Source organism: Vibrio sp. 811, from assembly GCF_033339195.1.
In genome coordinates, this window is the sequence record NZ_JAWOUB010000007.1 from 1 (window position 1) to 57,671 (window position 57,671).

The 57,671-nt window shown below is 40.7% G+C and carries 49 protein-coding genes and 2 pseudogenes (1 of these 51 running past the window's edge); 18 read left to right on the forward strand and 33 right to left on the reverse strand.

Features of this window, described 5'->3' with window-relative positions:
* The 10 genes from R7Q46_RS12735 to R7Q46_RS12780 all read right to left on the reverse strand — a co-directional run.
* Window positions 1-251: transposase (locus R7Q46_RS12735; RefSeq protein WP_206937370.1), on the reverse strand; the 251-nt coding region annotated here is incomplete at its 3' end.
* A gap of 34 nt (window positions 252-285) precedes the next feature.
* On the reverse strand, window positions 286-801 hold the full coding sequence (locus tag R7Q46_RS12740) for an SMI1/KNR4 family protein (RefSeq protein WP_203347280.1): 516 nt from the start codon (window positions 799-801) through the stop codon (window positions 286-288).
* A 351-nt stretch (window positions 802-1,152) separates the two neighbouring features.
* The gene (locus R7Q46_RS12745; protein ID WP_025767067.1) at window positions 1,153-1,560 is read right to left on the reverse strand and encodes a hypothetical protein; all 408 of its coding nucleotides are present in this window, start codon (window positions 1,558-1,560) and stop codon (window positions 1,153-1,155) included.
* Window positions 1,561-1,635: 75 nt separating this feature from the next.
* Window positions 1,636-2,022, reverse strand: coding sequence for a hypothetical protein (locus tag R7Q46_RS12750; RefSeq protein ID WP_025634012.1), 387 nt, complete (start codon window positions 2,020-2,022; stop codon window positions 1,636-1,638).
* A gap of 2 nt (window positions 2,023-2,024) precedes the next feature.
* Complete coding sequence (locus R7Q46_RS12755; RefSeq protein WP_025634011.1) at window positions 2,025-2,432, reverse strand: hypothetical protein; 408 nt, start codon at window positions 2,430-2,432, stop codon at window positions 2,025-2,027.
* Window positions 2,429-3,784 carry a hypothetical protein gene (locus tag R7Q46_RS12760; RefSeq protein WP_025767068.1) on the reverse strand — a complete coding sequence of 452 codons (1,356 nt, stop codon included), beginning with the start codon at window positions 3,782-3,784 and terminating at the stop codon, window positions 2,429-2,431. The genes R7Q46_RS12755 and R7Q46_RS12760 overlap by 4 nt, the downstream gene beginning before the upstream one ends.
* A gap of 52 nt (window positions 3,785-3,836) precedes the next feature.
* Window positions 3,837-5,477 (reverse strand): DotG/IcmE/VirB10 family protein, encoded by a 1,641-nt coding sequence (locus tag R7Q46_RS12765; RefSeq protein ID WP_203347292.1) that lies wholly within the window; start codon window positions 5,475-5,477, stop codon window positions 3,837-3,839.
* 12 nt (window positions 5,478-5,489) lie between these two features.
* A complete protein-coding gene (locus R7Q46_RS12770; RefSeq protein WP_025634007.1) occupies window positions 5,490-6,566 on the reverse strand; it encodes a DotH/IcmK family type IV secretion protein in 1,077 nt (358 codons plus the stop codon).
* A 59-nt stretch (window positions 6,567-6,625) separates the two neighbouring features.
* Window positions 6,626-9,340 (reverse strand): type IV secretion system DNA-binding domain-containing protein, encoded by a 2,715-nt coding sequence (locus R7Q46_RS12775; protein WP_206937375.1) that lies wholly within the window; start codon window positions 9,338-9,340, stop codon window positions 6,626-6,628.
* A 1-nt stretch (window position 9,341) separates the two neighbouring features.
* On the reverse strand, window positions 9,342-10,964 hold the full coding sequence (locus tag R7Q46_RS12780; RefSeq protein ID WP_025634005.1) for a hypothetical protein: 1,623 nt from the start codon (window positions 10,962-10,964) through the stop codon (window positions 9,342-9,344).
* A gap of 708 nt (window positions 10,965-11,672) precedes the next feature.
* On the opposite strand from R7Q46_RS12780, the gene R7Q46_RS12785 reads away from it, so the two are divergent.
* The 6 genes from R7Q46_RS12785 to R7Q46_RS12810 are packed head-to-tail and all read left to right on the forward strand — an operon-like array spanning window position 11,673 to window position 15,392.
* On the forward strand, window positions 11,673-12,035 hold the full coding sequence (locus R7Q46_RS12785) for a hypothetical protein (protein WP_025634000.1): 363 nt from the start codon (window positions 11,673-11,675) through the stop codon (window positions 12,033-12,035).
* Between the two features lie 5 nt (window positions 12,036-12,040).
* Window positions 12,041-12,418 (forward strand): hypothetical protein, encoded by a 378-nt coding sequence (locus tag R7Q46_RS12790; protein WP_025633999.1) that lies wholly within the window; start codon window positions 12,041-12,043, stop codon window positions 12,416-12,418.
* A gap of 9 nt (window positions 12,419-12,427) precedes the next feature.
* On the forward strand, window positions 12,428-13,117 hold the full coding sequence (locus R7Q46_RS12795; RefSeq protein ID WP_054574978.1) for a DotI/IcmL family type IV secretion protein: 690 nt from the start codon (window positions 12,428-12,430) through the stop codon (window positions 13,115-13,117).
* The gene (locus R7Q46_RS12800; protein WP_025767073.1) at window positions 13,114-13,734 is read left to right on the forward strand and encodes a DotI/IcmL/TraM family protein; all 621 of its coding nucleotides are present in this window, start codon (window positions 13,114-13,116) and stop codon (window positions 13,732-13,734) included. Before R7Q46_RS12795 ends, R7Q46_RS12800 begins: the two co-directional genes overlap by 4 nt.
* Entirely contained in the window at window positions 13,731-14,609 is an 879-nt protein-coding gene (locus tag R7Q46_RS12805) for a hypothetical protein (protein ID WP_025633994.1), read from the forward strand. Before R7Q46_RS12800 ends, R7Q46_RS12805 begins: the two co-directional genes overlap by 4 nt.
* Window positions 14,610-14,615: 6 nt before the next feature.
* A complete protein-coding gene (locus R7Q46_RS12810; RefSeq protein ID WP_025633992.1) occupies window positions 14,616-15,392 on the forward strand; it encodes a TfoX/Sxy family DNA transformation protein in 777 nt (258 codons plus the stop codon).
* Between the two features lie 199 nt (window positions 15,393-15,591).
* Here the strand turns inward: R7Q46_RS12810 and R7Q46_RS12815 are convergent, their stop codons facing one another.
* Window positions 15,592-17,835 (reverse strand): ATP-dependent helicase, encoded by a 2,244-nt coding sequence (locus R7Q46_RS12815; RefSeq protein WP_025633991.1) that lies wholly within the window; start codon window positions 17,833-17,835, stop codon window positions 15,592-15,594.
* Window positions 17,836-17,953: 118 nt separating this feature from the next.
* On the opposite strand from R7Q46_RS12815, the gene R7Q46_RS12820 reads away from it, so the two are divergent.
* The 4 genes from R7Q46_RS12820 to R7Q46_RS12835 all read left to right on the forward strand — a co-directional run bounded on the left by R7Q46_RS12820 (window position 17,954) and on the right by R7Q46_RS12835 (window position 22,100).
* Window positions 17,954-18,559, forward strand: coding sequence for a transglycosylase SLT domain-containing protein (locus tag R7Q46_RS12820; protein WP_025633990.1), 606 nt, complete (start codon window positions 17,954-17,956; stop codon window positions 18,557-18,559).
* A 2-nt stretch (window positions 18,560-18,561) separates the two neighbouring features.
* Window positions 18,562-21,177 (forward strand): DNA topoisomerase, encoded by a 2,616-nt coding sequence (locus tag R7Q46_RS12825; RefSeq protein ID WP_077284299.1) that lies wholly within the window; start codon window positions 18,562-18,564, stop codon window positions 21,175-21,177.
* A 15-nt stretch (window positions 21,178-21,192) separates the two neighbouring features.
* Window positions 21,193-21,714, forward strand: a complete 522-nt coding sequence (locus R7Q46_RS12830) for a hypothetical protein (RefSeq protein ID WP_077284301.1) — start codon at window positions 21,193-21,195, stop codon at window positions 21,712-21,714.
* Between the two features lie 74 nt (window positions 21,715-21,788).
* A complete protein-coding gene (locus tag R7Q46_RS12835) occupies window positions 21,789-22,100 on the forward strand; it encodes a hypothetical protein (RefSeq protein WP_025767076.1) in 312 nt (103 codons plus the stop codon).
* A gap of 635 nt (window positions 22,101-22,735) precedes the next feature.
* Here R7Q46_RS12835 and R7Q46_RS12840 read toward each other — a convergent pair.
* Both R7Q46_RS12840 and R7Q46_RS12845 read right to left on the reverse strand, forming a co-directional pair.
* Window positions 22,736-23,245: a hypothetical protein gene (locus tag R7Q46_RS12840; RefSeq protein WP_213899629.1), complete on the reverse strand. Its 510-nt coding sequence runs from the start codon at window positions 23,243-23,245 to the stop codon at window positions 22,736-22,738.
* Window positions 23,246-23,666: 421 nt separating this feature from the next.
* A complete protein-coding gene (locus R7Q46_RS12845) occupies window positions 23,667-28,148 on the reverse strand; it encodes a hypothetical protein (RefSeq protein ID WP_213899630.1) in 4,482 nt (1,493 codons plus the stop codon).
* Between the two features lie 334 nt (window positions 28,149-28,482).
* Between R7Q46_RS12845 and R7Q46_RS12850 the strand changes: the two genes are divergently transcribed.
* On the forward strand, window positions 28,483-29,787 hold the full coding sequence (locus R7Q46_RS12850; RefSeq protein ID WP_213899631.1) for an FRG domain-containing protein: 1,305 nt from the start codon (window positions 28,483-28,485) through the stop codon (window positions 29,785-29,787).
* Between the two features lie 212 nt (window positions 29,788-29,999).
* Here R7Q46_RS12850 and R7Q46_RS12855 read toward each other — a convergent pair whose 3' ends face one another.
* From R7Q46_RS12855 to R7Q46_RS12865, 3 genes and pseudogenes are all read right to left on the reverse strand, one after another.
* The gene (locus R7Q46_RS12855; RefSeq protein ID WP_213899632.1) at window positions 30,000-30,416 is read right to left on the reverse strand and encodes a hypothetical protein; all 417 of its coding nucleotides are present in this window, start codon (window positions 30,414-30,416) and stop codon (window positions 30,000-30,002) included.
* 235 nt (window positions 30,417-30,651) lie between these two features.
* Window positions 30,652-31,083: a hypothetical protein gene (locus R7Q46_RS12860; RefSeq protein ID WP_077284305.1), complete on the reverse strand. Its 432-nt coding sequence runs from the start codon at window positions 31,081-31,083 to the stop codon at window positions 30,652-30,654.
* Window positions 31,073-31,990: pseudogene (locus tag R7Q46_RS12865) on the reverse strand (hypothetical protein). Before R7Q46_RS12865 ends, R7Q46_RS12860 begins: the two are co-directional and overlap by 11 nt.
* Before the next feature lie 342 nt (window positions 31,991-32,332).
* Here R7Q46_RS12865 and R7Q46_RS12870 point away from each other — a divergent pair.
* Window positions 32,333-32,788: a hypothetical protein gene (locus R7Q46_RS12870; protein ID WP_025767120.1), complete on the forward strand. Its 456-nt coding sequence runs from the start codon at window positions 32,333-32,335 to the stop codon at window positions 32,786-32,788.
* 146 nt (window positions 32,789-32,934) lie between these two features.
* On the opposite strand, the gene R7Q46_RS12875 is transcribed toward R7Q46_RS12870, so the two are convergent.
* Window positions 32,935-33,963, reverse strand: a complete 1,029-nt coding sequence (locus R7Q46_RS12875; RefSeq protein ID WP_176043453.1) for a DUF4238 domain-containing protein — start codon at window positions 33,961-33,963, stop codon at window positions 32,935-32,937.
* A gap of 269 nt (window positions 33,964-34,232) precedes the next feature.
* Here R7Q46_RS12875 and R7Q46_RS12880 point away from each other — a divergent pair, with 269 nt between their 5' ends.
* Complete coding sequence (locus R7Q46_RS12880; RefSeq protein WP_025767122.1) at window positions 34,233-34,937, forward strand: S24 family peptidase; 705 nt, start codon at window positions 34,233-34,235, stop codon at window positions 34,935-34,937.
* On the forward strand, window positions 34,927-36,216 hold the full coding sequence (locus tag R7Q46_RS12885; RefSeq protein ID WP_213899633.1) for a nucleotidyltransferase: 1,290 nt from the start codon (window positions 34,927-34,929) through the stop codon (window positions 36,214-36,216). The genes R7Q46_RS12880 and R7Q46_RS12885 overlap by 11 nt, the downstream gene beginning before the upstream one ends.
* A 368-nt stretch (window positions 36,217-36,584) precedes the next feature.
* Here R7Q46_RS12885 and R7Q46_RS12890 read toward each other — a convergent pair.
* The 4 genes and pseudogenes from R7Q46_RS12890 to R7Q46_RS12905 all read right to left on the reverse strand — a co-directional run.
* Window positions 36,585-37,064: pseudogene (locus tag R7Q46_RS12890) on the reverse strand (DUF4118 domain-containing protein); the annotation flags it as partial.
* A gap of 163 nt (window positions 37,065-37,227) precedes the next feature.
* Complete coding sequence (locus R7Q46_RS12895; protein WP_104965929.1) at window positions 37,228-38,067, reverse strand: mechanosensitive ion channel family protein; 840 nt, start codon at window positions 38,065-38,067, stop codon at window positions 37,228-37,230.
* 81 nt (window positions 38,068-38,148) lie between these two features.
* Window positions 38,149-39,117, reverse strand: a complete 969-nt coding sequence (locus tag R7Q46_RS12900; protein ID WP_039428122.1) for a calcium/sodium antiporter — start codon at window positions 39,115-39,117, stop codon at window positions 38,149-38,151.
* 12 nt (window positions 39,118-39,129) lie between these two features.
* Window positions 39,130-39,933 (reverse strand): undecaprenyl-diphosphate phosphatase, encoded by an 804-nt coding sequence (locus R7Q46_RS12905; protein WP_039428124.1) that lies wholly within the window; start codon window positions 39,931-39,933, stop codon window positions 39,130-39,132.
* A gap of 672 nt (window positions 39,934-40,605) precedes the next feature.
* Here R7Q46_RS12905 and R7Q46_RS12910 point away from each other — a divergent pair.
* The 3 genes from R7Q46_RS12910 to R7Q46_RS12920 all read left to right on the forward strand — a co-directional run bounded on the left by R7Q46_RS12910 (window position 40,606) and on the right by R7Q46_RS12920 (window position 43,827).
* Window positions 40,606-43,212 carry an S-type pyocin domain-containing protein gene (locus R7Q46_RS12910; protein ID WP_086484042.1) on the forward strand — a complete coding sequence of 869 codons (2,607 nt, stop codon included), beginning with the start codon at window positions 40,606-40,608 and terminating at the stop codon, window positions 43,210-43,212.
* A gap of 2 nt (window positions 43,213-43,214) precedes the next feature.
* Complete coding sequence (locus tag R7Q46_RS12915) at window positions 43,215-43,469, forward strand: bacteriocin immunity protein (protein ID WP_025767126.1); 255 nt, start codon at window positions 43,215-43,217, stop codon at window positions 43,467-43,469.
* A 91-nt stretch (window positions 43,470-43,560) separates the two neighbouring features.
* Entirely contained in the window at window positions 43,561-43,827 is a 267-nt protein-coding gene (locus tag R7Q46_RS12920; protein ID WP_025767127.1) for a hypothetical protein, read from the forward strand.
* A gap of 372 nt (window positions 43,828-44,199) precedes the next feature.
* On the opposite strand, the gene R7Q46_RS12925 is transcribed toward R7Q46_RS12920, so the two are convergent.
* A complete protein-coding gene (locus R7Q46_RS12925; protein ID WP_025767128.1) occupies window positions 44,200-45,135 on the reverse strand; it encodes a nucleotidyl transferase AbiEii/AbiGii toxin family protein in 936 nt (311 codons plus the stop codon).
* 2 nt (window positions 45,136-45,137) lie between these two features.
* Entirely contained in the window at window positions 45,138-45,542 is a 405-nt protein-coding gene (locus R7Q46_RS12930) for a DUF6088 family protein (RefSeq protein ID WP_025767129.1), read from the reverse strand.
* 984 nt (window positions 45,543-46,526) lie between these two features.
* Here R7Q46_RS12930 and R7Q46_RS12935 point away from each other — a divergent pair.
* The gene (locus R7Q46_RS12935; RefSeq protein ID WP_077284317.1) at window positions 46,527-46,805 is read left to right on the forward strand and encodes a hypothetical protein; all 279 of its coding nucleotides are present in this window, start codon (window positions 46,527-46,529) and stop codon (window positions 46,803-46,805) included.
* Window positions 46,806-47,136: 331 nt separating this feature from the next.
* Here R7Q46_RS12935 and R7Q46_RS12940 read toward each other — a convergent pair whose 3' ends face one another.
* From R7Q46_RS12940 to R7Q46_RS12985, 10 genes are all read right to left on the reverse strand, one after another.
* Window positions 47,137-47,934, reverse strand: a complete 798-nt coding sequence (locus R7Q46_RS12940; protein ID WP_025767132.1) for a hypothetical protein — start codon at window positions 47,932-47,934, stop codon at window positions 47,137-47,139.
* 42 nt (window positions 47,935-47,976) lie between these two features.
* Complete coding sequence (locus R7Q46_RS12945) at window positions 47,977-49,476, reverse strand: UvrD-helicase domain-containing protein (protein WP_025767133.1); 1,500 nt, start codon at window positions 49,474-49,476, stop codon at window positions 47,977-47,979.
* A gap of 121 nt (window positions 49,477-49,597) precedes the next feature.
* Window positions 49,598-51,070 (reverse strand): S8 family peptidase, encoded by a 1,473-nt coding sequence (locus tag R7Q46_RS12950; protein WP_077284319.1) that lies wholly within the window; start codon window positions 51,068-51,070, stop codon window positions 49,598-49,600.
* An 11-nt stretch (window positions 51,071-51,081) separates the two neighbouring features.
* Window positions 51,082-51,984: a hypothetical protein gene (locus R7Q46_RS12955; RefSeq protein ID WP_025767135.1), complete on the reverse strand. Its 903-nt coding sequence runs from the start codon at window positions 51,982-51,984 to the stop codon at window positions 51,082-51,084.
* A 136-nt stretch (window positions 51,985-52,120) separates the two neighbouring features.
* The gene (locus R7Q46_RS12960; RefSeq protein WP_148299822.1) at window positions 52,121-52,741 is read right to left on the reverse strand and encodes a hypothetical protein; all 621 of its coding nucleotides are present in this window, start codon (window positions 52,739-52,741) and stop codon (window positions 52,121-52,123) included.
* Window positions 52,713-53,711, reverse strand: coding sequence for a recombinase RecA (recA, locus tag R7Q46_RS12965; protein WP_077284321.1), 999 nt, complete (start codon window positions 53,709-53,711; stop codon window positions 52,713-52,715). The genes R7Q46_RS12960 and recA overlap by 29 nt, the downstream gene beginning before the upstream one ends.
* A gap of 366 nt (window positions 53,712-54,077) precedes the next feature.
* Window positions 54,078-54,953, reverse strand: a complete 876-nt coding sequence (locus tag R7Q46_RS12970; RefSeq protein WP_139351515.1) for a hypothetical protein — start codon at window positions 54,951-54,953, stop codon at window positions 54,078-54,080.
* On the reverse strand, window positions 54,902-55,354 hold the full coding sequence (locus R7Q46_RS12975) for a hypothetical protein (RefSeq protein ID WP_138058892.1): 453 nt from the start codon (window positions 55,352-55,354) through the stop codon (window positions 54,902-54,904). Before R7Q46_RS12975 ends, R7Q46_RS12970 begins: the two co-directional genes overlap by 52 nt.
* Window positions 55,344-55,664: a hypothetical protein gene (locus tag R7Q46_RS12980; RefSeq protein WP_025633960.1), complete on the reverse strand. Its 321-nt coding sequence runs from the start codon at window positions 55,662-55,664 to the stop codon at window positions 55,344-55,346. The genes R7Q46_RS12975 and R7Q46_RS12980 overlap by 11 nt, the downstream gene beginning before the upstream one ends.
* Before the next feature lie 44 nt (window positions 55,665-55,708).
* Window positions 55,709-57,671 carry the 3' portion of a hypothetical protein gene (locus R7Q46_RS12985; RefSeq protein WP_139351516.1) on the reverse strand. Its footprint extends 899 nt past the window's final position, so the window shows 1,963 of its 2,862 coding nt (coding positions 900-2,862); its start codon lies off the right edge, out of view; its stop codon occupies window positions 55,709-55,711.

A 57,671-nucleotide genomic window follows, 5' to 3' on the forward strand; every position in this document is an offset into this window, starting at 1 on the left:
CGTTCAAATACGCCAGCATCCCGCCACTCCTGAAATCGGCGATGAGCAGAGCTTGACGAGCATATACCGGTGGCATTCAGCGCATTCCACTGGCAACCCGTCCTGAGTACGAAGAAGATGGCGTTCATTGCAGCGCGATTATCAACCCGCTTGCGGTGCGTACCCAGAGGATGGTGAGTTTTATGCTCCGGGATGAGAGGAGCCATTTTCTCCCAGAGTTCATCACTGATTTGCCACTTGTTGCCTGCCATACGTTGCCCTCAGAAATTATCGTTATTCATTATATTATACGATAATTCCTTTTGGGATAGGCTCTAAATCCTTCTTGAAGTTAGAAATTAATTCAGCTAGAGAATCGGCAAGCTTTAAAGCGACCTTGTAGTCATAATCTATGAGAATTACCTGTCCGAAACTACCTTCCTCTGTTGGACTTAAATCAACGCAAATTAAACAAGATGAACAGTCATCCGCAATTGGGATTCTACTTTTGCCGAAGGTATACTCTTTATCTATACCTTTATCGGTATAACTGAGTACGTTTCCATCACCATCATGGCTATAGTTTTCTACAAGGCTTGAGGTCTGTCCGATAGAGAGTAAAGCGACGCCATAAGCAAAATTTGCTTGCTTCTCGGGGTCCTGCCCTTTAGATGTTTTGTACAGTTCAACTAAATCTTGTGGTAGCTCTCTACCCACATTACAGCGAAGCAAATTTATTTCTTCTTCCGACGCTGGCTCTAAGAACGCATCAGCAACTAGTGGTGCTTTATTAAGTATTTCTTTTCTTACTTGCTCGAACATTAATTTTCCCTCGTTTTCATTGTAATCTTCGGGTTTGAAAGAATAAGCTTCAAAATCGAAGCGATGGTATTAATCTATTTCTTCTGCACTGCTCCAACTCAAATACCAGAAGTCTTAGTTAGAATGAGTACTAGTTATGCGGAACATAGGAAACTCGTATTACCCCTATTAATTAGAGGTAATGCGAAATGCGGTTAACTTGAGCGAGTATGAGCAAAGAAAGAGCCGTTTCCTAACTTCTAAATTTCTCTGTTTCATGGGCATATTTGGGTCGGAGAGTTTTGACTGCTCATCACCGTGTTGCGCGCATTAGTGTAAAACTGGTAGATTAGAATTTTAATAAAATAAATGTTACATCTCTAGATTTTGAACGAATAACCCTTCACGATTCTTATACTTGTTAACGGCTCTTATATCAGTAGAAACGTAATCACCACCTTTATTATCAACTTGTCTAATCTCGTATCCTCCGCAATGAACAGAAATATTCGCTTCTATTGAATGCTCATTTTTTGTTTCACCATTTACTTTCTTTGCTGACGAAACCCATTGGAAGCAAAACCTATCTTGATTATCTAAATATTCCGTAAGAGCAACTGATGTCCCTTTATCCACTTCGAAATAATCAATTGATAATATCTTGGATATGCCAGGATATTGGTAAGATGGGTTCTCTACTGTTGGTTCACTTAGTTCGGTTTGATTAGCACAGCCAGCAATAACTGATAATGTCGATGCCATAAGTAGTATTTTCTTCATTTTTGTTCCTTGTAGATGATAAAATTAGCCCCACGATCTATTAACGCTTTCGATAGTGGGGTTGTGTATGTTTATCTAATTGTTTACGTTTTGAAGGTCACGATAATCAACAGACTCATCAGCACTTGAGATGCTTGCTGCCTCACCGAACATTGCTATGTAAGCACTTGGGAAAGTCAAAGCGGCCCCTGCTATACCACAGATTAGAACGAATTTTCCTACGCCCTTACTTTGTGGTGAGCTTTCTCGGCTATTCCATGCCCAGGTTGCAAGGCTAATGACAATCATTGCAATACCAATCCATAAGCCTATGGTATATGTAGCACTACCACCTGCAGCTGAAATTGCATCCACGTTTTTTGCAGCTTGCTCTAGCTTTGTTTCATTGGCTGCCATCGTAGTTACAGAGGTTAGTGCTAGAGCGATACCCAGGGCACCGGACCATTTCGTTAGTTTATTCATAGTTACTCCGTGCTATCTCCTTCATCGAAGATATAAGTTGTGTTAGAAGAGAGGTTTGCCCGACCAGATGAGTCGAGTGTTATTGGGTCCACTGTGTCACTAAAGGTAAATACCTCACCCACTAGATCTAAACCACCGTGGAAAGTTAATAATGCGCCAGCTATTGAGAAGGATATTGGCCATAGAACAGAAACATCATTATCCGCTTTGTTTGCTTTGTACCAACCGATGAAACCAAACACGACAAGACCGAGGCCAAGTACTGCTCTCAAATTCCAGAGAACTGCAATCCAAAGTCGAACATGTTTAATTACATTTATTCCGCCATCTGCAATGGTGGAGTTATGCGTTTCTGAAGCGAATGAACTACTGGATAATGTGTAAACAAACATCCAATACCACTTTTTCATCGAAGCGCTCCAATACAGTAAGTATCTGAACAGATTGTTCCGTCAGCCGAGATTTCTCTAACAGTTCCAATGAAGTCGTAGTATTTTCCTTTTTCTACGGAAATAGTTCTTTCGCCAGAGGTCTTGGTAAGATTTACGACTAGCGCACTGTTTAGGTCCTGCGACTTAGTGATCATTGCGTAGTCAGGAAGAAGAATTCGCCCATCCTTGTATGTTACTCCCGTACTTGGAACTACCATTTTTGGCGCTTCTATTGGCTGTACTACAGTCGAGCTAGATGCTATTGCCATCGTTGGCTGTACTACTTTGCTATTTACTTCTGTATTTTTACCAATATGTTGGGTGGTAGTCTTAGCAACCTGTACTGCCGTTGGCTTTGTAATCGATTCTTTAGCAGGTTTTACAACTTTCTTTTTAGACTGCTGAGAGCGTCGAAGGTTGGCTAGTTCAGTCGGCGTGTACTCCTGGCGTTCTTTATCAATAAAGTATTTGCTGCCAATAAGTAAAACTCCGTCTTCTCCCTCACCTTTAATGTTGGTGACTTTATGGTTGCCAATTTTTGATTTGAACGGCTCACTTTTGTAAAGAGTGATGTAATGTGGAGAGTTATCGGATCTATCTGGTGCACGTACAGCAAAAACCCCCTCAGCAATCTCATCCACAACGTTGAATTCTTTTAAGCGTTTACGCTCACTACTTCGCGCTGCTTTCGTATGTCCGTTTGAAAGGCTATTGTTTAATTTAGCAAACTCGCCTTCAAATGAATTTACATCGCTTTCCAATTTATCCAATCTATTGGTTAAACTAACGTTAAAAGTTTCTTGAGCAGAATTAAATTGATGATATGGCTTCAATCTCATTGTAATTGAGTCATCAATTTGTTGCTGTAAGGTCGAACTGATCGTCTGTGTAATATTCTGTGACGCAGCTTTCGAGGTTGACTTCACAATCTCACTTTTTTGCTTACCAAATTCATCCTTTACTTTGCTAGGAATGTCTATTTTAGTAATGATTGATTGAGCGATTTCTTGTCTTTGTAATTCAGTGATAGCACCAAACTCTTCAGACTTAGTAATCACATCTATTTCAGTCTTAATGAGTTCAGGCAATGATTGCCTGAGAGCGGTGATCTCACGCTCAAGATTTCTCTCTAGCTTTTGTATTTCTTCTACTTTGGAAGGGCCTCCAAAATCTGGTATCAAACCCATTTTATGTGCAGCTAAACTAGCACCACCAACAAGCAAAGTAGCTCCTACGACATAAACGAGTAACTTTACTTTTGGCTTTGCTGAGCTGCTTTGGCTTTTATTCGCTTTGCCAGCATTTGCGTCTTGAGCTTCGTTATCGCTCATGATGATCGCTCCTTGTTTTTAATTGAATAATGTATTATATAAAAGATCTAAATTAATTCCATAAACGAGTTTTGTTGTCACTCGGGATTGATACATTTTGCCCAATATTCGATTTGCGAATTTCAGAGCTTAGGTCAGTTTCTTCGGAATTAACTTCTGTTAGTCTATTTTGCTCCGCCATCATCTTGAGAAGATCGCTCTGATTCGGAGTTTGAATTTCATCCGTTTCTTGTACTTGATTCTCAAACAATAAGTACATAGTTTGACCTTTCGGTATCTCTACCTGAACAGGTCTTCTCGCATTATCGTATAGGATAGGTAAAAAGCCTTGTGCAGCTTTGGCGATACTATAAACAATTCTGTCTCTCGTATTATCAATCGCACCTGTCGAAGTTGTTGTTTCCCCATTTGATGTTGTCACTGTCGTATCAATGAGTGAATCCAAAAAACCTGTCATAAACAAACCAGCAAACATGCCACCAAACCTCTGGATGTAATGGTGGTCTACTTCACCTTCTATAAGCGCCTTTTCAGTTTCAGCAGATAATACCCAAGCTTTTACAGGGATTTGTTTCCCATCTCTAATAACAGACGTTACAGTTAAGGCAACACCTGGAGCTTGTTCTATAAGCTCCATTTCACCGAACGCAATACTACCTTCTGCTTTTCCGGTTAATAAACGAATTCTGATTGGGCCAGGAATGTCTGAGTCGATAGGCAAGGTGGTACGGGCATAAACCAACTCACCTGCATCAAATACTATAGACTCTTGGTCTACTTCAACTGGTGGCTGTCTATATTTTTCATTAGAGGTTTCTTTTTCATTGTCCGTATACCCAACTGTGTTTTCTTTCTTATAATAATTAGGATGAATCCCCATTTGAGTCTGACCTCCATCAGAACGATACAATGCTGAGGCCACTTCTTGTTCTGCATCACTCGGGTCAAAAACGAACTGTGATGTTTTACTATAAATGTCAGCCTTCTTACTATAAGTGATTTTGTACTTTTCGCCTGTATCTGGTGCGTAAGGGAGACCTGAAAATAATGCTTGTGCACCTTCTGATATCTTTTTTTGTCGCTCAGCTTCTAATTGTATCAACCGCTGACGCTCAGCATCGGCTTTGTCGTTTCGATTCTTTATTTCTTGAGCCTTTAAACTCATTTTAGTCGTTGCTAGTTCGTTTCGGAGATCTTCTAGCTGGCTTGAAGTTTCTATATCTTGTTTAGGCAACGGTAATTTTACGTCTCTACCTGCACTATTCTCTTCTGTATCTGAATTTGTCTTTTTAGACTCAGCATCTTTGCCAGACTTAACTTCTTGCCCCAGGGGATCAACCTCCTGCGACTTAGGCTTGTCAACTTCGGTTTTTGTATCTGGTCCCGTTGCTGATTCTTGTACGCGAGTTTTACTGATATGGCTCTCGCCATTAGTAGCAGCCTGTTTACGCGCGTTCTTCTCCCTTTCTTCGGTTTCTTTAGCGATAGGTGAATTTTCAGGAACACTGATTGTCCCATCAGTTGAGTTCTTAATCACATCGTCAGTTTTAACGACAGGTCTACCTGCTGTTTTATCACCTTTGCCCGAAAGGTCTTCTGTAACTTGATTGGAAGCCATATAGATTGCGTATCCAATCCCTCCGGCGGCTACTACAAACAAACCTACAACGATTGCTATTTTTTTTAATTTCATCGGTGAGAAGCCTTATAGTTCACTTGTATCCACAAACGCTTTTACTTTCTGTCGACCATCGCTAAACCAATAGAATGAACGGGGGTAAAGTTTGTAAAGGTTGTAATCACCGACACTTCCCTCTCTTACCAAAGAGCTACCTTTGCTTCTTAAAATGGCTGTTGTTCTGATATAAACAAATTCATTATATAAATAGGCTTGGCCATTGATTCCTTGCAATTTAGTTTCTTTGGCACCAGGCACACCTGTTGTCGTACCTGAAAGAAAAGAAAAGAATTCTGGACCAGCTTTATCAAGATCTACACTTGAAGTAGAACGGTATTGTATTGGCTTGGCGTTCGGGCCAATTAGTGGAATGATCACTTGTCTTCGAGAATTGTAGTAATCTGTTTTTTCAGAACTAATCATGAAAGGAATAGTTGTATCTAAACCCTTCAGCTGAAACCAGCCCGAATGAGTTACTCCAGGTAAACGAGCTTCCAAGCTATATGCGTTACCGGGTGTTTTTCCAGCCTCGAAGGCTCCCTGAGCTCCTAGCTTAACATATACAATAGGCCAAGGAGCTCCTGTCTGGTCGAAAAATGAAATAGACCCAGGGAAGCCAGGGTACACCTGCAAAATTAACTCCTGAGGTAGTGAAGGATCGAATTTAATCGTATCAATTAGACTTTCCGGGGGCCTTACTAAAAGTTTATTTTCTGCAATTAGCCTCTGCCTTTCTATTTTACGCATCCTTTCAATAAAAGCAGGGTCGGAGTTCATTTTCTCACTTTTAATGATGTCATTCTTTTTATTCTCAGCCCTCAGTATCTCAAGTCTGTCTCTATTTTGGTAATTACTCTGGAGTTTCGAGTATTCTAGATCTGTTATGTACGTCTGAATTGCATTTTGTTCATACACCTCAAGTTCACGCATGTTAATCAATATATTTTCTATACTTCCATATTTCTTTAACAATGCATCCGCAATTGCAGCATGACTAACTTGGTTAGTTTGATTAGCTTGAGAAAACGCCGACAATGACAACACCACCGCACTTACTGTTAAGCGGAAATAGGCTTTCAGAGAGGAGATGTTTCTTGAGTGCATTGGTAATCCTTGAAGTTTAACAAGCGTAAATATATTTCATTTATGTATTAAAAACAACCCTACTCAGACAAACCTAACGATTGTAGTGTTTTCTCTACAATATCACTGACTTCTTCGTCGCCGAGAGGTTCTGATTGGAGTTCTTCTTTAGGATATTCCAATATGTCCTTGACTTGATTGATCGCCGCCTCTGTGGCTCTTTCAGCATTAGGCTCATCTAAACCAGCTAACAAATTTATATCTATAGTAGTGCCAGATATAGTGCCTTTATTGTTCTGCTGAGCGCTTTCAAGAAATGGATCTGATAGGTTAGATGAAACATATCTACTGTTATAAGCGATATCCAACTCGCCGTATGCATCATTGTCAAAATTAGCAAGGTCTACTTCGGAGGTCTCTTCGTTCGTACCTAAATCTTGAGTGGATAAATATGCTGGTGGCGAAACAAATTCTTCGCTAGTACTGTGCTCAAAGGGGCCTTCGGCATAGAAGTTGTTGTACTGCATAATTGAATCAAAGTCGTGTTCTTCTTCAGGCCAATCCTCATCACTATAGGTGTTTTCAAAGTCATTAAAATCGAGTTCATCATTAAAGGCTGAAACTTCTTCATTATAAGCCTCCATAGAGCCCATAATCTGTACTTCAGCATCTGTTTGTGCAAGACCAACAAGCTCTTCATCGAATACATCTACTGGTGATTCTTCAGGTCGTATTTCTTCGACTTCTTCAATGGCGCTCTCCGTTATCAACGTTGCGTCTTCTTTAATTATCCCTAAACCAATAGCCATCATCATTTGTTTAGAGATGTTTTCAGTTAGGTTCAATGCTCTTACTTCAGTTAGATTATTTTTTAGCTCTAAGAACTCCAACATTTCGACATTGCTATCGATATAATCGTTGGCCTGTTGAACATATTCATTGGATTTTACTAACTGTTGCCTCTTAGCCGTTTCTACCTCATCATCAGAAGGCTCAAGCACCTGAGCAAAATAGTTCAAACGAGAAGTTTCTACATCAGGGAAGTCGAGTTTTAATGCTCGGAATGGGTATACATCACCACCAAAAATGTATAAGCCTTCTCCAGGTTCAGCACTAGCAAGCATCTTAGCGTTTACAGTATCTTTTTCTTCTACTCGGACATCATCGTTATCATGGACCGCCCCAGCCAAATTATTCTCTATTCTATCCTGACGGGAACCAAACACTTTGCCAGTTCGACCAAGCGCCAACTGTAACGATTCACCATGGTCTTCATTTTTAAGAATGAATTTATTGTTTAAGTTGCCCATTAGTGCTTCATATTCATCCCGGCCGCAAACCTTCTGGAACATTCCGGCTGTCTGTGCTCCAAAAAGAACGTGAAAACCATATGAACGAACCAAGGCAACAATCATGTAAAAACCTTTAACCGCATACATTCCGTACTCATCAAAGAAAAGTCGTACAGGATATCTAGCACTGGAAGGCCTATTGTCTACTGTAGTAATTCGAGAACCTTGTAGCTTGTAGCCAGCAGCTCTCATCAAAATAGGCCGTAATCCCTGCAATAGAAGCCTACCCAATGCTGCAACGGAATCGGGGTTTTTGGCAATGGAAGGAAGAAGAACTAATAATACTCGCCCCCCTAAGCATACATCCGTCATATTTACTTCCGAAAGTTTTGTCACGAATATATGCCCCATGGTTTCACTCAGGTCAGCCATGGTTTCACTAATCATCATCACACAATATGTGTGCTGTTCATCTGCTTTACTATTAAGATCAAGGTTGTCTATCTGTTCCTCAGTCATATCAAATATGGCATCACTAATAGAAGGCAAGGTTTTTAAATATTGCTGGAGTGGTTGTCGGTACTTTAAAGGCACATCTTTTCGCGCTGCCTTTTTGAGCATAGTTTTAATGACAAGAAAGTTTCGAACCACTTCGATGTTTAAATCTAAGCCTTCCACATCCCTTTCGTAAGCAAGATACTGATATGCTCCCCCAATCATAGTAGAACTACGACCTTCCCAAAAAGAGCTATCCCCTCCATCCGTTTCACGCCCTAACCCCATGGTTATAGTCTTCATCTGGTCAGGGGTTCCCGCATTTAGAATATTCATGTTATTCGAAATGCGATCGTCGTCGTGCATGTTAGTAGTATCTAAGGAGTCCATGGGAGTCAGAAAATTGAGAACCAACAAATCGTGGAGTCTATCTAATCGTTTCAAGATAGCGAAAATTGTCCAAAACAATTTTATATCTGCCTTACCATCAACTATGACTGCTGATGTTCCTCCTGGCTGGAGAAGTGCTTGAAATAGCAATGTCAGTATAAGTACAGTTTTACCCGAGCCCGTACTGCCCATGACGAGTGTATGTCTTGTTTCCATATCCGGGTTGGATACGAGTAACCTACGTAGAAAAAATTCAAACCCGAATATTAATGTACCGTTTCCTCTTTTACGCTGGGGAATAAGATGGCCAGCTTTAACTGCGTCTTTTAACGACTCCTTTTTTGAAATAAACTGCTCCCACTCCGGCGCGTCAAAAGGATATTCATGCTTCTCTCTTGAGTTTGTAAGCTTCAGACAAATTGCAAATGCAAAAATAAAGTCCCCATTTTGAGGGAACATAAACAAAGCAATCCCGCATGCAGCAATTAATAAAGGAAATGACACATTTACTGCTGACTGTATTCGCATCCACATAGTGCGAGAATCACGATGAAAGAGCTCTGGGTTATTCAGTTCAGGGTTTGTGTTTAGAACCGACTGCTTCTTAAAACTGGCCATACTAATCAACTTCCTTGTACTGCTTCATTAACTCAGGAATATCCTCATAAGGGTCATTGAAGACTTTCTCATCCTTTTCTATATCGACACCTAGTGACTTTAGAATCTGTTTTGCTTCATTCTCTCGGCCATCAGCCTTTTTCTCTATCTCGCTGAGATCAAATAATCTACTAAATTCATCCTCATCCATGTTCAGGAGGTCTTCTCCTTTCTTACCTGCTGTTAATATTCTCTCTGCATTAATGTGAAGGTCTTGCACTGCTCCTAGGACACTTGGAATTGTCATTCGAAATCCGGCTTTTCTTTCCATAAGAAAATGCGAGCGAGTACCACTTGCTTCTAAGAAAGGCGTTTCTCTGCCGATAGACTGCAATACCATTCCTAAATTTCGGTCATGCTTAGTTACCCAAGTAAACTCGTTTCCTGCAATACGGTTTACATCTTTAAAGAGAAGCATCAACGCCCAGATTACAGTAGTAGAATAAGCATGCTTCTTTGTTACCATTGCATAGAGGATTTCTTCGAATGTACGGGTTGTCTTTCCATCCATTTTTTCCTTAAGCTGTGTAAGAACCTTTCTTTCAATACCGTTAAATAAAAGTATTGTGTCTTCGATGCTGCCAGCGTAAGGGACGCCATCATTCAATAAAGTTGTTGGACGAAAGCCACCTATTATCGCTCCTCCTCTCTTAAACTTATCCGCTTCATTACCCTGTTTATCTACATATTCAATTGGAATGGTTTTCCCATTATCATCAAACAACCGTGCTAGTTTATCTTCCGAATGTAGTTGTTGCGGTAAAGGACAGAGGAGAAGCCTCTCTAAGCTGATAGTCGCTGTTCGAGAGCAAAACTCTATTGTTGAGTCTTTCGGGTTCTCGCAGTAATAGAAGTAACAAATAGGCCTAAAATTGCTAACAAACCCCGTTTCTTTTTGCATTTCTTTGTCACGTTCTATTTCATCTAATGTGACACCCAAAGGAGGATTTGCTGTGAGCATTTCGTAAGGAGATACACCCATAGCGTATCGGTTTTCATAGTCAGAGCGATTTTCGAAATTGTAATCATGTGAATAGTCACAAGGGTTTTCACCCTCTAAACGTTCTTTATATTTAGGAAACATCCAGCCAATGGAATATCCCATCAATTTATCGTAGAAGTTGGGCGGTACTATACGTTTTAAATGAGGATGAACCTTGGAAGCAGCCCGTATCATTGATTCAACGTTGTGTTCTTTTCTGGTTTTAGAGCGTATTGAATATTCTTTACAACCTAAGTAGATCAGAGCTAAAGCGAAGGGCCATTTAAGTATATTTCCGAAAATAGAGTCGTAAGCTCCAATATACTCGGGTGTAATCATCGTATAATGCAATTCTAATATTTGATATAGCCCCTCCTTAAACCCCCATCCTTGAAATCCTGTTAGCCAAGAGGTAGTTACAACCACGAGGTTCTCAAAAGCAAAAAATGTAAACATCTGAGCTATCTTTAGCATTCTCCACACAAAAGCAAGTATGTGGAAAAAGTGCGCGTAAACCCCGTAACCCATACCTATTGCTAATGCTAGAGCTAGGGCGACTGAAGCATTCAACTCTGATTCTTTTTCTGGCGTACGCTGACTCATAACTTAGGAATCCTTAAAAATTATGTTTGTGTCATCAATACGTCGCTCTTTAAGAATCATTTTTAGAGAATCATACTTTCCTTTGGTCAATGGAATGGGTAACACAAGCCGTGCCCTTAGACCTTTTCGATGAAGTATAAAGTTTACGGTTATGACGAAGTAGTAATAGAGGAAGACAACACATCCGAAAGTCGTTAAAACTTTTGCCGAAAAGTTCTTGTCGGAAGCTGTTAACGATTGCATAGCTTGAGTTATTTCGAAGGTTAAGACGATACTGATCACACAAAATATGACCGAAGCTCCGACAATCGCTTGCCCTACTAAATGTGACTTAAGTACTGGATGTATCGTTCTGAACTGTTTCCACATTCCGATATATGTGACGAATAAACTAAGTACCGGAGCAAGAAGAGAAACTCCACCTGAAACAGGCATTAAGAGTAATGAAAGATACTGTAGAAATATTAAAGTTAACATTTTTGCACCGTTGCTTTTAATCCATTTAAGGCATATATTTTTCACATCATAGCAAATTTATCAACGGATGGAATGGTTTTAGCTAAACGAAAACAACCAAATCTAACATCTCGTTCAACCCTCAAAATCAAATCAACCAAACAACCAAACACCAAAAAATATGGCATTGCTTTTCATCCGTAAAAGACATATATTTTTGTGATTATAAAATATGTCATAGGTAGTAGTAGTTTGGAGTCACTGTTAGGAAGCAACGTCATTTTGTTTTCTCAAAAAGAAAAAGAAACTTTATGCATTATCTCGAATGTCGAATATGGACGCCGTGTTGCTGAGTTACAACTATCTTCGGCTGATAGCTACAAACCTGTTTTGAGTATTCTTGTCTCTATTGTCGATAGTAACCATCCAGAGTTGGACACCCTCGATCGCTGCTTCCTTGTTAACTCATCAATCTCTACAGATTCCATTGAATTAACAGAGCTTTTAGAAAAGTTTAAAAGCTCAACCCAGTCATACCAACAAACGATAGAGATTGATGGTGTTGAATTTTCCTATCTGCGCAAGGAAATAGAAAGGTTACAACTAATAGGATAAATGTAATGGAAAACGAAGAGTCTGTTGGCTTTAAATCAGTTACCCAATCTGCCGAGTTAATTATCCATGCAGGGTCTTCTCCCATCCCAGGAGAAGTCAGAAGCCGCCTAGAAAAGATACCAAGTATAAAGCCAAGACCAGCGCGCAGAATAATGGGTGTGAAATTGGCTGAATTGGGTGTCAATAGAAACCCTTATGTTGCAAATAGAGCAACTAAGGCTTTACTTGCACTGACTTCAATTACGTGGGGCCTCACCCTGCTTTTATTGACTGGTTCGCTGGTTAATTTTTACCTGCTTGAAAGAATAAATATCAGCGCTACCTCCCATGACGCAAGGATTGAGCCTACTGGCAAGCCTGTACGCATCGGTAACTTGGATTAGAGGAAGGATATGTTTCGCTCATCCGTAATTAAGAATCATCGAGGGCTCCTATCTGGTTTCGTAGTGCTGGTGGTCATTATCTATTTCTTAGAGTTTGCACTAAACACTCTTACAACAAATAAATCTGGTTACTACAAGATCCCCACTTACAACGATAAGGGCATTACCCGAATAGTTCCTCAGGTCCCATTAAGTGACCGTCTTTTTTCTGACTCTGAAGTTATGGATTTTGTAACTGAAGCTATGTACAACACACTCTCTCTATCTTTCGATAGTTATGAATTGTCTATGACAGAATCAGCATTACTATTCTTTACTACTTCTGGCTGGAAGTCATTCTCAAGCGCAGTTCAAGAAGCAGAAATTTTATCAACCATTTTCTCTAATAAAGAAATTATTGAGTTTTACCCTACCCGAGCGCCTTTTATGGAATTCAGTGGCACAGTTGACGGGAAAATTGATGGAAGATTCACAAAAGATGCCTACTGGGTATGGCGAGTTAAAGTTCAGGGCAAGATTATGAAAAAATCTTTGAAGGTTAAAGACGCAACTGAAACTGAGCTCGAGGCTATTCAGAATCAAAGGCACCAGGCCGCTAATGTAACTTTCTGGCTTGATTTACAACGTGTGCCAAAGGGTAAGGGGGCAAGTGCAGTTAAGATCATAAGTTCTTCTAATTGGGATGTTGATTGGTTATGAATATTCCACGACTTATTCGCATACTTAAATTCGACTGGCCATTTGTGCTTGCTATCGTTTTATCTGTTTTAGCTATTTTTAAACTTTCCGATTTCAATGAAGAACTATTAGGGAACCCGGATAGAGTTTTTCTTTATTCTGATGGTAATGGTGGTTACACAAGGGCCTTTGTATCACGTGACCCACGCTATACAGACGAGAAGGTTGTCAGGTTTCTTCGTCGTATGGTGAGCTCATGCTATACCGTCGATTATAAAACCGCTCAACACCTAATGAACGGTGAACGCGATAACGATTATGCCAACTGTATTGAAAAGCACTTTGCGCCAATAGCCGCCACATCACTGTTCAATGTTTATCCTACTGACCCTATGATTGAGGCGATTCTTATGTCAGAAGGTAAGGCTAACGTTGTTGTTCCTTACGATCCTATCGTTACCTTAAAGAACAAACCTGGTAAGCCTTTAGTTTGGGTAGTTGAGGTTCCGATAATGGTAACAGTCCAATCGGTATCAGGAGACCAAACAACCTCATTCATTGCTCACTACACAGTTCTACCTGAACCTAGAGCGGATAACGCAAGTTCATTACTCATCGACAGGGTGGTTTTTAGATGAACGTTAAAGACCTATTCAATTTTATTAGTACAGCTTTGGGGAAGACTCCGTTAACAGGAAGACAAAGTTCGAAGTCTACTGAGGATAGCTTTGTTAAAGGGGATACCTTTAGTTGCCAATCAATACCCTCCAGCGAGGTTAACCGTAACCACGATGCCGTGTTTGAAACAGATAAACGTCATAATTTAATCTATGACAATTTTAAGTCTGTCCAGCGATCTCCATACTACGCTCTGGTTTTATTTTTCTTAGCTATTGTTGCATTTTTATACGCCTTGAACCTGTTCATAGATACCACAAAGATTACTTCAACAAACTACTTTATTGCATCAACGACAAGTGATACTGCTGTATACCCAATACCCACAGATAAGCATATCTTGCCGACTAAGGACCAAGAAAGAAACCCTGGCGAAACTTACTCTGAAGAAGAGTCAGAAGTATTAGTTCGTGAATATCTAGTTGATAGCCTTAAAGACTGTTTTTCAATGAACTACTTAAATGCAGCAACAGTACTGTCTAGGTGCAAGTCCAACCATTTGGACTCTGAAACAGACACCCAAGACATATTTATTGAGCTTCTAAGAGCAAGTAACTATATAAATATAATGAAGAAATACCAGACTTCTGCATTACTCCACGTAGACACAAGCTCTATTAAACTTTTGAACAAAGCAATAGCTCAGCGTGAAGCCGTACCTGGCAGCGGCGTTATGCGTAGCCGCGCTGTCTGGATTTACCAACTTAAGATGCATTATACGATGGAGAAAGTTTCTGTCTCTTCTCCCACCTTGTGGCAAGTTGAGATGATCAGAGAATCTGCTTTCAACAAAGAGTTCCCTGTTTCTATCTTCAAAATACGCGATATCGAGTGAGTGAACATGAAAAGTCAAAATAAAGAGCTTCAAGTTAACCCGAGAAACTTTCAACCGTCTTTGTTGCAAAAAAATTTACATAAATCACGCAAAGGAAAGTCAAAAACTAAAAAAGCGTTGGCAAAAGCTCCAAACTACTATAGAGACCTTTTTCAGCCAATTGAAGGGGTCTTTAGCCGACCTTCATTTGGCGAGTTTCAATTCACTTACTGTGGATACATGATAGCTAACCAGCGTGAGGGTGTTCTCAATATCTATGTACCACAAGAAACAGACTCCCCATTACTAGAGTCACTCGAATCATACGGGTTTTATCTATGTAAAAAGTACCCTATTTCTGTACCCAATAGCTCTAGATCCTCAAGACTTCTTATGAAGCGCTATCTTTCAGAAAAAGTATCAGATCAGCAAGCTGTGGAGACAATAATGCAGTTAAAGATCATGCTAAATGCAGCAATAAAAAAACAACAACAAAGTGAGGATTTAGATATATCGGCAATGCCTAGCCTCAGTCCTACAATATTTAAGTCACTAAAAGATATCGGTATAAATAAGCAATCAGAGTTAAGGAAGGCAGACTTAAATGTTTTGTTCCATAAGATCAAAAGTGGAAACTCGAAGAGCTATAAAGGGGTACGCTTGTTATTTCAGCTACATTGCTTAAGAGAGGATACTCAAGTTCCTTACTTATCTAACGATACCAAACAACGCTTAGTTGATTCTTATAATTTTTTCGCCAAAATTAGAGGATACGCCCCTCTGACTTATATGTTTTACAGCTAGAAAATAACCTTGCATTAGTTTCTTTCGACATGCAATTAAACCATCAGTTACAAGGTAACCAGTCGCTCATTAGGCCTCTATTTATTAGTTAGTTTCAAACAGCAATAGATGTTGAATGTATGTAATTCTCCACAAAACATATGGTGACGTTAGCTAGGTATCGTTCACCATACTACAAGTGCTGATTCCCTCATTAACTCTATATTTTAAATCCTTCGATTCTAGTTTCCTTTACCTCTACTGTTAGCTTGGGGTGTGGTAACTGTCCTCTAGCCAGCATTTGAATAGGATTTCCTGTTCGTTTTGTAGTGGTTTCTTTATTACTTTTTTCATACGCTACTTTGGGTGATATTGAAGACTCCCAGTAAAGAAGGTCTACTGGAAGAGCGCATAGAAATTGTAGAGGTTTCCGTGTCTTGAACTCACCGTGAACTAAGCGCCTTTGTGCATATGAGTAAATTAGATCCTTTTCTGCACGAGTGGTGGCCACATAGAATAGCCTAAGCTCTTCATGAACATTGTCTTTCTCATTACCTTTGAAGTGTGCTTCTTCTTCGCAGCCAATGACATATACACGCTTAAACTCTAAGCCCTTACTAGCGTGTTCTGTCATTAACTGAACCGCACTAGCCCCTTGCTCACCAGAATCCACCAGCATGTTAAGTTCTTTGATACAATCATGTAAGTGTCCATGAACCTCAGTGAAAGCAAAAAGGCGCTTTGTTAAGGTAATGACGTTTTGCTCTCTTTTATTAACTTCTGAGATTACTTCTGCTGTCATCTCTTGAGTTTTATACTTCTTCTTAGCGTTATCTATAATTTTGGGTTTGAACAGCTCGACCCAGATTTGATGCAAACCTTCCTCTAAGCCAGAAAGTACTTCTCCCCACTTATTTCTCAGTTCAGAATCACTAAGTTCATAGTTATTTATTTTTGCTAAGTCAGTGATTGAACCGCATTCGAACAATGCTTCTTTGATAATTGAGTGGCACTCCAACAAAGAGGCAAATCCAAGCTTTCTATCTTGAGATTTTACAGTTCCATACGTGGTCATGTACTTACAGTATTCAATAACTGTTAGGTTTTTATCAATGAGCTTTTGGCGCATAGTTACGCCCTTAGTTTTAAGGCTTGCTGCATCAATGACACGTGAAGCAGCCATAACATCCTTCTCATTAGCACAGAAACGTAGGAATGCACTCCAGTCCTTTACTTCTTTACTATCAAAGAAATCCTTGTCGCCAACAACTCGGTATTCTACCCCATGCTCAATAAGTTGAGCTTCAATTGGGTCTTTGATTACTTTTGAACGATACAGAATGGCAATTTCTTCTGGTTTTAATTCACCAGATTCGATAGCCTGTTTAATCTCATTGGCTGTCGTAATTGCCTCATCCTTGTCATTGGCAAATTGTCGGGCAATTGGCTTATCACCCTGAATATTTGCCATTGCTATCATATGTCCGTCTGTAACCTTTTGGTCTTCATGCATTAAGTCAGCAATAGCATTGGCCACATTTACAACTTGTTCAGTTGATCGAAAGTTCTCTCCCATCTGAACAATCTTCATGTCTCCGAATTCTTTTTGAGCATTTAGTAACTGACCGACATCTGCAGCCCTGAAAGCATAAATACTTTGTTTTTCATCACCAACCATAGTTAGGTTATTGCCTTGACCAACAATAAGTTTTAACAATAAGCCTTGGACTGGGTTAGCATCCTGATGCTCATCGGCAAGTACTGCTTTAAACTGGTTTTGCAACCAGGTTCTAAAACCTACATCATGTGTGAGAATTTTTACCGCATGGACGAGAATGTGGTCGTAATCAATAGCATTCAGCTCAATCATTCGTCTGTAGTAGACCTTCCAGATACAAACGCAATGGCTTAACAAGGCTTTCTCATCAAAAGTCAGATTTGGGTTGGTTTTGGACTGGTGCTCGAACTCAGACTTAGGACCACGACCATAGGACAAGGATAGCCCCATGAAGTTTTGAACATACTTTGCACCACCGTGCTCTTTTAAGAACTCATAGTCTGAGTTCGATAATGTTTTCTTAGCTGACTCATTTATTAGTGTAAGGGACTCAGTTTCATCCAAGATAACTAAGTCACTCGATGTATAACCGCACTTTACAAAATATGGGTGTTGCTTTTTGATGGCAGGTTTTATGACTTGGTTTAGTGCAAAGGAGTGCCAGTTACAGATAACAGCTTGATAAGCTTTGATACCTATACGTAAGTAAAGACGCTCTAACATTTCCGCAGCAGCTTTCTTGGTAAAGGTTATGGCACAAAGTCGACAGGGTTCCAAGCCTGACTCAATGAATGTCGCGGCCTTCTCCACAATAACGCGAGTCTTACCACTACCTGCCCCCGCATTAATCATGCAAGGTACTCCAGTCGTGTTGACTCCTTCATACTGACTCGCGGTTAATTTCATTCTCATCCCTCCCATTTAAGTGTTTATATATGGTATTTTAATTCAACCTCAAAGTCAACTTTAGTCTATTGTTTTTTGTTGCTAAATGATATATTTCATTTAACGGAGGATTGCGTCTATGTTTGAATTTTTGGGTGTAACAGCAGCTGACGGTCTTGAGCAACTTAAAGAACCGGAAAGGTCTTATTACGAATATGTAATAGAGCATGGCGACACGGGGCTGTACAAAGCCATGCCGTGGAAAAGTAAACGAGATTTACTTCTTACTTACAAAGGTGAGATTGAAGAGTGTACTTTAATCTCTAGCAAGCTAAACAATATACATCCTAAATACATACGTACAATCATGAGAAGCGAGAATGGTTGGCCAGGAGCTGACCAGAAAGCCAAGAACGGTTCTGGTGATTTAGGAATAATACAAGTTAACCCTAAGGTTTGGGATCAAGAGTTTCGTAAGCTTGGTGTGACTATAAACTGGGAAGACGTCAGAGATGATGTATGTGCAAATCTATTTATTGGTGGTGTCATTCTGGCCAGAAGATTAAACGCAACGAATGACATTTTTAAAGGCCTCGCTAACTACCATCGATATGCAACTTCAGACAATAAATATTTTCATTACTCGTACCGCCTGAAAGCAATGAAGCACTTTGCTGATATTGAATCTGAGTATGGTCGTTGGATTTCTCACCGAATACACGCAGTCAATAAACTAGGAGAATAGCCATGTGGGTCGCTATTGCAGAGAAGTCTTCTCAAGCTGAAAAGATCGCATCAGCTTTGAATCTTAGAAAGCAAGGTGGATTATATTCAGGCTTCTACAAAGGGCAAGAACTGATCCTTTGGTATGCCGCAGGTCACTTCCTCGAACTGTCTCCCCCTACAGAGCAAATACAGAACTTCAGTTGGAACGATCCTCGTACTCACGAACGCATCCCTCGCAAGGTTCCTTATAAAGTTTGTCCGGACATACCAGCTCGTGACGGATACCCGGCAAGAAAACCAGGAGAGCGAATCCAATTACTTAAACAGTATGTCGACAAAGCGACTTTAGTCATTGGTGCTACAGACCCAGACCGAGAAGGTGAAGTCATATACCGTAGCATTTTAGATTTCCTTAAATACGATGGCCCATTAAAACGAGTTTGGTTAACAAAGGGGTTATCCAAGGATGCAATACAAACCTCTTTCGATGAAATGGTCGATGCATCTCAATACTACGGCGAATATTTAGCTGGGTCTAGTCGTCGTATGGCAGATTACGCAGCCATGGTTCTAACTGCCACCTACACTTATTACTCAAGAAGGGGAATGCTTGGAAAGTACCTAGGCTCAGGGGATAAGAAAAGCTCAACGACATCTGTTGGTCGAGTTCAGTCGACTGTTGTAGGTTTTACTTACCATCGTCATCAAGAAAGAGCAAACTTTAAATCTGTAACTCACTTTCGTCCGGTACCGCTGATCAGGTGTAACGGCGCTGTAAGTTTTGAAGGCCGATACCTTCCAGAGATAAAAGACTCCGACTATGACTCCCCTATCCCTGGCGTAAAGTGGGATGAAAAAAATCTAGCATCCAAAATATCGCCTGATATGTCTGAGGAAGAAGTCGAGGAGTTAACCATAAACAATAGACCTAAACCTCTTTATATCGACAAATCTATTATGATGGATTTTACGGAAAGGCTTAAGCAAGCGAGCATATTGGATTTAGATATAAATGAAAGTATGGCGACTTCTGCCCCACCAAAGCCTTTATCACTGACCAAACTACAGAGTCTGATTAGCAACGCTAGTGCCACTGATGTCCTCAATGCAGCACAACGCCTATACGATTCTGGTTTTATCACTTACCCAAGAGGTGAAGAACAAGAGATTTCTGACAAAGATTACAATCCTAGGGATATTGCCGACAAATGTACTCAACTAGCAAAATGGGACCAATTTGGCCAAGCCGCCCTTAAAGTCGCTGCCATTCAAACGGGACAAGACGATACCTGCGCAAGTTTCAAACCAAGCTGCTATACGCCAGGAGATAAAATACACGATGCTCTAGCTCCTGTTGTTATACCTAAACCAGGAGAGCTACAGGGGCTAGCTCTTCAGGTCTTTGAAGAAATTACGTCGCATTACTTGCAAGCACATTTGCCTCCATCAAAATATTTAGTTCAAGAAGGGGTTTTAAAATTCGATACCCATGGGCTTTTTGGAGAACCGGTATCTAGTTTCAAGATCACAAAGCGATCTTGTATAGAAACTGGGTGGGAACATTACTTTAAAGGTAAAGAGACCGTCCAAACTATCAGCTTAAACGATTTAGACAAAAGCAATGTTTCAATTCCAGATGTTGAGCTAAAGGAGTCTACTACAACTAAGCCCCCTCTCTTCACTGAGGCCTCACTACTTTTTGCGATGTACCATGCGGCAAAATTCGAGCCTAATCCTATTCTTAGGAATTCACTCAAAGAATCAAAAGGCATTGGGACACCAGCTACTAGGCCAACTCAAATCGCAACTATCTTAATGCGTGAGTTCGTAGCGTATACTAGCAAGGGTAAAAACCCTTCGATTGATATCACCCCAAAAGGGATTGAATTGTATAAGGCACTACCTGATTCATATAAAAGCCCTGGTACTACTGCCAAATGGGAACTCAAACTTTCTGACATGAGTAAACTCCCTCAACGAGAAGCAGAAGCAGCGTCTCTGGAATTTATAAACACTCAAATTGAAAATACTGAAAAGCTAATAGGTTTCCTGAATAAAAACCTGTTTGATAAAACACCAAGAGACGGTGTGAATCCTAACATGCCACTTTCAAACCAAACCAAAGATAAACTTCAGAAGCGTTGTAAAGGGCTCGGACTACCAATGCCCAGACAGGCCTTAGCAAGTGAGGCTAAAGCGAGGCAATGGCTACGAGAGCACCCTTGGTTGGTAACTGACGCTATGCGAAGAAAGATTTCACAAATATGCTCTTTCAAAAAGATCCAGCCGCCAGCGCTTAAAATGACTGACTTTGGTAAAGCTCTAGAATTTATAAAAGCTCACGAAGATGATGTCCCAAGTACTCCATCTAAAAAGTTTCTTGATTACGCAAAACAGTTGGAATCGAAGACTGGCCTGAAAATTCCTTCTCAAGCGATTAGTAACGCCAAATTACTATCTAAATATGTAGAAGAGGCAAAACGTATTAAGAAACCAAGTAAAAAGACTATTGCTGCTATTAACGAGCTGGCCAAAAAGCTAAACGTTAGGGTTCCTGCTAGTGAATTAGAAAATGACGAAAGAGCAAAAAACATACTTAGCCGTATGAAAGCAATGATTGCTACAGCATCAAAATAAGGGGTTCAAGTAGATATGATGAATGATATTCTCGAAAAGTATAATATTCTCGAAAAGTATAAACAGGCGTTCCTAACTTCTGACTTTTATAATGACCAAAAAGTTTTAGCACCGGATGATTTAGTCCCGATGATAAGAGGGTTTCTCCATGCTAATGGGGAAGATTTATTAGTGGACAATCACACTAATATCTCTGCGTTCGCCAAGTCAGTCTTTGCGGAGACCAACCAGGAAAAGTTCGAAAGCTTCTTAACCGAACTAAAGTTACTTGTAGACGAGCTTAATTTAGACTTTAGAGGTTCTGCCGACATACCTAACTATGACAATCTCTCTATTACGCTTAGCTTCGACACAGCAAGCGAAGACCAGATTGATAGATTGATCCGTTTCGTCAGAAATAACCTCACGAATAATTTCCGAGCATCAGGCCAATACCCTTTAGCTGTATGGAAAGCTTTCATTATCTCCTCAGATTGCTGGTCGGTAGAGTTCCGATTCTCACCGAGATGGGAATTTAAAGAAGATATCCAAGGATAGAAGATTTAGAGTTAATGGTGTTAAATGCTGGAGGACATTATCAGTATTGGCAAATCAACTAACTAGGAAGATCTATGCACAAGGTGACTACGATATTAAAAACAAACATTGGGAACGTGGAAGGTTACTTAGATGAGAGCGGTAGCCTGTTTATTCTGAACCCGGCTAAGATTGAAAATCGCAAGCTTGCTCACTTCCTCCCAACACCTTCGCAACGTTCAAAAGATGATGTGGAACAAAACCCGAATAACTACCTAAAGGTCGAGGAACCGAGTGAGTTCGCAGGGGTTTGGGAAGTGAGTGGACCAAATGTAGGAAAAGGGGATGCGTTAAGAACTTATCCTTTTATGTTTAAAAGAGTGAGCCCCCCATCTGAAGGTAGTTAATACGGCACAACTATATTTTGGGTGGTTTCTTAATTGTCAAGATAAATATTTTTAGGTGCGGTTATTTCTAAATCGAATTAACAAACCGTAATTTGGACTTATAGACAGGGTCTTATTCAGTTAGTTAGTGTTCACTGACTGATATTTTGAATTTTGCTTTTTATCCACAAATGATCCTCGAACTGCACCTTGATAAACTTTTTTTATCGCACTATCTTGATACCCGTGAGCTCAAGTAGTTCAGTGCATGGAAGCAAATAGTAGCTGTGCTTAGTTTCTTTCGTGATATTAAACTGGAGCTCAAAATCACTTAAACCCCACCATAGGCAGGGTTTAAGAGAGAAGCCAAATCGAGTAGCTGCAACTACTCATTATGGCTGCTGGGTATCATTCTCGACACCTGACACACGAGACTATAGATCACCAGTAGCCTATTTGGCAATTTTCTTGTTCAATAGTTAATGGTGATTAATATGTACCCACAAAGGTTTATCTATCTGATTATGAGAGTATGGAAAGCAATGGTCTCGGTATTCAAACTCAATCCACACATATGTATCAAAGGGTTAATGTATCTAGTCGAGTTTTTTAGAGACTAAACCATTTGTATGTACACACTTCTTAAGGTGTGTACATTATTTAGACAAAAATGTTAAGTCCGTGTGCTCTAACTTCTTATACACATTTGGGTATTGGGCTCGAGAAATCTTTAAGTTTAAAAGACCTTGGGCTATTTCATCACTTTTAAATTCGGAGAGGTCAAGTTTGCTTTGCAAATATCTACCATAATCAAACATTCTATTTACCTTAGCTTGTAATACTCCCAGCTCAACTAGTTGATATTCCGCATCTTCTCTCCAACTAGGCCTACGGCTCGACTGCTTATTCTCATATTCATTTTCTACTCTAGCGGATAAGTACTGAGTCTTACTTAGTATTTTTGCCATTACCAGAACAACATCTATGTCTGCGTTTTCCATGCATTTTGTGAATATGGCTGTTGTATTGGCCAAATCTAGTTTCGGTGGTACAGGCTTCTTACCTGTTCTTTTCGGCATACCTTTCCAAAATTCAATTGATTCGGTGTAGAAGCTAGCCATCTCAGTTGTGTATTTAGTTAAGTCAGACAGAGTTTGAGGTAACAATGCTCTTGCTGCTAAAAGTTGGCTCTCTTGTCGCTGAACAACAAAGATTGAAACTTTTCTGTTACGCGGGGCAGATTGCTACGTGACACTATAGCAAAGAACTGACAATAAAGATCAAAACTCAATTTCACTCAATAGGCCAACTCAAAGCAAGAAGTAACAATAAAGTTCGAAACTTTTCGACGCTTTTTGTCATAGTTTGTCTTTTGCTGTAGCAAGCTTTTGCCCCTTTCCTTCTTAGAGAAAAAACCGTTCAAATACTGTTAATTAGATTTTCCCTACGAAAACTAATCTGGATGGTCGGTTCGAGCGTTTAAAAACAGAAGCCAGTGAAAGGAAAATTCTCACTGGCTTTGTCGTAGTATTGTGGTTCGAAATACACCTGACTTGTAATAGTTGGCGTCTTTAGCATTAGGTCTGGCTATCGTTTTGTATCTTTGTTCCAAGCGACTTTTTGCCAAGCTCCTCCCTCACGCCACACAATCCCCTCAGAACGACGCCAACAAGACTCATCATTGTTTCCGTTAGGCCACGTGTTTCGCTCCGCAATCATTACCCACATTGGTTCTATGTCAAACTTGCTAACATAGTCATGAAGAGTTTCATCATCAATAACTACTGCAGTTTGATGCTCAAAAGGCTCTTGAGCTTGTATTACAACATCACCATGTATGTTTAACCATTTGCTTGGCTCACTTTGAGACAACGAAAGTTCAAGTTCATCGGCAAACCATTTTTGTGGCATATAATTCGAAAAACCATCAGGAAGAGATTTGTCTAAATGACTTTCCCAATGGTAGTTAACTGTAGGTATTGCAAATGTACATTCTTCAGGCCCGTTCCAAAGAGAGTCTGAAAACTTTTCAGATTCCCACGTATTGCGCCAATATGCTTCGCGAAGGTACGGACCGTCAGTAAACTCCCTCGGTTTAAAAGAGTCAACATCAATACTTTCATTCTCTCTAAGAAACTCGGCTAGCTTTCTCACACTTCCTTTTTTAAGAAATACGCAATAAAGGAATCTGAATTCTTCATATCGCATTCCATGCATGCCGACTCTACGACCTTGATATTTTTCGCTAGAACAATTGAATTCATACAGCACACTCCACGCCTTATTATTTTCATCAATCCTAGAGAGCTTCTCAATCATCGTCAGCGTCGGATCTTCTTCAAAAGGCCACTGCTTCAAATTCTCTTCTGTAACTTCGGGAAGCTCGATAATTGGCTCTACCATCCATTTTTCAAGGTGGAGGTCTTGTTTTACGGGAGGTAATATAGTTGGTTCAATATTTCGTCGAAAGTCATGATGGCTATATCGATAAATACACGGCTTTTCAGCTCCCCATCCGCCTTCAAGAAACCAGTAGTTGTCAGCTAATCGGGCTTGAATTTCGTCTAAAGCAATTCTTTGGTATTTTTTACCTATCCGCTCTAGGTCATTTTCATGTCTTGAGTTACTAGTACCATATCCATCTCTAGGAAAAAGATCTGAGTTCCAACCAAGTTCATAGGCTCTTTTAGTGATCCATAATCTGCATTGTTGTATATCAACCGAATCAAACTCCTCGTAGCCACCATCACGAAGGTAGTCCAACGAAAGTCTTTTCCTCTCGTCTTCACTTAATAAGCTTTCTAAGCGGTGGCGAGCATTAACTATTGCTTCTTCTAGAGCTGTAGCTTCCGTTTTGACAGCCTCATTCTCTGGTTGAGCAAAAAATATAGCTTGAAAATAATTGGGACTGGATGCTTTTTCAAACTCCTCTAGAGCGTCGACGCGCTCAGTGAAGGGATGTATCACTTCCTCTAAAAAAACTCGCTTTAGTTCTTTCTTCGAAACTGGTTTTGGACTACTAAGGGGAGTAGTTAAAAAATTTCGCACACGACCTGGGATACTGTATTTCCCATAGTCCCCCCACTCACTTGAAGCAGAACTAAATATTTCTTTGCCTCCTCTTTCTTCAGCAATTTTCTCTACTTCATCTTCAGTCAGACCAAATATTGGAGGTTCAGAGCCTAGAGGGTGATAGCAGTCTTCTAGGTTAATACCTTCACTCAATGCGTGCTTGCTATTTGCAAGTTCAATTATCCCCAATGCATAGTCTCTAGTAAGTAGTGCTACCGGTGGCTGTTTGTCTGCAAAAACTTTGGCGAAGACTTCATGCGAGTAAACATTTAGACGTTCAGAGCTTTGATCGATGCAACAAGCTCCAAAGGCTGCTGCATAGAGTCGCTCTATAACATACGGATCATCGCAATCGTGCAACTTTTCGAGCAGGAAGGTAAATATGTTTGAGTTTACTAAAAATAGCGTCGTTAGTGCTTTGGTCGCTTGGTCACGCAATGTCTGGTTAGACGAAGATAAGGACCATACCAAAACTAATGACGCTAACTCCAAATGTTTTAAATCTGCAGTGCGACTATGCTTTGATAACGCCCATGAGACAATTCTTTCAACTTGATTGAGTTCTTCTCGCGACGCCCAATTAATCCAACGTGTCCAATGACTATCTCTTTCTGGCATTTGCCATTGCTTCAGACGTTCATGAAGGCGAAGAGCGTTAAAAGGATGGTCAATAGTCATTGAAACTTCCAAGAGTAACCCTAGAGGCTCAACATTGTAGCCATCTAATCGGTTCAGTAATTCTCGCGAGTCATTCGAAAAGGCATCTGCACTCCTCCACTTGAAGCTTTCCGCAAAGCTCTCCTGCAGTGACTGTTCTCTTTCCCAATGTAATTCCCAATCGGGTAGAGTTTTAGCAAATTCTACCCCGAGTTTCTCTGGGTAGATTGTGGATAGAGCGCTAATCAATCCTGTATATTGATAGTGAAGACCATGGTCTGGCTTCCCATCATAAAATAGGAAATTCAGAGGAAAGCCCGCATCGAAAGCCGTATTTAACTGTTCCCTAGACACTTTCGAAAGCAAGGATGTCGCCATGAGGTGATCTTGGAACCTCTGAAATGAGAAGCGCACTAGTTCTGATGGGGGATTAAAGGGATCATAACATTCCGAATAAGGAGGCGGGTCGCGTCTGAATAAACTTGTTTCTATTAACACCTGTAGCCAAGTTTTTCCTTCTGGCGCAGTTCTACCCTTAAAGCTCTCGTCTGCAATTGCTATCGCATCTTCGACTTCTATGAAATCGCAACCATTCATAGCCATCATACTAGCGACTTGAACAACACATTTTTTAATGGAATTTGAAATGGTAGCTGAGTTTGCTGTTTGTATCCCAGTGCGCCAACTCAACGCATCGAGATACAGGGCCATAGTTTGTGATATTCCGTTCAACCCGCGAGGAAATTCCGTAAGTCCTTTAGCATGCAAAGCCTCACTAGTCGTTTTTAGGAATAATGGATTGTTGAATTCTGGCGATAACCATGGTGTATTGGGCCGAGCTATGCCTTTGGTATCAAGGTATCGAATTGCTGCACGTTCCATCTCCTCCGGAGTGGAAAACCCATTTATCCGATATTTAGGAAGTTTTTCGAGCAAACTATCCGGAACCGCATAAGGAAGATACTCATCACGACAAGAGAAAACTGCTGATAGGTAAGGGTATTTTTGAATCGCGTTAACTATTTCCGGGAGATTACACTTCCAGTAATGTGCACCAACACCCTCGTTGATTGCGTCAAAGAGCAGAATGGTCCGCTCACCTTTACGTTCGCCAGCTGTATTCAGGGGGCCCAAAACATCATCGACTGTTCTACCCTCTAGACCACAAATTCCGCCGAATTGCTCCCAAAATACTGACGTCGAGAAACTCTGGCCTAACACTAGGACTGTTGGTAATCCTGCACTAGTTCGCTGCTCTGCAACTTGCCCTAGAATATGAGACTTTCCCGCACCTGCAGGTCCATAAATTAGAGCGCAGCGTAATGACTCTGCTATAAAGTTAGAATTTCTTAGAATTTCTCTTAATGAAAAGCAAGAGGATGAAAGCTCTTGGAGACGTATACGCACATTTTCAAGTTTGCTTTTATCATCCTCTATCAATATACCTTTATCTACCGAAGCGTACTGTCTTTCAAGTTTCCAAACAGCGTCTTGAAGCCGATCTAAAATACTCGTTGCTACCTCAATGTTCCATTCTTCATTTAAGTCGTGTGTAAACGAACCTTTAAGCTGAACAAGTTCCTGCCATGTCTCATTTGCAATTAAAAGTGTGTCGGCATCTGATGCAAGATCTGCTGAAGAGAACTCTATAGTGGGAACTCTTGATTCCTCAAGCTCATTGAATGCGCCTATCAACTGCTCAGTCGTGCTTGGACCTCGAGCTATGGTGTCAAACAAAGATTCAACCGAGACTTCTACGTGATCGTGAGGATTGAAACGGTCATCTAACGCTCGTTTCGCAGTATTAACTTGGTCTTCAAACCAAGAATCGTTTAGTACATCACCTCCAAACCAAAACTTGATCAATGCGGCATTCTCTTTTCGAAGGAGCATTTCTTTTAGAGTAGTTTCGGACCAAAGCTCGAATTCAATGTCAATTGACTTTTCTTCTGCCCAACCTTTCCACTTATTTACTCGCTCATCCCACTTTTCTCGCTGAGATTTACCTTTCGTCCCTCTAGGTGGAGTTAAGTCTTTTGGTATTGCGAAAATATAAGTTTGAAGTTCAGGGTGTACCTTTAACGCTTGTTCTACCGACTCATCCATTTGACTCCATTGGGAGTCACCAATCGAAGTGAAATACTTTGCTTGATAACCAATTTTCCTTCCATTGTTTAGAATCCAAAGAGCCTCTACACCTCCATCTCCTCCACAACCATCATTCGGTTGGAATTCAAGACCATTTTTAGGGTTCTCTCGACGAGCAAGCACACAAATTAGATCTTCAAAGGACTCTCTAGGCCCTTTGTTGAACGCATTTATAGAAGAAAAATCAATCAAGTTTGTATGTCCTTTTCCTGTCTGGAAGGTTGCGAAATTGGGGTTTGAAAGATAACAACTAGGAAAGAATAATATATCAAACAACTAGAATACTTTGTTGACGTAATTCAAACATCCAATCAATGACTTACACCTCATTAATAGGAGTAAAACTCAGGTCTAACCGTCTTGACTCGTTTATGCCCCAAAGCTTGCCAGCCAAAGATTTAGGACAAATTTCTTTTGTCATAAATTGACCAACTTTTTCTAGTGGATGATTATGTACTTAGTTTGATACGAAGTTGTAGCTCGATTCAGAAACGGTAAGTCCAATTATTTTGTATATGGAGACAAAGTGAAACAGTTAAAAGTAAACACGCTTCATGAACTGCAAGAGTTAATTGCCACGTATGGCGAGGCGGTACTTTTCAGGGGGCAGCTTGAACATTACGGTGAGCCTAGTCATCCTTCTGTTATAGCCTCATTTGACCGCAGAGTTTGCGTTCCTTCTGAAGCCGTAAAGTGGATGAGTTATGCCAGTAAAGTTCTTGAGGTCCTTATTGGTGACCATGTTAAAGATATTAGTTATGTACAAGCACTTTTACAGCATTATGGATGGAGATCATTTTATATTGATTGCTCATCCAGCCCAGCCGTGAGCGCATGGTTTGCTAGTCATAAGTACACTGAGTCACTAGGCATCGATATGTGTGAAGATTGTGGTGAAAACTTTCTCTGGGAGCGCAAGAAGTTTGCGCAGTATAATTTTGAAGAGGGTGACGGGCATCTTTATATAATTGATAAATCAATCGCAAAAGAAGTAGGACTTGTAGATTTGTCTACATTAACACTTAGTGGAACTTTTCTCCGAACAGATGCGCAAAAAGCATGGCTGTTAGGACCGACTTTAGGGAAACCGATACCCAAGGAGTGTTTTGTTGCTCATATTACAGCGAGTAGGAGCATCTTTCGGGACTATGCAAGCTTACACGATTTAACAAACACTGATTCTTTGTTTCCGCCAGCTTCAAAAGATCCAATTTTGAAAGCACTACTAGAGTTGCCGTGGCGAGAAATAAAGTCGCTCCGTGATCCAGAGTTTTCGGTTCCAGTCTTTCAGCGAGCACTTGAATTGCCAGAATATCAAAACAGTTTTGAAAAAATCGCTTCACCTACAACTGCTTTTTACCGAGGTCAGACGATAAGTGAAATGTTCGATTCATTAGAGTCTCGCTATGGATTACTGACTGGTGGTGAAATTATTTCTGCATCAGAATTAATTCTTTTCGGAAGTGCTGATACAAACACACCATTGAATTTTCCTAAAATCGAAAAAAAGCTTGAAGGGAATAACTACCTAGCATTTGAAATAGATGAAATCGTTAAACATCCTAATGTGGGAGATAACATTATTTATCAAAAAGGGGTTGGTATAATTTCTCACTCATCGGAACTTTTTGAAGTTTGCGCATTAGTCGTTATGCATCCTGGTATTGAAATGACCAATGCTGGATTTAGTCCAGGCTGGTTCTATCGTAGAAAGTCGAGTGGTTTATGGGAACGGGAATATCATGAATATGAATGCGACTGTGGTAACGAGAATATACATAATCGTAATATTTCTGCACTGCACATCGCTGAAGAGCTTTTAACGTTGTAAGGGGAATAGTTTACATGGACCATGAAATTACCAATTACGTAATGGCTTATTAAAGTTCGCCACGAGTATCGAGTTTTCCCTACATGAAGTAATTCGTGGTTTGCTAAATTAAGTAAATACTCTAAATTGATTCTGTCCAAAAACGATTCTGAGATTAAATATCCTTTATAAGGAGCAGTGCTTATCCTGTAAGCACTGCTCCTTATAAAGTTTCAATCTTTAATGTAAAAGTGGCGAACTTTATCGTCAGAGTTTCGATCTTTGTTGTCCACCGACATCTCTCGATTCTTTTCTTCGTGATATTTAGCCGCATAAACCGCCAATAAGCTTGCTGTAAAAGCAATCATTGCTGCATTCAGAGTTTGCCAATGAGACCAAACTTCTTGGACATATGACCAATTTCCACCACCATCAAACCATGGCTTTAATATCATCATCACGAAATACACCCCAATCAAAATACAACCAAAGGTAGAAAAGTATACTCTTACAAAAGTATCCAAGAGAGTTTTGGGAGACCCCATTCTTTTCTGTATTGAGCTAAGAAATTCAGTACTGATACCGATAACTTTGCGAAGATAATTGGCCCCATCACGAAGCTTCTCTACCCCAGATAGTTCTTTATCCATGTTGTACCACTCCTAGTAAACAATTTTTTAAAGCTTAAGGTTACCAAATTGTACTCGTTTCTATGCATAATGAGCGCGATACTCAACCACAGTCAACTAAGAGGTTCATAGTTTCGTGTCTATGCTCTAGATAGCCGATTAGGTTGAGGAGCTCTCGGAAGGAATTAGACCAAGCGTAAGTAGTAAGCTTACGCTTGTTAGAAGAGTTCTTAGTGAGGATTAGAGACGTTCTTGGTCAATGAGTTGCTCTAACGTATTTCAAATGTATTCCCGTAGGAGTGATATTGGTTAAATCTCGGCTATATACATACCCATACTTTTGTAAGAGATCAATTGAGTGATACGTCCAGCCAGCGGCAAAGGCTACACCAGCCAAGGCAAAATAAACACAGATTTTATTAGCTAGCTGCATTGCACTTTGAGAGTAAATTTCATTGATTTTTTTCCCGCACAACATAGCTTTTGGGGCCATAAAAAAAATACAACCTAACGCCCCTAATAATCCAATCGGCACCCACAGAGTTAGAACGGATAGCTGAACAGTGTCTGCTTTATTCAGTAGTTCAAGATAGTCTCTATAGACTACATAAGATGGATAGCCCCAACAAATTATCCCAAACAAAAGAACAAAGATACCAGCCAAACGTAATCTTGTTTTATGTGACATTCTCAAGCATCCTTACGACTTGATTAGAAACTTTGTATTCACCCCAAACAACCTCAATTAAGACATATGTTGCTGTAACAAATAGCGCACCAACCATTACGGGAGCTCCCAGAGCTGCCGTAGCAAATAACAGAACTTCACCAGCTGCTGTTTGCAACATGAATTTGAACATATCGGCACCTACATTGCCAAACCAATCCACTAAGTGATAGTCGTCTTTAAAAACTAAGTCGCTGGTGGCTAGACTAGCGGACACCACAAAGGTTAAGGCACCCGCACCTTTGAAGTTTGCAGTTCTAGATTGAGGACTAAAGCCTGCTTGCACCGACTTAAATGAATTTAGAGGGTACTTCTTACCATTCATATTAAGCCGAGTACCATTGACAAACGCATGCCGTAGCACTTTGCCATTCTCGTTTGTCCCTGAAAATGCGACAAATAATTTACCTCGGCTTTCTACCAAATCAGCTTTAACGCCTAGATCGCCAAACTGTTTAGCAATTGATATCGCATTAAACATAGGCTCTGTGTGATTGAACCAAGACTTAACGGTGTTAATGCTCAAGGCGATAGCAGCGACATCCTTACCAGACTCCAGCCAAACGTTATGTAATATTTTATGTGCATCCTCTAAATCTGTAATTAACACATGCTGGTGGTTTTTAGCCATTTCATCCCCAAGTGAACACTGTAATCCTATTGAGTCACTGAGAAGCTGAGGAGCATTCAATCCTAGAGAAGTAGGTCCTAACCCTGCTTTTTCTCTATCTCTAAGAACCCTCTCACGATTTTCCATCGCTTGCTGAAGGAGTTAATTCAGCTCTACGCTCTCGTTGCTGACGAGCGAAGAGCTCTTTTGTGGTTTCCGGCTTTCTTCTGGGGTAACAGGGGCAGATTCATATCTCATAGGATCATACTTACACTATAAAAATATGATTATATCAATATTTTCAATACGTTATCATTATCAACAATGCCGATCTACGCTTTAACTGCCAGAAAAGCCATTATGGCTAGTTAAATGTTCACATTGAAACCTAAATCACATCAACTTGAACTCAAGTAGAAAGCTTTTAAAGAATAGTTCCCAAATTGGTATGTAATTTATGATATCGATACTATTCATCTCAGACCACTGAGTTGCTTTAATGTGAACTGGAAACAGCATCAAAACTTTACTATTAAAACTAAGAGTCTATTGTAAGGCTTCCAGACCTTTTATTAACTTATAACTAGGTACTTATAAATAATGAAGATTCTCAGCTTTATAACCAAAATCTTTATAAGAGAAAATCAATTAAGTTCCCAAAAGTTTTCAGCTTCACGTGACTTGAATGAACTTGCATTCCGTGCCCAGCAAAACTATCGAGCTAATCCGGATAAGCTCGCAAATAGAAGAAATATAACAGCAATTGTGAACGCATTTCATGCACTCCATTCAAACTTAGCAGCTCAGCCTCACGACAATTATTTCTTTGGTAATTTAATCAAAGACCATAAAAATGGTTATACCAGCATGGATACAGCAGTCAGTTTAACTCTTGACCTTATCAATGAACCTAAAGCACTTTTCTCATCACAATGTGAATATTTTTCAAGGAACTTAGAAGTCATCCTAAGAGATTACTCATTCACAAGTCCACCTGAGAAAATTATATCCCCTTACCTAAACGAAATAAGTGATGTGGCATACGGAGGCATTTAACATCTCCCTAGGCTAACTATAAGCTAAATTGCTTGCATGTAGATGGTGTAGTCGGAACTATTCCCTCATCTCTAATTTCCCGACATAGTTCCTCTACACCTTTAACAAACGCCATGTACCACCCTGAGCCATTATTAAACAGTTTGCTAAGTGTAGTAATCGCTGTAAAACACAGATTCTGCGCCTTGGTGGGCTAAATGCCAGTTTTTCCAATGCTCCCTTTCGGCTTCAACTTGTTCTCTATCTACAACCCTAGGGAGCAACAACTCGATGCCTCCCCTTTCTTCATGGGATATTACGCAGTTATGGCAATTCTCGACTATCATTCGGTTAATTTTATGTGTTTGGTCTCGCGTAAGTTTTGTACCTCTTGGAATTGGAGGAGAAACTCCAACTTGTGTATACAGCAAATGCCTTGGTCCCAGTGGTAAAATGACCTCACTGTTTGGATTTGCCCAGCCACCATTAAAATCATAATTTTTGCTATCTTCATAATTTAACCGTACCACTGGATTGTCTGACGTATACCAACTCATCCCCTCAGCAGGAAGGAGTATGGTCCACTTGTTTCTATGTAGTTGATCAGCAACAGTGGTAAGGACATGTTTTATAGACCACAACCAAGAAGCTCTTCCAACCAAAGATGTAACTTTTACTACAAACTCACCCTTAGCATTGTCTATGATCTCCACTCTTAAGGGTAAGCTATCATGGTAACGAGCCTTCCCATCAGGCTTATAACCCGGAGGTATTTTTGATTTAACCTCTTTAAGGACATCTTTGACCACTTCATTAAGTGCCACTTCATTGAAACGCTCTAAATGCTCTAGGTAACGCTTTGGAGTCCGTAAGTCCTGAAGTGCAACGAAGTTAGCTAATTTCTTATAATCATTCCTTGTAAGCTTCTCATTGCGAGCTACTTTCTCAATCGACTTACTGGCAGGAAATTCATACTTAGAATCGAACCAATTTTCTAATATATCATCTGGGCTACCGTTTTGAGTGTTTACATACAAATATTTATGGTAACCGATCGCTGATGGATAGTAGTCCTTCCATAATGGCACATTCTCGTGTTGAACAACTTTCCTATAGTGGAATACCTTACCCTGCTCGTTGCACCAATTTTTTAGATACATCTCAGGTAAAAAGTGATTGTCTTTTTTTACACTCAATGAAGCCTCCATTTTCTCTTTTAACGCTGCATTATGGTGCTACAAAACCTTACCGTACCACCGGGCTTATACCTTACTACTCGAATCTATAGTGCAATTACAGTGTCTCTCCATGCTCATGAATCGTATACTCAAAAACCTATGGTTCACAGATGTGCACCAGGCCATCTAACCATCCCAATAGCTCATGCTCTTCCTTACATTGCACCAGTACATAGCTGGATATATAATTACTGTATATACATACAGCAGTCAGACGTGTTTTTAAAATGGGTGTTTTACAAATATTTGATCAGTCAATAAATTGCGGCATAACAGGCTTTGAAGACCCAACAAGCGGGAGTGTCCGTAAATCCCTGTCATTGTCAAAACAGCTAGTTCATCATCCTAGCGCAACCAAATTAACTGTTGCTCATCAAGATGTACCTTACTTCGGTATTTCAGATGGCGATTACCTGCTTGTTGACTCAAGCCTTCAACCTGAAGCAAACGACTGTATTTTGGTTGAATACCTTGGCGAAAACGCTCTTGTGTCATTTCAAGAGATACAAAAGCAAGAAGATATTGTAGTTCAAGGCGTTGTATCTGCTCGTTTTCATTGGTACAGAAAAGGCTATTCGATACCTATTCATAACTCATTGAAAGAGTTCGACCTTCATGAGTTATTAATACCTCCTGAGCAACAACATACATGTGTATTGATGCGTGCAAACGGTAAGTCTATGTTACCAATCATTGATAACGGAGATTTGCTACTCCTTAACCGCAGCCTCTCATTTAAAGAAGATCATCCCGTTATCATGGCTTTAAATGGTGAATTGGTATGTAAGAGGTTGAACAAAAGACTGAAAAAAGCATACAGCGACAACCCAAAGTTCAGATCTGTTTATCTATCATCAAGTGACGAAATTCGCATTTACGGCTGTGTCTCTATGGCTATCCGAATTTACCGGAGAGAACTTCGTGGCCGATAAATCATTCGCACTAATAGACGGAACAGGATTTTATGCGCACAGTAGTGCTCAATTTCATCCTGGTTTAAAAGGGAAACCAGTACTCGTGTCAGCAGGCCAAGGTATTAGTATTGCCGGAGCAAATATAAAGGAATTTGGGATACCCAAGTTCTCTCCTATTTGGGAAATCGACTCTAAAGTTGCCATGCATCATGGCGCAATATTTAAGTGTAATTTTAATACCTTAGGGCAGATATCTAGGAACTTTAAGCAATCACTTATAGATGTTTCCGAGGGGCTACCCATTTTTCATTACAGCGTCGATGAATCTTGGGTGGAGACTACGGAGCTACTGAAGAATGGCATTGACCTGGAACGCGAAGCTTGGCGTTGGCGTGAACACATTTGGAAAACAACGGGTGTTCCTACAGGAGTCGGGATTGGTCCTAGTTTAACTCTTTCAAAACTGGCTTCGTTTGCAGCCAAAAAACTTCAGGGTAGTAACGGTGTATTTGTCATTAGTAAAGACAATTTGATTCAGACATTAGAAAAGGTACCTGTTTCAGAGGTTTGGAACGTAGGCAGGAAGCTATCTAAACACTTTTCTCATATGGGCATTTATAGCGCGTTAGATTTAGCTCGCCAAGATCCTAAAAAAATGCAAAAAGCCTTTTCGATTTCCGTCGCCAACACGATCCATGAGTTAAATGCCACACCTGTCTACAATTGGAACGACACACGACCTAAGAAGCAACGAATTTGGTCCACCAGCTCATACCGGGACCGTTTACAATCAAGGGAGTCCATAATGTCGGAATTATCTCTTCACCTTGCAGAGGCATTTTTTAAATTACGAGCGCAAAAATCAGAAGCCCTGGCTATAACAGCATTTGTGTCCACATCCATACATGACGATCCTCAGGAGCAGTTTAAGGCTAGCCGGAGCATACACTTCAGTTACGGTGTATGCGATACCTCTGTAGGTCTAAAGACTTTGAGAGCTATTCAGGGTGACCTTATTCCTACTCAACCGACAAAAACGCGCATTTATAAGGTTGGAGTTGGCCTTACTAGTTTAATCGACGCAGAACACAAGCAAGCAGATCTATTTGAACCAGAGGTTAATAACCATAAATTAAGCAAAGCAATCGACTGCATTAATTCGCGCTTTGGGAAAGGGACAATAGAATTTGGAGCACGTACAAAGCGGTACTCAGAGCGACCAGGGAATGTAAAGTTGCTAGAGCTGGAGAATTATTTCAGCGATTTTAATGAGCTACTTGAGGTTAAGTGTATTTGAATGTATTGGGTTGTGTGAATTAGTGAGAATGCAATCTGTCAGTTTGGTCTCCTGAGGGAGATAAAATCTGAAAAATCTGAAAAATCTGAAAAATCTGAAAAATCTGAAAAATCTGACAGATTGTTTATATTGCTATAGGAGAGGAATAAAGTTTCATACTAATTCCTACTACAAAGTCTGAGTCACGCTACAACTTAGTAATAAAGTATCATAATGGTTGTCTTGAGCATCCACAGATTGAGCGGTCCCATTTAAACACGTTTCTGGACAGAAGTTTGCCAGTGATTTTACTAAATTAGTAATTCATGAATAACTTTATGTATCGAAAAGCCGCTTAGTGAAGTGTCCAGTCTGGCTGGAGCAGATTAGTCGAGCAGTTCATCCTTTTCTTTCGCTTGAAGTTGCGTCTGATATTCTTTGAAAGTGGTGAGATTACCGATAATCCCCGCGAGCGGGGTTCTCAAATCATGAGATACGGAAAGCAAAATTTGGTGGCGCAGTTGAACTTGTTCTAGCGCATTTTGTTGGCGTCGATATCGCTCAGCGAGCTGACTGGTAGTAAAGGCAACCACAATAAAAACAAGTAAGTTGATGATGTCATCTAAGTGGAACATCTGAAGCGAATATCGAGGCGTGGTAAAGAGGAAGTTAAAACTGACGGCTTCGGCAATCGCAGCCACATAAGCTATTTGTGAGTGACATTGAAGGGCAATCACAACGATAGAAAGCTGGAGTATCAGCAACACCGCAATGGTTGAGCCTAACCAGTGATCAAGTCCTAAAGATACGACAAGTGCAAGAACAAACACCGATGCCGATAAGAGATAACGCTTCTGTAGCCAACTCATTGCCATATAAGTCATTTGAAAGAAAATCTTAACAGCGACTCTATCAGATGCGCAGTCAGGGTTCGCGTAAAAAAAGCGTAAAAAAATGGCGAAATCTAGAGGCGTTATATCCAATCAGAGGAAGTCACAAACAGCATCATAACTTCCTCGACTTATGTATTGGTTAAGGTTTTGCAGAGCCTTCATCAACCCACTTCATGTTCAGATCTCTCTGCGGGAAAGGGATGGTTAGCCCCGCCGCTTCGATATTCGGTTTCACTTGCTTCTGCACCGCCCAATAGGTTTCCCAGTATTTGTCCGTCGGACACCAGGCGCGAAGTTGGAGGTTCACTGAACTATCGGCCAGCATGTGAACAATCACTTGAGGCTCAGGATCTTTAAGGATATGTGGCTGGGACAACGCCAACTCTTTAAGCACATTCAATCCGATTTCTACTGAATCTTGGTAAGAGATGCCAACCGTGATATCCATACGACGTTTGTTGTTTCGGCTAAAATTACGAATGGTTGAATTCCAAACCGCACTGTTCGGACTAGAGATGTAGAGACCGTCCGCTGTCTCGAACACAGAAGTGAATAGACCAATATCGACCACGCTACCAGAGTAGCTTCCGAATTCGACGAACTCGCCTTTTTTGATTGGCTTCAGAAATAAAATCATGATACCTGCGGCAATGTTACTCAGTGTGTCTTTCAGAGCTAGGCCAATCGCTAAACCCGCTGCACCGACTAAGGCAACCAAGCTGGCAGTATTCACACCAAAGAGGTCTAGAACAATGACCAACGCGACTAAATAAACCGCATAAGACGCGACTTGAGAAAGCAAGCGAGCGATAATTTCATCCCCACCGCTGACTTTCTCTGTTGCTTTAAATACCCCGCGCTTGACGAGCTTGGATACCACAGAAGCCAAGATAAAAATAAAAATCGTCAAGAGCGCATTTTGCAAGATCTGCATAATGAGTGCCTGATGAGTATCGTAAAAACCAGCGATATGTTCCATGGTTACTCCTCTATCTCTTTTTGTACGGATTGATAATGGTTACTACGTGAATCAATAAGTTCACCGTTCAGTATTTGTCTATTACAGCGCTCCATAGATGAGATAACCATTGTACCCCAAATAACACAACAACAGAACAGCGCCTTCACTGCGAGAAATCGTCTGTGATTTGCCAAAACGAGCGGCGGTCAACAGCAGTAATCCCGTGACAAAAAGCATCGATGTCCAGTCACGCCAGAAGACTTCAGCACCAATATTGGCAATAGGTTCAATGGTACCAGCAATACCGATGACGGCTAAGGAGTTAAACATATTTGAGCCGACCACATTACCCACAGCTATATCATGCTCGCCTTTACGAGCTGCCACGATGGATGCTGCTAATTCGGGTAAGGACGTTCCTAAGGCAACAATAGTTAGGCCAATCAATAAATCGCTGACACCGAGTTGTTGTGCGATTTCCACCGCTCCCCACACCAAAATACGCGAGCTGATAATCAGTAACACTAACCCTGTAATCAGCCAGAAAATGGATGACTTCAGTGACATACTTTGGCTAGATAGTTCGTCGTCCATCTCTTGTTCTAAGTGGTCTCCCTTTGAGCGTAATGCGCTCCAGATTGACCAACCAATCAAAAGCATGAATCCACCAATCAACGCCCAGGCTTCTAATGTGCTGATATGGTGATTCCACAGCATTGCGCCAATGACAAGCGTGACGACCAAAAGGATGGGAAGTTCTTTACGGATGATGCTTGAATGTACAGCAATCGGTGCAATGATCGCGGTTACACCGAGTATTAAGGTAATGTTGACAATGTTCGAACCGACAGCATTTCCGAGCGCCAGAGCAGGGTTGCCATCCATAGCCGCCATAGCCGAAACCACCATTTCAGGTGCAGATGTACCGAATCCGACGACCAACATACCAATCAATAAAGGTGGCATTCCTGCGTAGTTGGCACTAGCGGCTGCGCCTTCAACAAATTTATCTGCACTCCAGACAAGCAGTGCAAAGCCAGCGATAATCGCGAGTGAAGCTAATAGCATGTTTAATCCCTATTAAATAACGTAAAAGTATAGAATAACGGCCAAAATTAATCGGTAGATGACATAAGGCATCATCCCAAATTGATTCAGGAATTTGAGGAAGTAGTGGATCGCAAGTATTGCGGTGAGAAAAGAGGTAACGCTACCAATTAAAAGTGCCAGCCAATCTACGGTTACCGAACTATCCATCGCTACTTCAGCGATTTTGGCTGCTGCCGCGAGAGCAGTAATCGGTATTGCAAGCAAAAAGGACAGGCGAGAAGCTGCTTGTCGATTAAATCCTAGTATCAATGCTGCGGTGATGGTTACACCTGAACGAGAGGTGCCAGGGATTAAGGCTAATGCTTGCGCACACCCGACAATCAGTACATCTCTCCAACCGAGAGATTCTAACTCTCTAACTTTTCGACCAAAGATATCGGCTAAACCCAGCATCACGCCATAAGCTACGGTTGTAAACAGAATAACCATAACAGAGCGAAGCTGGTCATCGATTAAGTCAAGAAGAAATAACCCAGCTAATGCCGCAGGAAAGGTTCCCCACAAAATCGCCCAGGCTAAGCGACTGTTGGCGGAGGAATATTGACGTTGAGTGATCGATTTACCCCATTCAGTGATCAATAGAGCAATATCTCGTCGAAAGTAGACGAGCACGGCGAGCAGCGTACCGATATGAGTGGCGAGATCGAAGCTAACTCCCTGATCGACTACACCAAGGAAGGTCGGCATTAAGATCAAATGAGCAGAGCTAGAAATGGGGAGAAACTCGGTAATTCCTTGCACTATCCCTAAAAACAAAGCGTACCATGCATCCACAGCAGGTTTCCTTTTGTCATCTCGGGCAGGCAACAACAAAAGCAAAATAGCAATCCTGCCCGCATCGCTATTTTGCTTAAGTCTTGCCAGAACATGTTGAACGTGAATACCACAAGCATAAGGCTTGGAGACTGTTGATATTCACTCCACTACTAATCAGTAGTGGAAGGCTACTCCCTTAAACGAGCTGAATTGTAACTAACAAATACGATTTATATCAAATGTTAAATAAATAAGTTGAAATAAGAAAAATTGGGCTGAGAGTTTGTGTGCGAGTTTTTGCTCTAACTAACAATACACAGTTTCACAATCCATCAGAGATAAGTTTTGTGAGGGCTACGCATAGTACAGTTGACAGTAATGCTCTTTGCCGCAAAGAAGGAATGGGGCAAAACCGTCTTAGAACTATTACATACACAACGTGCCCACTACGAATGTGTTCACGGGTAAAAACACCATATGTATCGCTTCAACTAAACAGGTACCGTACACAAAGACCACAGCCAACACCGACCAACTTCTTGGATTTATATCCAACTTTTTGGCTCGATAAACAAAAAATTGTATCGGCGTATACTACTATCATCCTACCTGGCTGATTTTGCAGAAGAAAGTTCATGGCATGCTTACTGCTTATTGCCGTGATAACTAGTATTCACTTTAGGTATTTGTGTGTCCTATAAAGTTCTTCCACTGTCGGAAGTAATGTCTCATGAATTTGGATTGATAGAGGGCAACTTCCATAATATTTCGGAAGCGGATATCGCCTCTGCTATTCCTTCACATCTTACTTTTGAACAGCTAAAGCAGCATCTCTACGAAGGCAATCTCGTACTCGTGAGTGATACGCCTCAAACTCCCGCTCTACTTAGTTACAACGACCCAATAGGTCCTAAAACTTGGAGGCTGAACTCTGAGGTTATCCCAGCATTCTCTGATGATGCCGCTAATAATTTATTAGCAAAAACGAAAATCACCAGAACAACGGGAGGATACAGCTCTTGTCTAGGGGAAACCTCGACGCTCGAACGAGTTTACACGCCGCAGCCAATCGCAACCGAAAGTGAAGAGGAAATCACCAAGGAATTTGAGTACAGCTTCGAAGTTGGCTGCTCGGATGCCACCATAAAGAAAATGGTGCACAGTGACTTTGCTTTAGCGAAAACTGAAAAAGAGAACGCGTTAACTCGCTGGGAACAAACCAATACCGAGCAAGGCACCCGCTACACAGCGTTATGTGTATTTGATGAGCCAAAGCGTTTAAATATCCACATCGCTGATGACAATCTCGGGCTGACGCCACAGGAAGCCGTCACACTAAAAAAAGTCGGCAGCCATAAAGCTGAGGAAGGTTTTATACCTGTTGTCCCTGCAGTGCGATTGGGCGAACGTTTAGGTTTGCCTACTGAAGGCTATTACTACCACTTTAATGATGGTGAACTTGTCCAAGAATACAAAATTCTTGGGGAAGAAAAATGGGCGTTTTACGCTACGCAATCGACACAAGACAAGCTCAATGACGAGCGTGGTTTTACTAAAGACCAAAGCGCTATTTTGGTGTATTGGAAATTAGCCGATCAAATCATCGAAAATCAATACATCATTTATCTTGAGCGACAAATCACGCGTGAAGAGCTCGATAATCTCAGTGAAGATTGGCTGTGTGAAAACGGGATAAAGTTGGATATCCCCGCATTGTTTAATGCGGTCAAACAGCCGGAAGAAGCGCGCTCAGAAGGTAACAACGATGAGACGCAAGCGGAACAAACCGCAGCGACGCACACCGTAACGGTAGGGGAAGACTGGCAAAGCATCGCTGAACTATATGGTATGGGAGCTAAAGCCTTGCTCTTGCTTAACCCAGTGTTTGAGGCCGACCCTCTGTCACTTGCGGTAGGTGATGAAATTATTGTTGCTGAGAAACAGCAACAACAAGCACCGGACAAAAAGAATACCTTTCCGCCGCTGCGCCCACAAACTTACAACAACATCCGCAACAGTCATTATCAGCACAGTGATCCATTGCTCGGGTTGACCAAATATAGAGCCATTAACACTGCCGATTGCATAGAAGGCGATGTGGTAATCCTCAATTTAAAAGACGCCACAAGCTCGCTCGTGTTCGCTAAATCCTGCACCAGACCAGAGGGATGTATTGAAATTGGCGACCAACAAGAGTCAATAAGTAACTTTGGTCCTTGGTCATTCTTCTTTGCACAAGCCAATGCAAACCCAGCTGCTGTCATACCCGCCATTCAAGCGACACAAGCACAAATGGCTATGGGCAGTTCCGCAGCTGTCGCCGGTTCCCCAGAGCAAATGCAGCAAACCCAAACCGCAGCGATGCAGTTAGATAAACTGGCCGGCACATTGAAAGACAAAATCGTCGAGGGCTACCGCTGGCAGGTCGAAGGTATTGGCGCTTTGTTTGCCATGCAGCAAAGCTTATTTGGCGATAACACCCAATACACAGACCAAGATTTACGCCAAGTAACCACGGCGCAAAGCCGCGTTCGTGTCCACATTACCGAGCCCCAAGATGGCGAGTTTTATCCGCACGTACAGGGCTATCATGTAGATGACACACGAATCCCCATCAAATATGTGAAACAAGGGAACAATGGTCAGTTGTCCGTTGCGATTGAAGAGAACGGACCAACCATATATTGGACTCCAGAAGAAAACGGTGAAGCAAGTTGGCAAACTACCCCCGATCATAGTGATGGGTTTGAAAAAGACGATATACTGGTCACGCCAATCCACTCGGATAGCGATGCGAACGTCACCGTTACGCCTGCGCCTGAAGAGAAAGACTGGCGTGATGCGATCTTGGTATTCCCTGAAAGCTCAGGCATTGCTCCGCTCTATGTAGTTTACAAAGAAAGACTGAGGGATAAGCCCGGAGTCGTTACTGGTAAGGGCGAAGATATCTTGGGTATCTGGTTAGCTGATGCGGGTAAAGATTTAGGAGCTCCAATACCGTCTCAAATTGCTGATAAGCTAAGAGGAAGTGAGTTCAGTAGCTTTGACGATTTTAGAAGAGTCTTCTGGGGCGAGATTGCCAATGATCCTACTCTATCAAGTCAATTTATACCTGCGAACCTTAAACGGATGATGGATGGCAAAGCTCCTCGAGCAAGGTTTAAGGATACCGTTGGAGGAAGACGTTCTTTCGAACTACACCATGTTGAAGAAATACAACATGGCGGTTCTGTATACGATGTTGACAACTTAAGAGTAAACACCCCCCGTAACCATATTGATATACACAAGAGTTAACGATGGAATTAAAAGACACACTGAGTGCTTATACTGAAGCTGATTTCATAAACTTAATAGATGAGATAATTGAATCAAAGGGCAGCGATGATTATCAAGATAAGTTGCTTGAACACTTCATATTAATTACGGAGCATCCGGCGGGTTCAGACTTAATTTACTACCCAGAGAACCCGGGTGAGGATACGCCTGAAGGGATAGTCAAAATAGTGAAAGATTGGCGTGCTAGTCAGGGACTTCCTTGCTTCAAAGAGTAAAAGCTAAAAGGCGTCACGATGACGCCTTTTCTCATTCCCATTCCTCAACCTGCTCTAAAAACCGCTCAAAATCCTCTTGTGTCAGAACCTTATGGCAGCTCTCGGTGAACTCAATATTTTGTCCATTGCGATTGAAGATAACGTACCAACCATCAATTGGACGCCAGAAAAAACGGTGAAGCAAGTTGGCAAACTCCCGATTCAAGTCAATTTATACCTGCTAACCTTAAACGGACGATGGGTGGCAAAGCTCCTCGAACAAGGTTTAAGGATACCGCTGGGGGAAGACGTTCTTTCTAAATGCACCATGTTGAATAAATACAACATTGTGGTTCTGTGTACGATGTTGACAACTTAAGAGCCCCCGTAATACAACATGAGGATTAACAACGAATAGCATTAGAAGAATGGATTACTTTTAGTAAGGCAAAACCCAATTAACAGGATATGAATGAGTATTTACTCTGTCTTATAATGGGGCAAAGGTGTGTTTGCCGTGATTCAGCGATATCACATCTCTGGACAGAAATGAGCGGGAGTATTAGCTCGCAAGCATCTTCTTCGGATAACTTAAATTTGGGGTAACTATCAACTAGCTTAGTAAGCTCATCACCCACATATCTAAACCTATGTGGCTGATGCGATAGAGGAGGTAACCAACTTAGGCTTTTTCAGCATTGTGCCCTACAACTGGGAGTGTAGCCCAAAACAGGGGTAGGCATTGGAAGGGTTAGCTAATAAGCTGCTCTGAAATACCTTTGAATGAGGCAAAACAGGTATCAAAGTCATGCGGCTCTGTGTTGTACACCATTGGAGCAACAAACGCGTCAAAACGTTTACGAAACTCCTCGTTGGATTCTAGCTCTTCTAATCCTAGTTTTAACTCATTGCGCGGATCATCGACAAACTCATGATGTTGATTGCCATATCGCGCCCTGTCTTCTTCCAAAACGGTATCAAACATCGGCTTTAATACGCCCATATCAATCGTATGCTCGGCGCTAATACAGTGAACATCGTAGATATGACGAACCAATGTTTCGTCATCCTTACGCTGTGGATCTCGCTTGACTGACATGGTGCGACGCAACATGGAAAGCACTTTTTCAACCAACGTCGAGTCAATAGATATACACGACATTGTGCTTACTTCGGCAGGTTGATTGTAGCTCTGCGCGACCAGCGATGAAATAGAGCGAGGCTCAACGCCCTGAAGTTCGATTGTCTCGATAAATTCCAGTTTGATATAAGGTCTTAGACACGGTGCTTGATGGTATTGTTGTGGGTACTCTATTTCGATTTCAACATAGCGATAGCTATCACGTACCGTTTTATCGCTATAATTCAGATAAGTGTGGTCAGCTAACCTCGCTATGAGGTGCTCGACTAACGCTTTGCGAGCTCTTCTCTTCGCACCAGGGCCCTTATCGAGAAACTCCTTAGTTGGAATTAATTTTATGTCGACGTCTTCAGACATTCGCAGAATCTTAATATTGGACTTGGCCAAAGCAGTTCCACCTGAAAAAACAAGCTGGTGGTGCTCACTTTCCACACCTTCCAACATGGCAAGCAGAGACACCACCCAATAGTCCTTTTCCGCGATCGACGGGTTGCCTAACTCAAGGGCATCAGATACTTCAAGAAATTGATTTTTTAGTTTTGATATACTCATTGTCGCTTGTTCAATACTCTGTTACCAACCTTAAGGCTGCGATTGAAATGCTTAGAGTCCCACTTGTACCTGATGGACGCTGGTATTTGAGTGGACTGTCCATTGATACTCTTCAATGACATAGCATCCAGCTCAAAGTCTACACCGCGCATTTTTAGGATCTCACGCATGATTGCGTCAGTACCACCGGGATTCGTAGGCATAGGTTTATTAGTTAAGCTGTTGATTGTTGACTTGGTGTATAAGCCATACCCGATTTTCATCAGCACACCTTTATCCACAAGTTTCTTCAATACACGACCAACCTGGTCATAGCTAGCATAGTTGTCGAAGTCTTTACGTTCGAACACATAGCGTCGAGAGCGCTTTATCTTTTGATAAATAAGATCAGTTGCTGTCATGACTCACCCTCCTACATAGTGCTTGACCCTAGTATACTCGAAGCCCATCGTTATTTGAAACACATACGGCATTCATTTAAGAAAAAATACGACGTGCATATTTTTAATAACAACCTATGAGTATGTTTTTACTTGATTTTTTTTCACTTACAAATTAACGACCTCATTTAAAAAAAATAAGCGACCCAATTCAAAAATAAACCTTTACATTGGTGTAAATGGCTATATAGCGCGTGACTACCGAATGAAGCTCATGTGTGCTCACTGACAGGGAGGAGTTATTGGGAGGAACTGATTGTAGTTGATATGACCGAAGCTATTCATTTGTCTGGTATACTAATTTCAACGTTTAATGCTCATGTTTATGTCGGGCGGCATGATAATGAAACTAATGAATAACTATTGGCTGCTCCTTTCAAAGAGAATGAAACCAATGGAAGTATTGATTTAGCTTAAAAGTCTTAAAGGTGAAAAGATGCAGGACTTTGATTAAGCGGCTCAGTCCGCTTTAGAAATGCTTGAGGCCAAGATTCTGGAATTGTTAGTGAAAGCAGATAAAGATGGATTATCCGAGGCCGAAAGTTTCTACTTTGAAGATTTGCTTCAAGAACGTCACGAGTTAGCAAATGAATTAGAAACCAAATAAGCGGGGAAAAGATGGCTTTGAAAACAAGCAACTAGTGATTCTGATATTTACGCAGCATTACAACATCTAATGTCATTACCTCATACTGTGACTGCAACAATGCCGCAACCTTGGGCTAAACAAACATTTTTGGAATGGTTGAAAGAATCACTCCCCAAAAAGATTCAGTACGGGGATCATTTTGATGTTGCTACTGGTGTTTACGCGCATGTAGTTCCAGTTGGTCACGGTTACTCAAAATGCCCAAATGATGATCGATACTTGATTGTTTTGTCTATTCGGTCAGGTAATACAGATTTAGACCATTTGAACGAAATTAACTGATAAAGGGAAAAAACGTGGATATACATGATTTTACAGGTTTCAAGCTTGAACTTGTTCCTAACTGCTCAGAGTCTCCAATGATCTTGAAGATTGATGGAACAGCGTCCCTTAGCATTGAATTACCATCGACAGGAGAATTTCATATTTTCCCTGCTGATGATGATTCCGATTATCACGTTGTAATGTTCAAAATGAATGGAGCGAAAAATAACCCGCCTGAAGTTAGTTTTCACGTGCTCGCGTCAGAGCTGGAAACATTCAAGAATACTACCGTTCTGCCAGTAATCAGTTAGAGAGGAAAATTCATGGCTATGAATCTAAAAAGTAAAGCAGATGATGGTTGATGTCGAGAACGCAAAGCAAGGGATGCGAGGCTACAAAACTGCCTAGAAGCTTGGGTGGCATGGCTTCGATGATTCAGGTTTGTTTCATTGTTCAGGAAACAATTGTCTATGGATTTACGCTGGTTGCATTGTGACCGTTCTTGGCTCGCTACTCAAATAGTAAAAAGTGGCAGTGAAACTAGGTAACGCTGCCAATTTAGTATGAAACTTTAATGCTCAGTATGAAGCTTTATTCTACTCACACTATTACATAAGAAAAAACCAACTAAGAATTCAACACTTACTGCCTACCAGTACTCTCTTTATAGTCAGGGAACCTTTCCTGATATCGTTTAGCAATAGAATGATTGCTATTGTTTTCTGAGACAGCCCTGCCCCCTTCTAAAAACAAAATGTGCCTCACTGGTATACGTTCTCTGAGTAATTCTTCTAGTTCACTAAAATCGAAACGTTTCCCTAATTTACATTTGCAAACCGTACGTACTAAGCTCCCCATTTTGGAAACCCTTTGCTTCTCTAGAGCAAGGGTATCAATATCATTATCACTCCAAACGTTCGGATTAGGAGGAATATCATTATGGTAGTATGCAAGATAATGGAGAATACAGGTAGAACCATTAGGATTTCGGTCACCTATAGGTGTACCATTTGGTTTGCTTGAATAAAACTGCTCCCATACAACAAATCCCTGTTTGTTAGGTACTACCTGACGGGCTATTTGAGATGAAAAGTGAGAGGTAGGTGGTTGATAATTAGGTTTCAGATAGTCCCAATTTGGCCGATCACTTTTTGCTTCAAACAAACATAGTTTCCCGACTCCCTTGTCATAATCAATCAATAAAACACAAGCATCAACGCCCCATGCTTGCTCTTCATTTGATTTCAACTTCTGTGAAAATGCAGCTGATTTTAACGGTAGCCTAGCATTAATCCTATTACGAATTTCTGCAGTTAGGACAGATGTATATTCATTTTCACTAGAAATGATACCTATACTAAAATCGGTTCGAAGATCAACATCAACTTGATTGATCAACTTTTCTATCAACTCTCTCGTTTCTCTGTCAAAAAGTGCCATTTACTTACTTCTCCTAATTTACTCATCTCGATAGAATTATGATTAGCGTCTCTTTTTAAAACGGCCTGAGCTACTTCTTTTGTTCTTTTGAAACTCTCTTGCCAGTTCAAAAATGTTTTGTGAGCAACGTCGTACAGAATGAAATGGATGGGATTCTACGAATCGTAACTTGGCTCTTGTGATGGCGACATACATTAGATTCAACTCATCTCGAATTTCGTCTTCTGTACGCTCGATTAATTTCAATTGGTCACAAAAATCATCCCCTAGCACCACCTGGTCAAACTCTAAGCCTTTCGTTCTGTGGCAAGTTCCTACGACAACTTCAGCAGCCTCAATTTTATCCACTTTAGAAAGCTTCAAGTTCTCATAAATATCAAACAAACCAGTATCATATTTAGAGACAAGTCTGAGGATTCTAGCCATATCGATGTTTTTCGTTTTTTTCGCAACTTCTACGAAATCTTCGAATGTAGTAAAATCACGCTTAAAGTCGCGTGAGCGTATTTTATCGTACTGCTCTAGCTTCAAGTAGAGTAAATCAAAGAGCTCGTTAAATGGATAGTTATTAAAACCTCCAGTCCAGTAAATGCTCTTGCCACGTTCGTCAGCTTCTATCGCGACTTCAATCGTTAATACGATCGTACGGTTGATATAGGCTATCTGGAGATTTTCATCTAAATCGTTTTCTGAAGTTAAAACAGACTCGATAATGCCATTATCGGTCCCCTTAAGCCGTTCATGAACACCAAGTTGGTTCAGAAAGGCATTGGCATATGTAGCAACCTGTTCATTGAAGCGAAATGACTGGGTTAATGAGAAAACTTCGGCTCCACTATTTTCTTGAACTTTCAGTGCATCTTCGGCACCGCGATAACGATAAATTTGTTGCGACTCATCACCACATACATAGACTCTCATATTAGTTTGAGCTTTCATAAAAGCTCTCACTGCAGGGTTAAGGTCTTGCCCCTCATCTACAAGTAGCACATCAAAATGCTCGCTCAAATCTACTTGGGCAATAGAGAAACCTTTTAGGTAACCATCGTGCGTCATGGGAACCGGACTTTCCAATAACTGCATTTCATTCCAGATTTGCTTGGCACTAGAAACTAGCTGTTCTTGAATATCCAATGATTTTTTATTTTTGGGGTTGTATGGAGCGTGTTTTTTTTCTATTTCTTGATCTTCACTACAAAAATAGTTTTCTAAAGTAACCATAGTCCCGTTTGCGATGGACCAGTCGCACCTGAGGTGCTTTCTAATCAGCCCCATGCTGAGGTTTTCTGCAAACTTGTGGCGGTAGTATTTTCCTACGAATTGATATGCTAACTGATGGCCAGTGAGTGATAGACAATTGGGAGGTAAATTAGCGGCATCTGCGATCGGACGATTATAAGTAATATAGAGCATTCTTAGCTCTGGATATGCATTCGCGAACAATCTAAATAATGTAGTTTTACCAGTTCCTGCAAGCGCTTTGATCACAGCAAGCCTAACAGGTTTGTATATGACGTTTTGTTGTTCTAACGTTGGTTTCATTTTGCCCCCAAAGCTGTTTTAATATGGTATATTGTGACAGCAAAACAAAAAGCAGTCAACTATCATATATAATAAACCCCGGAAAATATCCAGGGTTTATCAATTAGTTAGATTTCAGTTTCTAGAGATTACATTGGTGAGGTTTTTCGAGATTAGAAACCGTTAGTGGCGTTAATTCATCGCTAAAGCAATGGTACTCATCAACGAAGTTCTTTTCACACATACGGTAGGCAAAGAGCTCATTACCCACATTTGGAAGCATAAGTTTTCCATTTGTAGTGTCTGTAACTAATTCAGCACCTGCCACATCTAATGAATCAAGGCTTGAAACTTTATAAACTTCTATTTTGGTGTTATCGCTAGTGACATGATCATTTAACTTAAACTCCCCCATTGAACAAACATCAATAGAACCACCGAGAGTATCTAAGTAAAACTCTACATCACACTCACCAGCTAGTGGACTTTTTAACGCTACCCCTTCCTCTGACAACTTTCTCATTTGAAGCATTGCCTCATATGCATTCAAAACACCATAGCCGCAATATCCATTGTCACAAGAATAATTAAGAAAACCACTTCCCGCTTCACCGACCACTGGTTTGCCTGTCGATTGTTTAAGAATGGTAATGATTTCTGTAGGAGTTAAATCGGGATTTTCGTTGAGCATTAGTGCAATTGTGCCCGTTACTAGAGGTGTCGAAAGACTCGTTCCAGCCGTTTCGGTGTAGTCCAAAGCTCCATCATTATTCGAATCAACGATTGTCGGCAATGAGAGGCGGTCACCATAAGCAACAATGTCTACGTTAACATCAAAGTTAGAAAACCCAGACTTATATCCATCTAATTGGTTTGAGCCTACTCCGATCACACCGGGACAATCTTTTGGTAACCCTGTTTCATAATTAACGCCTCGATTCCCTTGCGCTGCCACAAAAGTAATCCCCTTATCTTGCGCTACTCGAATCGCGTCTTGAACGTCACCACCACACATTGTGTTCCGCAACGTTAACGACATATTTATAACATCAACTGGCTCTGAAATTAGCGGTACACCAGGAACCTCTTGTCCACTCAGCCACTTGATTGCAGCAGTTAAGTCTTCAACTTTTGCTTCACTACATTTCAGTGCTCGAGCTGCAACCAATTCAACATCAGCTACACCTTTTACGCCATCCCCTTGAGGGTTGGCACCAATTAGTGATGCAACCATATTGCCATGACCTATATCGCAGTGTTCACCACGGTCAGATATCGGTGTGTCAAAATTTGCTGTGTAACCTTCAGTTCCGATAAAACTATATCCATCAACAAAAGGAAGCTCTGGAGTATTTAAAAAGCCTCCATCTATAACACCCACACGTGTCACGTTATTGGTTTTTGCAGTATCTCTGGCCTTAGAAATACTATTCGCCCCTTTAAGTAAGTCTTGGTCTGCCCAATAGGTATTTAACTGTGACTGGTGGTAACCAGTTGAGTCTGACATCGCTAAAGGATCGACTCCTTTAAATAAGATAGGTTCTGCAATGTTCGCATGAGCATAACCTTTAAAAACTGCAGCGCTAATTAGTAGAGATAGGGTGATTTTGTTCATTCTATTTGTCCTTAAATGCTGCAATTGCCGTAAGTAGGGTCAGTTAAATTTTCAACAAACTGAAATTCAGGGTTGAACTTGAAAACTGACAGTTCAGTAAACTGACCGTAGTTCACATTACCTTTAAAGAATGAATAGCCTGTCGAAGAGGCATTGAAATCCACTGCTGGGAGTACACTCAGGCTATTCTCTTTTGCGGCAATCTTGTTCAGATGATCTATGTATTGTTTAGCGCTTGCGTTTAGTTCAGATTCAAAACTTGATAATGGATTAACAAGTAGAGTCTCTATACCACCATTATGCACCTTGCTTACTGCCAACTTGATGTCGTTTAGTTTGTCCAGGTATACCTGCTCATCAAATTCGGGTGTAAATGGGAGCTGACCATGACCCATCAATAAAAAAACCTTTTCATAAGCATGTTGGAGTGATTTTAGCTCCGAAAACTGCTTAATCTCTTCACTGTTATCGATGTACGTTGAAGCGACTTCAAGACGCTCATTAAGACTTGTGTTAACAATATCAAGGCTAAAGTTCGTAGATATTTGCTCGCTGCCATCTTCAAGTGTCAGTGTGAGGCTCAAATCACCTGAAGACTTAAGTAATTCATCTGCTGAAAGAATTAAATTCGATTTATTTACAGACCAATGAATATTTTTTTCATATTCACTTAGAGGAATTTGATTGAGAACCGACTGTGGATCTCTTACAGTAAGAGTGTAGTTATCTGATTTTGAGTTTGTTTCTAATTGGACGGTTATTGACGCCCCATTCTCCACTAGTGATTGAGTTGGATCTGTTACAGTAAGTACAAGTGACTTATCGCCACTACTGCTATTGGTGCCACCACCTTCTCCGCCACCACCACAGCCAGATAGGACTACTAAAATCGAGAGTGCTAAGTAGTTTTTCACTTCAAATCCTTTTTTTTATACGTAAATGACATAGATTAGTTTTCTAAATAAACCAGCGATTTCGCTAGTTTATTGATTGCTCTCAGATTATCCTTATCCAGATTCACGTTTTGAGCTTGCAGTTCAACTTTTGTCGTTAAGTTGAGGACTTAGAATGCTTTTTCATAAGCTTTTCTTTCAAAGCGGGCAATTTTCGCTCAGATGTCTCGTATTCGACAGCTAGTTCCAAGAGCTCATCATTACTAAATCGACTCGTTAACCCAACGATCGCTGCCAAGCCTTTTGACATGGCGCCTTTTTTTCGTGCGTTATCCACAACGCTATTACGAGTACCCAATAATGAATACACCCCTAACTTCGACATACCCAGCTTCAGGAGACGACTCTCCAGAGCATCATAATGCTTCACTTTACAGCGCTGTGACTCTGTAACGCTTAAGATAGGATTGTTTACACTCTGAGATAGAATGTGGATCTGTTGCTCTTTTGGCATTTTCAAAAGAAAATCAACGCATCGAATATGCGATTCCTTTACAGGTTCGTCGGGATTATTTTTGTACTTTTGAATCGCGACTTCATTTGAGCCAAGAAAATAAGCTAATGAGCGTACAGACTGCCCCTTTCTCCGTGATTGCAATTCATCAAAAGGTAATTTGTCTAGATTTTTCTGAAAGTCACTAAATAACATTATGCCTTTATGTTGCGGTTTTCCCGCAACATACCTTAATCTAATTAATCCGAGATAATATCTCTTCAAGAAGGACTTTGTCGTTTTCTAAGGCCTCTGTCGCTGACAATCTGCCCTGCCCAAGCTTAAGGTTTTTGTAAAGGTACCAAGTACCACGTTTGTCTATAATTCGAGCATCTAAGCCTAAATCAAGAACTTCACCGTAGTAATCGAAACCCTTACCAAACAATATTTTGGTTTCAGCTTGTTTAAATGGAGGGGCAAGTTTGTTTTTGACAACCTTAATCCTGGTTTCATTACCCATTGTACAATCGGTGACTTTATAGCTCCCCGTTCTGCGAATATCAATTCGCGTTGTAGCGTAGAACTTTAAAGCATTTCCACCTGTTGTTGTCTCAGGGTTTCCAAAACCACCAATTTTAAAACGAATTTGGTTTATGAAAATAGCCATGGTATTCGTTTTCTTTAGAATACCTGTTAGCTTCCGGCATGCTTGCGACATTAACCTCGAATGAAGGCCCATACTAGCTGCCCCCATCTCTCCTTCTAACTCCATTTTAGGACACATTGCTGCGACACTATCGATAACAATAATGTCTACTGCTCCCGATAGAGCAAGAGTTTCTGCAATAGACAGAGCTTCCTCCGCACTATTTGGCTGCGAAACATACAATTCTTCGCTATTAACGCCAATTAATTTGGCATATCCAGGATCAAGCGCATGCTCAACATCAATGAAGGCACAAATACTTTCTTTCTTTTGTGCTTCAGCAATGACTTCCAATGCCAATGTCGACTTTCCGGAGCTCTCCGGGCCAAAAACTTCATGAATACGACCTCGCGCTAACCCGCCCACTCCTAAAGCTTTATCAAGCTTAGGTGAGCCTGTAGATACGATGTCAAGATTGTTAGTTGTTGCTTCGCCCCCAAGGCTTTGCACAGCACCCTTGCCAAATTGTTTTTCAATTTGCCCTAAAGCAGCAGCAAGAGCCACGCTTTTAGGTGAAGGATTGCTGTTATTGCTAGCTATTGTAACCATAACTACCTCGCTCTGTTTTGTTATATATTATAGTTGAGCAAAGTGTTTGTCAATGGTATTTAATACCATATTAAATCATTTTATAGCTACTGTTTATTTCTGGAATGAGGTACTTCGGTAGGCATATAGGTAAGAATTGTATCCAGATTGATCAGGCTGTCATCTGGCTCCAGATTTCCGGCTTTTGACTCTATCTGACTTGCACTTGCATTATCAATTGGGCTAGGTAATAGCTGAATCCCAAGTACAATGCTAGAACACAGAAACCAAACAATGAGTATCGTCTTTTGCAAATTATCTCTACGCTTGTGCATCTCTAACCCTCCAATTTAATATCATATATTATAGATTGGTTTGTAAATTTTTCTATCTATATTCGGGCTTATATCGATATAGACGCAAAGTTGAGATATAGGGTTGCTCTTCAAACTTACTACGAGCTTTACTAGACCCCAGTCTTTTAGACTTTGGGGTAGACTCAATCGAAACCATAGAACCAATGAGTACCGTTCTCGCTGAATCCATATCGGTAGTTACAACAAATATTGGTAACGAAGCAACTCTTGAATGACTTTTCTCTCCCACTCCTGGTACATATTTAGTGATGTTCGCTTTAATACTTGTTGGACTTGGCGTCCGGTGCACAAGAAACTCCGAATCAGAAATCTCTGCAATTTTCTTAGAAACGATGTCAAAGCTATCAGAACCGTTATCAATGATTTCTTTAGCTAACTCAAGCGCTTCTTCTTTTGAGTATTTCTTTTGGTTACCCCACCCTTTTGATTCGTTATAAAAAACTATTTTTTTAGGTAGCGCCTCTTCTACCACCAGCAAGCGTTCACATTGTTTAAAGTGAACCCTTTGCATGCCTATCTCTGTTAATAATTTTCTTACATAATTCAATGCGGCAGTATTGCTTTTGCATTTACTCGAGGCCTTAGCTTCTTTTACAGCGTCTGAAAATGCCTTTTTGGCATGATTTACTTCTAGTAATTTGGGAACTACATCTTCAGGAATGAAGACCACTCCAGGTAACTGGTTTAACTCTCGTCCTGATTGGTATTCATCGTAAGTGATCGCCGTTATAGCTCTAATGACCGCTTTAATTGGTTTGATGTCAGAGGGATTGTTTAACTGAACGTTAAAGTACGTTTGCTCTAAGGAGTGAGCAAACGCATGAAGTGAGGATTCTAATGACTGAAGTTTTCGTATGACTGGCACACTGTGTAGTGACTTGGACACTCTTCTTCTCTCTCTATCATTTTGGATTGATTTGTTTCAACCCGCTTAGAGCCCCTTTGAGAATAGGTTGCCACCTTATCAAGGAAACCTCTATCGTTAAAAACAAAGTCAACATACTCTTCATACATCGGCAACCCAATTTTATTTTCCCAATATCTATAAGTAACTACTCTACCCCATGGGAAACTTTGGGTTAGTTGGGGCTCACCGAATATCTTAAATAGTTCAGTTTCAGTAGTTAACCCAGGATCAACTAAGTATGCTGGATTATTAGGGATTCTTGTACCACCAGCACCATATTCACCAGTAAAACCAAATACTGGATCAAGACTATCATTTTGAGCACAACCGAAAAGGGAGGCGCTCAACATTACAGCTAACATTAATTTCTTATTCATCATCTTTTCGTTTCGTCATGATATTGAGGGTTTGTTTTACAAAACTAAAATCAGGTACAACTGGCATAAATGCCGCTCTCATATACTGTCGAACTGTTCGATGTATTGAGAACAAGAACCGCCCAATAAAACTATCTATTTCCGATTCATTTAGTTCTTTGTATGTCACCTTAATTTGGAATATTGAGGCGACTACCACGACGCACACTACTGGAATTAACCAGTTAGGAACGAGTGTGTAGTACATATTCAACCCCCAAAAAATAGCCGCTATAACACCAAGTAATGGAAGAAGAGCAATTGCAGCAACCATAGGAAGCCTCCTGTTGTTTTATAATAGGTTACAGCATATACAACTTAAAATCCAATTCCTAAATTCATATCAGTGTCAACCTCTTGTTTAACTTTTTCGTCTACTTGTTTGCACTTGTCTTTTACTGGTCCAGAAAGCTTATTGAGAATTTCATTATTCACAGATGTATCTATAGTGAACTCATTAACTATATTACCAAGCTTGGCTTTAACAACTGCTGGTGGAGTTGGTTCAGCCCTGTCAACAGCTTCTATTTCAGTACTTATGTTAGAATGCAAAGATGGTTTACCTGTCCACGAACTTACCTCAACCTGCCTTAATATCTCAAGAAGGTCCTTGGGGTTTGCAGAGTACGGTAGGCTTAACTGACTACCTTCAAGTTTGGGTTCATTATTATTATCGAAAGTGATATTTAAGAGTTTAATGTGCCCATTGTTCGAGTACTTATGGATAAAGTCTTGTTTAGCTGCAATCTGCACCTCTGTAGATAAATTTCTACCAGCGTCTAAATTCGCTTTATAACCACGATACAGGTCAAACGACTGATGCTCATGTTCAACATAACCTGTTTTTCTAACGACCAAACCTTGATCAATTACTTTACCATCAATGAACTGGTTGAACTCTCCAGCCTTTTTAATCGCGTTTACCAGGAGCTCATCCACATTTAAAGAGGTCTCGGTAACCTTGCCTAATTTCTTGAGAACAGAGTCCCTAAACCCTTGGAGCTTGTTAACCAATGAAACCTTAATAACTGGCTGTATACGATCAATATCTCTTAGATCAATACTTTCAGCCTTCATTGCTAACCATTCTTCCGCAAGGCTACGTCTATCTAGAGGCTTGTTTTCATCAAGGTGCCCATAGTTTTGTTTTATTGTAGCCTTGTCTTCAGTGGAAATGTTTTGCCAAACAGTCTCCATAAGGTCCACATACTCGGAGTTTGTGAACATCTTCTTAAATCCCAAGTGTACCGCTTCATGTGCAATAGTCTTTCGAAGTCCTGACTCATATGCGTTATGTTCACTTTGTAGATTCACATGCATTTCACCATTGTGGGCAACCCCAGCGAGTGTAGAGCTGTAACTTTTCAGATCATTACTAAGAAAGTTCATTGAATCTATCGTTTCATGTACACGAATCTTTAAGTAAGGGTGATTAGCCTGAATCTCTTCAAGAATCTTTATTGATTTGGGGATATCCAGCTCAGGATCTACTTGGGAAGTGGGAGCAGCACCTATTGTTCTTAACGTGTCAGGATTATGTTTTATAAAAGAATGTACAGCTTGAGCTTTACCATCACGCTCGAGCTCACTGTAAAGAATAGTTTTACCTTTAAAGCCTTCCTCCCTCAGCTTCTCTATTGCCAACATTTGATCGATAATTTCAGGCTCAGTTACTGCTTCAGGTAAAATGATTGCTCGAACATCTTTTATGGTCAGTTTTTGAATGGGGTCAGCTTTCTCAGAACCTATTGGCGAAAACCTTGTAGCCTCAGCTAGCTGGTATAATTCATTCGATAAACTATCGCTCAAAGCTTCTTGCGAAACAGGTTTGTTTAGCGATAAAGATTCCACTATTCTACTGAATACATCTTCCTTTGCTTTTGATACATCAATACCTTGGTCCACCGATAACTGGGATACTATCCCTTCAAATTTTTTAATAAGGTCCGCATAATACTCAGATGTATGGTTAGTTGACCCAACAAGCTCACCATCCAGGGTCGCTTGTATTTTACTAAGGTCTTGGTTAGATAAATGTACTAATGCTGCCATCATCTGCGGAATAGTGACATTATTGGAGTTTTCAAGGAAGGCCATAGCTTCATGTTTACTTTTTAGTTCTACACTCGGCTCTAACTTGCATTCTAAGATGTTGTTTAATAACCAAGTATTGAAAGCATCCCTCTCACTGTACTCATCCAACTGCAAATTTAATTGTAATGATAGAGCTTCATGGTCTACTTCTGATTCTTTTGTATATACGTCTAGTAGTTGTTCAAGG

What these genes read in the sequence shown, in the direction of transcription:
- R7Q46_RS12740 (WP_203347280.1), bottom strand. Translation starts at nt 801, where the DNA reads ATGTTCGAGCAAGTAAGAAAAGAAATACTTAATAAAGCACCACTAGTT.
- R7Q46_RS12745 (WP_025767067.1), bottom strand. Translation starts at nt 1,560, where the DNA reads ATGAAGAAAATACTACTTATGGCATCGACATTATCAGTTATTGCTGGC.
- R7Q46_RS12750 (WP_025634012.1), bottom strand. Translation starts at nt 2,022, where the DNA reads ATGAATAAACTAACGAAATGGTCCGGTGCCCTGGGTATCGCTCTAGCA.
- R7Q46_RS12755 (WP_025634011.1), bottom strand. Translation starts at nt 2,432, where the DNA reads ATGAAAAAGTGGTATTGGATGTTTGTTTACACATTATCCAGTAGTTCA.
- R7Q46_RS12760 (WP_025767068.1), bottom strand. Translation starts at nt 3,784, where the DNA reads ATGAGCGATAACGAAGCTCAAGACGCAAATGCTGGCAAAGCGAATAAA.
- R7Q46_RS12765 (WP_203347292.1), bottom strand. Translation starts at nt 5,477, where the DNA reads ATGAAATTAAAAAAAATAGCAATCGTTGTAGGTTTGTTTGTAGTAGCC.
- R7Q46_RS12770 (WP_025634007.1), bottom strand. Translation starts at nt 6,566, where the DNA reads ATGCACTCAAGAAACATCTCCTCTCTGAAAGCCTATTTCCGCTTAACA.
- R7Q46_RS12775 (WP_206937375.1), bottom strand. Translation starts at nt 9,340, where the DNA reads ATGGCCAGTTTTAAGAAGCAGTCGGTTCTAAACACAAACCCTGAACTG.
- R7Q46_RS12780 (WP_025634005.1), bottom strand. Translation starts at nt 10,964, where the DNA reads ATGAGTCAGCGTACGCCAGAAAAAGAATCAGAGTTGAATGCTTCAGTC.
- R7Q46_RS12790 (WP_025633999.1), top strand. Translation starts at nt 12,041, where the DNA reads ATGGAAAACGAAGAGTCTGTTGGCTTTAAATCAGTTACCCAATCTGCC.
- R7Q46_RS12795 (WP_054574978.1), top strand. Translation starts at nt 12,428, where the DNA reads ATGTTTCGCTCATCCGTAATTAAGAATCATCGAGGGCTCCTATCTGGT.
- R7Q46_RS12800 (WP_025767073.1), top strand. Translation starts at nt 13,114, where the DNA reads ATGAATATTCCACGACTTATTCGCATACTTAAATTCGACTGGCCATTT.
- R7Q46_RS12805 (WP_025633994.1), top strand. Translation starts at nt 13,731, where the DNA reads ATGAACGTTAAAGACCTATTCAATTTTATTAGTACAGCTTTGGGGAAG.
- R7Q46_RS12810 (WP_025633992.1), top strand. Translation starts at nt 14,616, where the DNA reads ATGAAAAGTCAAAATAAAGAGCTTCAAGTTAACCCGAGAAACTTTCAA.
- R7Q46_RS12815 (WP_025633991.1), bottom strand. Translation starts at nt 17,835, where the DNA reads ATGAAATTAACCGCGAGTCAGTATGAAGGAGTCAACACGACTGGAGTA.
- R7Q46_RS12820 (WP_025633990.1), top strand. Translation starts at nt 17,954, where the DNA reads ATGTTTGAATTTTTGGGTGTAACAGCAGCTGACGGTCTTGAGCAACTT.
- R7Q46_RS12825 (WP_077284299.1), top strand. Translation starts at nt 18,562, where the DNA reads ATGTGGGTCGCTATTGCAGAGAAGTCTTCTCAAGCTGAAAAGATCGCA.
- R7Q46_RS12830 (WP_077284301.1), top strand. Translation starts at nt 21,193, where the DNA reads ATGATGAATGATATTCTCGAAAAGTATAATATTCTCGAAAAGTATAAA.
- R7Q46_RS12835 (WP_025767076.1), top strand. Translation starts at nt 21,789, where the DNA reads ATGCACAAGGTGACTACGATATTAAAAACAAACATTGGGAACGTGGAA.
- R7Q46_RS12855 (WP_213899632.1), bottom strand. Translation starts at nt 30,416, where the DNA reads ATGGATAAAGAACTATCTGGGGTAGAGAAGCTTCGTGATGGGGCCAAT.
- R7Q46_RS12860 (WP_077284305.1), bottom strand. Translation starts at nt 31,083, where the DNA reads ATGTCACATAAAACAAGATTACGTTTGGCTGGTATCTTTGTTCTTTTG.
- R7Q46_RS12870 (WP_025767120.1), top strand. Translation starts at nt 32,333, where the DNA reads ATGAAGATTCTCAGCTTTATAACCAAAATCTTTATAAGAGAAAATCAA.
- R7Q46_RS12880 (WP_025767122.1), top strand. Translation starts at nt 34,233, where the DNA reads ATGGGTGTTTTACAAATATTTGATCAGTCAATAAATTGCGGCATAACA.
- R7Q46_RS12895 (WP_104965929.1), bottom strand. Translation starts at nt 38,067, where the DNA reads ATGGAACATATCGCTGGTTTTTACGATACTCATCAGGCACTCATTATG.
- R7Q46_RS12900 (WP_039428122.1), bottom strand. Translation starts at nt 39,117, where the DNA reads ATGCTATTAGCTTCACTCGCGATTATCGCTGGCTTTGCACTGCTTGTC.
- R7Q46_RS12915 (WP_025767126.1), top strand. Translation starts at nt 43,215, where the DNA reads ATGGAATTAAAAGACACACTGAGTGCTTATACTGAAGCTGATTTCATA.
- R7Q46_RS12920 (WP_025767127.1), top strand. Translation starts at nt 43,561, where the DNA reads ATGGCAGCTCTCGGTGAACTCAATATTTTGTCCATTGCGATTGAAGAT.
- R7Q46_RS12930 (WP_025767129.1), bottom strand. Translation starts at nt 45,542, where the DNA reads ATGACAGCAACTGATCTTATTTATCAAAAGATAAAGCGCTCTCGACGC.
- R7Q46_RS12940 (WP_025767132.1), bottom strand. Translation starts at nt 47,934, where the DNA reads ATGGCACTTTTTGACAGAGAAACGAGAGAGTTGATAGAAAAGTTGATC.
- R7Q46_RS12945 (WP_025767133.1), bottom strand. Translation starts at nt 49,476, where the DNA reads ATGAAACCAACGTTAGAACAACAAAACGTCATATACAAACCTGTTAGG.
- R7Q46_RS12950 (WP_077284319.1), bottom strand. Translation starts at nt 51,070, where the DNA reads ATGAACAAAATCACCCTATCTCTACTAATTAGCGCTGCAGTTTTTAAA.
- recA (WP_077284321.1), bottom strand. Translation starts at nt 53,711, where the DNA reads ATGGTTACAATAGCTAGCAATAACAGCAATCCTTCACCTAAAAGCGTG.
- R7Q46_RS12975 (WP_138058892.1), bottom strand. Translation starts at nt 55,354, where the DNA reads ATGATGAATAAGAAATTAATGTTAGCTGTAATGTTGAGCGCCTCCCTT.
- R7Q46_RS12980 (WP_025633960.1), bottom strand. Translation starts at nt 55,664, where the DNA reads ATGGTTGCTGCAATTGCTCTTCTTCCATTACTTGGTGTTATAGCGGCT.